Source organism: Vibrio renipiscarius (assembly GCF_000827885.1).
Lineage (GTDB): Bacteria > Pseudomonadota > Gammaproteobacteria > Enterobacterales > Vibrionaceae > Vibrio > Vibrio renipiscarius.
In genome coordinates this window covers 115,343-173,013 of record NZ_JTKH01000025.1, presented here as the reverse complement: position 1 = coordinate 173,013, position 57,671 = coordinate 115,343, and the positions used below count along the sequence as shown (strand labels likewise).

The 57,671-nt window shown below is 43.9% G+C and carries 43 protein-coding genes (1 of these 43 cut by a window edge); 20 read left to right on the top strand and 23 right to left on the bottom strand.

Annotated features, from left to right (window positions below):
• From OJ16_RS19000 to OJ16_RS18980, 5 genes are all read left to right on the top strand, one after another.
• Positions 1–698 carry the 3' portion of a 3'-5' exonuclease gene (locus OJ16_RS19000; protein ID WP_040993003.1) on the top strand. It extends 19 nt beyond the left edge of the window, so 698 of the gene's 717 nt are visible here — the last part of the coding sequence; its start codon lies off the left edge, out of view; its stop codon occupies positions 696–698.
• 19 nt (positions 699–717) lie between these two features.
• Positions 718–1,605: a DMT family transporter gene (locus OJ16_RS18995; protein ID WP_040993001.1), complete on the top strand. Its 888-nt coding sequence runs from the start codon at positions 718–720 to the stop codon at positions 1,603–1,605.
• 563 nt (positions 1,606–2,168) lie between these two features.
• Positions 2,169–3,953 carry a sodium:solute symporter family transporter gene (locus OJ16_RS18990; RefSeq protein WP_040992999.1) on the top strand — a complete coding sequence of 595 codons (1,785 nt, stop codon included), beginning with the start codon at positions 2,169–2,171 and terminating at the stop codon, positions 3,951–3,953.
• Between the two features lie 170 nt (positions 3,954–4,123).
• A complete protein-coding gene (locus OJ16_RS18985) occupies positions 4,124–5,080 on the top strand; it encodes an AEC family transporter (protein ID WP_040992998.1) in 957 nt (318 codons plus the stop codon).
• A gap of 445 nt (positions 5,081–5,525) precedes the next feature.
• A complete protein-coding gene (locus OJ16_RS18980; protein WP_040992996.1) occupies positions 5,526–6,404 on the top strand; it encodes an NAD(P)-dependent oxidoreductase in 879 nt (292 codons plus the stop codon).
• 145 nt (positions 6,405–6,549) lie between these two features.
• Here OJ16_RS18980 and OJ16_RS18975 read toward each other — a convergent pair whose 3' ends face one another.
• The 6 genes from OJ16_RS18975 to OJ16_RS18950 all read right to left on the bottom strand — a co-directional run bounded on the left by OJ16_RS18975 (position 6,550) and on the right by OJ16_RS18950 (position 18,100).
• Positions 6,550–8,034 carry a hypothetical protein gene (locus OJ16_RS18975; protein ID WP_040992994.1) on the bottom strand — a complete coding sequence of 495 codons (1,485 nt, stop codon included), beginning with the start codon at positions 8,032–8,034 and terminating at the stop codon, positions 6,550–6,552.
• Positions 8,035–8,233: 199 nt separating this feature from the next.
• Positions 8,234–10,480 carry a dynamin family protein gene (locus tag OJ16_RS19655; protein ID WP_052810358.1) on the bottom strand — a complete coding sequence of 749 codons (2,247 nt, stop codon included), beginning with the start codon at positions 10,478–10,480 and terminating at the stop codon, positions 8,234–8,236.
• 126 nt (positions 10,481–10,606) lie between these two features.
• Complete coding sequence (locus OJ16_RS18965; RefSeq protein WP_040992992.1) at positions 10,607–11,776, bottom strand: tellurite resistance TerB family protein; 1,170 nt, start codon at positions 11,774–11,776, stop codon at positions 10,607–10,609.
• Positions 11,777–11,784: 8 nt separating this feature from the next.
• On the bottom strand, positions 11,785–15,450 hold the full coding sequence (locus OJ16_RS18960; protein WP_082030290.1) for a patatin-like phospholipase family protein: 3,666 nt from the start codon (positions 15,448–15,450) through the stop codon (positions 11,785–11,787).
• Between the two features lie 6 nt (positions 15,451–15,456).
• Positions 15,457–17,094, bottom strand: a complete 1,638-nt coding sequence (locus OJ16_RS18955) for a dynamin family protein (protein ID WP_040992988.1) — start codon at positions 17,092–17,094, stop codon at positions 15,457–15,459.
• 49 nt (positions 17,095–17,143) lie between these two features.
• Entirely contained in the window at positions 17,144–18,100 is a 957-nt protein-coding gene (locus OJ16_RS18950) for a helix-turn-helix transcriptional regulator (RefSeq protein ID WP_040992987.1), read from the bottom strand.
• Between the two features lie 491 nt (positions 18,101–18,591).
• Here OJ16_RS18950 and OJ16_RS18945 point away from each other — a divergent pair, with 491 nt between their 5' ends.
• A complete protein-coding gene (locus OJ16_RS18945) occupies positions 18,592–18,846 on the top strand; it encodes a DUF3297 family protein (RefSeq protein ID WP_372151578.1) in 255 nt (84 codons plus the stop codon).
• Positions 18,847–19,006: 160 nt separating this feature from the next.
• Here OJ16_RS18945 and OJ16_RS18940 read toward each other — a convergent pair whose 3' ends face one another.
• From OJ16_RS18940 to OJ16_RS18925, 4 genes are all read right to left on the bottom strand, one after another.
• The gene (locus tag OJ16_RS18940; protein WP_040992982.1) at positions 19,007–20,767 is read right to left on the bottom strand and encodes a sodium:solute symporter family transporter; all 1,761 of its coding nucleotides are present in this window, start codon (positions 20,765–20,767) and stop codon (positions 19,007–19,009) included.
• 360 nt (positions 20,768–21,127) lie between these two features.
• Positions 21,128–21,751: a bifunctional 4-hydroxy-2-oxoglutarate aldolase/2-dehydro-3-deoxy-phosphogluconate aldolase gene (locus OJ16_RS18935; protein WP_040992980.1), complete on the bottom strand. Its 624-nt coding sequence runs from the start codon at positions 21,749–21,751 to the stop codon at positions 21,128–21,130.
• Between the two features lie 34 nt (positions 21,752–21,785).
• Positions 21,786–22,718: a 2-dehydro-3-deoxygluconokinase gene (kdgK, locus tag OJ16_RS18930; protein WP_040992977.1), complete on the bottom strand. Its 933-nt coding sequence runs from the start codon at positions 22,716–22,718 to the stop codon at positions 21,786–21,788.
• A 34-nt stretch (positions 22,719–22,752) separates the two neighbouring features.
• Positions 22,753–23,088, bottom strand: coding sequence for a cupin domain-containing protein (locus OJ16_RS18925; protein ID WP_040992975.1), 336 nt, complete (start codon positions 23,086–23,088; stop codon positions 22,753–22,755).
• A gap of 312 nt (positions 23,089–23,400) precedes the next feature.
• On the opposite strand from OJ16_RS18925, the gene OJ16_RS18920 reads away from it, so the two are divergent.
• The 7 genes from OJ16_RS18920 (at position 23,401) to OJ16_RS18890 (ending at position 33,617) form a co-directional block, all read left to right on the top strand.
• A complete protein-coding gene (locus OJ16_RS18920; RefSeq protein ID WP_040992973.1) occupies positions 23,401–25,593 on the top strand; it encodes a heparinase II/III domain-containing protein in 2,193 nt (730 codons plus the stop codon).
• Between the two features lie 2 nt (positions 25,594–25,595).
• Positions 25,596–27,746, top strand: a complete 2,151-nt coding sequence (locus tag OJ16_RS18915) for a heparinase II/III domain-containing protein (RefSeq protein WP_040992970.1) — start codon at positions 25,596–25,598, stop codon at positions 27,744–27,746.
• A gap of 450 nt (positions 27,747–28,196) precedes the next feature.
• Positions 28,197–28,673, top strand: a complete 477-nt coding sequence (locus tag OJ16_RS18910) for a hypothetical protein (RefSeq protein ID WP_040992969.1) — start codon at positions 28,197–28,199, stop codon at positions 28,671–28,673.
• A 13-nt stretch (positions 28,674–28,686) separates the two neighbouring features.
• Positions 28,687–29,613, top strand: a complete 927-nt coding sequence (locus tag OJ16_RS18905) for a tripartite tricarboxylate transporter substrate binding protein (protein WP_040992967.1) — start codon at positions 28,687–28,689, stop codon at positions 29,611–29,613.
• 68 nt (positions 29,614–29,681) lie between these two features.
• Complete coding sequence (locus tag OJ16_RS18900) at positions 29,682–30,158, top strand: tripartite tricarboxylate transporter TctB family protein (RefSeq protein ID WP_236688437.1); 477 nt, start codon at positions 29,682–29,684, stop codon at positions 30,156–30,158.
• A gap of 9 nt (positions 30,159–30,167) precedes the next feature.
• Positions 30,168–31,655: a tripartite tricarboxylate transporter permease gene (locus OJ16_RS18895; protein WP_040992965.1), complete on the top strand. Its 1,488-nt coding sequence runs from the start codon at positions 30,168–30,170 to the stop codon at positions 31,653–31,655.
• A gap of 417 nt (positions 31,656–32,072) precedes the next feature.
• The gene (locus tag OJ16_RS18890; RefSeq protein WP_040992962.1) at positions 32,073–33,617 is read left to right on the top strand and encodes a chondroitinase-B domain-containing protein; all 1,545 of its coding nucleotides are present in this window, start codon (positions 32,073–32,075) and stop codon (positions 33,615–33,617) included.
• A 471-nt stretch (positions 33,618–34,088) separates the two neighbouring features.
• On the opposite strand, the gene OJ16_RS18885 is transcribed toward OJ16_RS18890, so the two are convergent.
• Positions 34,089–35,879 (bottom strand): sodium:solute symporter family transporter, encoded by a 1,791-nt coding sequence (locus tag OJ16_RS18885; RefSeq protein ID WP_040992960.1) that lies wholly within the window; start codon positions 35,877–35,879, stop codon positions 34,089–34,091.
• Positions 35,880–36,322: 443 nt separating this feature from the next.
• Between OJ16_RS18885 and OJ16_RS18880 the strand changes: the two genes are divergently transcribed.
• Positions 36,323–37,405 carry a class I mannose-6-phosphate isomerase gene (locus OJ16_RS18880; protein WP_052810357.1) on the top strand — a complete coding sequence of 361 codons (1,083 nt, stop codon included), beginning with the start codon at positions 36,323–36,325 and terminating at the stop codon, positions 37,403–37,405.
• Positions 37,406–37,463: 58 nt separating this feature from the next.
• Here OJ16_RS18880 and OJ16_RS18875 read toward each other — a convergent pair whose 3' ends face one another.
• Entirely contained in the window at positions 37,464–38,372 is a 909-nt protein-coding gene (locus OJ16_RS18875) for a LysR family transcriptional regulator (protein WP_040992956.1), read from the bottom strand.
• 161 nt (positions 38,373–38,533) lie between these two features.
• Here OJ16_RS18875 and OJ16_RS18870 point away from each other — a divergent pair, with 161 nt between their 5' ends.
• The 3 genes from OJ16_RS18870 (at position 38,534) to OJ16_RS18860 (ending at position 43,121) form a co-directional block, all read left to right on the top strand.
• Positions 38,534–40,306 (top strand): sodium:solute symporter family transporter, encoded by a 1,773-nt coding sequence (locus OJ16_RS18870; RefSeq protein ID WP_040992955.1) that lies wholly within the window; start codon positions 38,534–38,536, stop codon positions 40,304–40,306.
• Positions 40,307–40,371: 65 nt separating this feature from the next.
• On the top strand, positions 40,372–40,923 hold the full coding sequence (locus OJ16_RS18865; RefSeq protein WP_040992953.1) for an acyltransferase: 552 nt from the start codon (positions 40,372–40,374) through the stop codon (positions 40,921–40,923).
• Between the two features lie 2 nt (positions 40,924–40,925).
• Positions 40,926–43,121 (top strand): heparinase II/III domain-containing protein, encoded by a 2,196-nt coding sequence (locus tag OJ16_RS18860; RefSeq protein ID WP_040992951.1) that lies wholly within the window; start codon positions 40,926–40,928, stop codon positions 43,119–43,121.
• A 74-nt stretch (positions 43,122–43,195) separates the two neighbouring features.
• Here the strand turns inward: OJ16_RS18860 and OJ16_RS18855 are convergent, their stop codons facing one another.
• The 5 genes from OJ16_RS18855 to OJ16_RS18835 all read right to left on the bottom strand — a co-directional run bounded on the left by OJ16_RS18855 (position 43,196) and on the right by OJ16_RS18835 (position 46,375).
• Positions 43,196–43,621, bottom strand: coding sequence for a VOC family protein (locus OJ16_RS18855; RefSeq protein ID WP_040992949.1), 426 nt, complete (start codon positions 43,619–43,621; stop codon positions 43,196–43,198).
• A 180-nt stretch (positions 43,622–43,801) separates the two neighbouring features.
• Positions 43,802–44,302, bottom strand: coding sequence for a transcription/translation regulatory transformer protein RfaH (gene rfaH / locus OJ16_RS18850; RefSeq protein ID WP_040992947.1), 501 nt, complete (start codon positions 44,300–44,302; stop codon positions 43,802–43,804).
• A 200-nt stretch (positions 44,303–44,502) separates the two neighbouring features.
• On the bottom strand, positions 44,503–44,910 hold the full coding sequence (locus OJ16_RS18845; RefSeq protein WP_040992945.1) for a hypothetical protein: 408 nt from the start codon (positions 44,908–44,910) through the stop codon (positions 44,503–44,505).
• A 161-nt stretch (positions 44,911–45,071) separates the two neighbouring features.
• On the bottom strand, positions 45,072–45,563 hold the full coding sequence (locus OJ16_RS18840) for a hypothetical protein (protein WP_040992943.1): 492 nt from the start codon (positions 45,561–45,563) through the stop codon (positions 45,072–45,074).
• Between the two features lie 419 nt (positions 45,564–45,982).
• On the bottom strand, positions 45,983–46,375 hold the full coding sequence (locus OJ16_RS18835; RefSeq protein WP_040992941.1) for a hypothetical protein: 393 nt from the start codon (positions 46,373–46,375) through the stop codon (positions 45,983–45,985).
• Positions 46,376–46,771: 396 nt separating this feature from the next.
• Here OJ16_RS18835 and OJ16_RS18830 point away from each other — a divergent pair, with 396 nt between their 5' ends.
• Positions 46,772–48,103 (top strand): MFS transporter, encoded by a 1,332-nt coding sequence (locus OJ16_RS18830; protein WP_040992940.1) that lies wholly within the window; start codon positions 46,772–46,774, stop codon positions 48,101–48,103.
• A 324-nt stretch (positions 48,104–48,427) separates the two neighbouring features.
• A complete protein-coding gene (locus OJ16_RS18825) occupies positions 48,428–49,285 on the top strand; it encodes a hypothetical protein (protein ID WP_040992938.1) in 858 nt (285 codons plus the stop codon).
• 131 nt (positions 49,286–49,416) lie between these two features.
• On the opposite strand, the gene OJ16_RS18820 is transcribed toward OJ16_RS18825, so the two are convergent.
• From OJ16_RS18820 to galE, 5 genes are all read right to left on the bottom strand, one after another.
• Positions 49,417–50,058, bottom strand: a complete 642-nt coding sequence (locus tag OJ16_RS18820; RefSeq protein WP_040993184.1) for an START domain-containing protein — start codon at positions 50,056–50,058, stop codon at positions 49,417–49,419.
• Positions 50,059–50,224: 166 nt separating this feature from the next.
• Positions 50,225–51,283: a galactose-1-epimerase gene (gene galM / locus OJ16_RS18815; protein WP_040992937.1), complete on the bottom strand. Its 1,059-nt coding sequence runs from the start codon at positions 51,281–51,283 to the stop codon at positions 50,225–50,227.
• A 114-nt stretch (positions 51,284–51,397) separates the two neighbouring features.
• Positions 51,398–52,558, bottom strand: a complete 1,161-nt coding sequence (gene galK / locus OJ16_RS18810) for a galactokinase (protein WP_040992935.1) — start codon at positions 52,556–52,558, stop codon at positions 51,398–51,400.
• A gap of 105 nt (positions 52,559–52,663) precedes the next feature.
• Positions 52,664–53,716: a UDP-glucose--hexose-1-phosphate uridylyltransferase gene (locus OJ16_RS18805; protein WP_040992933.1), complete on the bottom strand. Its 1,053-nt coding sequence runs from the start codon at positions 53,714–53,716 to the stop codon at positions 52,664–52,666.
• Positions 53,717–53,817: 101 nt separating this feature from the next.
• On the bottom strand, positions 53,818–54,837 hold the full coding sequence (gene galE / locus OJ16_RS18800; protein WP_040992931.1) for a UDP-glucose 4-epimerase GalE: 1,020 nt from the start codon (positions 54,835–54,837) through the stop codon (positions 53,818–53,820).
• 275 nt (positions 54,838–55,112) lie between these two features.
• Here galE and OJ16_RS18795 point away from each other — a divergent pair, with 275 nt between their 5' ends.
• Entirely contained in the window at positions 55,113–56,111 is a 999-nt protein-coding gene (locus tag OJ16_RS18795) for a substrate-binding domain-containing protein (RefSeq protein ID WP_040992930.1), read from the top strand.
• A 108-nt stretch (positions 56,112–56,219) separates the two neighbouring features.
• Here OJ16_RS18795 and melB read toward each other — a convergent pair whose 3' ends face one another.
• The gene (gene melB / locus OJ16_RS18790) at positions 56,220–57,599 is read right to left on the bottom strand and encodes a melibiose:sodium transporter MelB (RefSeq protein WP_040992928.1); all 1,380 of its coding nucleotides are present in this window, start codon (positions 57,597–57,599) and stop codon (positions 56,220–56,222) included.
• Positions 57,600–57,671: the final 72 nt, after the last annotated feature.

Sequence of the window (57,671 nt, the reverse complement as noted above, 5' to 3'; positions counted from 1 at the left end):
ACTTTCACCCTTATGAGCGAATCAACCGCAAACGCAGTCACTATGTGAGCTCTACCATTCTACCCAATGCCTTGCGGTCGCTACTGACTCAACCGATTGTTGATCATCACATCAAAGCAAAAGACCGTTCTTTTGTGGTGTTTGATCTTGAGACAACCGGTTTGAATTGCGAAGACGATTTAATTTTGTCCATCGGTTGGGTCGTGATCAATAACGGGGTGATTGATCTTGCTAGTAGCCAGCATCTTTATATCAACACCGATTCGCAAATAAAGCCTGAGACGGCGGTCATCAATCATATCGTTCCGCAAATGCTGACCGATGGCATCACCATACATGATGCGATGGCGGCCTTTTTTGCTATTGCTGAAGACAAATGCATTGTGGCCCATGGCTGCATGATTGAAGAGAATTTCATTAACCAATATTTATTGCGTGCCTATGGCATAAGCCCACCACCTTTAATTTGGTTTGATACTCTCAACATAGAAAAAAATTTAAACAATATTATTAACAAGCAAAATCAATGCAGTGTCACCCTATCGGATACAAGAAGCCGCTATGGGCTGCCTGAATATAACGGCCACAACGCGCTTGTTGATGCCGTTGCGACCGCTGAACTGTTGCTGGCACAAATGAAACGCATCGCCCCTAATGGCGACACCACTATTAGTTCTCTTTACCGACTCAGTATTTAACCGACTACGACCTATCATTATGACCAATCCAGCTGTTTCAAGTGCAATCTTGCTACTCGTGCTCGCGAATCTCGTGGCATCACTTTCCGACGTCTCTCTTAAAATGCTGAACGGTGAAGTACCCACTTTTCAGTATGTCTTTATTCGTCAATTTATTAGCTTACTGTTACTTGCTCCCTTCTGGTTCAAGCAACATAAAAAAGAACGAATGATGGGGTGCGATTGGATTACATTTTGGCGCGCTCAGTTAATTTTAATTGGCAGTGCCAGCGCAATGGTAGCGATTACCCATCTGTCTCTGGCAACGGCCAATGCCATTTTTTATGTCGGACCACTATTGGTGCTGCCTTTATCGATCATATTTTTAGGTGAGAAGCCTTCTAAGGGTAAAATCCTGGGTACGATTGTTGGCTTTATGGGCGTACTGATCGTTCTAAGGCCAGAGCACTTTCACTGGGCTGCGATCATTGCACTCGGCAGTGCGGCGGCCATTGGGATTGGTAACATATTGATTCGACGCATGCCGGCTGAGCAATCTCTGATTAATACTTTATTTTGGACAACAGTGATGACACTGCCACCCGCTCTTATCTTAGCGGTTCCTGAATGGCAGAGTATTACCTGGACGCACCTTATGTGGATCATTGCGATTAATCTATTTGTACTCGCTTATCATGCGCTTGTCGTAAAAGCATTCAAACGCGCCCCAGCAAGCCAAATCGCACTGGCTGAATATTCGGGTCTCGCCTTTGTGACATTTTTTGGCGTGATTTGGTTCGATGAGATACCCGATCTTCTCACCGTATTCGGCATCCTTCTTATCGTTTTACCAATGATGCCGATTCAATGGCGAAAACTATTGCGAGTAAAGCCATCCCCTATTGCGGCTCCGCAAGATAACTTATAGCAACACCCCCTCTCTCATTTTCCCTGTGTACACAAACCAACATCCACGGTTTGTTGTACACAGAAATCCAATCCAATTTTAAGCGCTCTGCTGTCGATCCCCTGTGAATTTCCTCCTTTCAACGGGTTGCCTTTTCGCGATCTGAGCTGATGAGCCGAGTTGCTATGTGCATCAACACACAACAACTCACCACATAAAGGCAACATCAACGAAACAACACACGCGCAATCCTGCCTAATACCCGCGTGATTGATGGAAAAACACGCAAAAACCCAAATCAATTAATCATACAAAAGAATGAGTATGTATAATTTAAATTTATTATCATGACGATAAACGTTATTGGTTCATTATTTTTAAATTAATCAATAAAAATAACTTGTTGTTTTATAAGTGCTTTTTATTTAATCCTTATAAACCGCAAGACGTCAGCTCTCAGCGCGCTAATTTTAAATTTTCAGCTTTCCATCTTTGCTCACACAATTGAGTTATTGTAGTACAAATAATAATTTAGATGGATATTATACGCTGCATACATAGATAACTCAGAGAAGACCTAAACAATGGAACTCAATACCTTTATTGTTGGCATCTATTTCCTATTCCTTATCGCGATAGGTTGGATGTTTCGTGCATTTACAAGTACAACCAGTGATTACTTCCGTGGGGGCGGTAACATGCTCTGGTGGATGGTAGGTGCAACTGCATTTATGACCCAGTTCAGTGCTTGGACGTTCACCGGTGCTGCGGGTAAAGCTTATACAGATGGCTTTGCCGTTGCCGTTATCTTCCTTGCGAATGCATTCGGCTACCTAATGAATTACCTGTACTTCGCGCCTAAATTCCGCCAACTGCGCGTCGTGACTCCGATTGATGCTATTCGCATGCGTTTTGGTAACTTTAACGAGCAAGTCTTTACTTGGTCAGGTATGCCAAGTAGCGTTATTTCAGCAGGTATCTGGCTAAACGGTCTTGCGATCATTGCATCAGGCATCTTTGGCTTTGAAATGAGCACAACGATCTGGATTACTGGTCTGGTTGTACTTCTGATGTCGGTAACTGGCGGTTCTTGGGCAGTAATCGCTTCTGACTTTATGCAAATGGTCATCATCATGGCGGTTACCGTAACGTGTGCCGTGGTTGCGATGGTTAAAGGTGGTGGCATTGGCGAAATCATTGCTAACTTCCCAGTACAAGAAAACGCATCATTTGTATCAGGCAACAACCTTAACTACCTAAGCATCTTTGGTATTTGGGCTGTGTTTATCTTCCTTAAGCAGTTCTCTATCAACAACAACATGTTGAACTGTCACCGTTACCTAGCAGCAAAAGACTCGAAGAACGCGAAAAAAGCCGCTCTACTTGCATGTGTGCTAATGACAATGGGTGTATTCATTTGGTTCACGCCTTCATGGTTCATCGCAAGCCAAGGTGTTGATCTCGCTGCTCATTACCCTGAAGCAGGTTCAAAAGCCGGTGACTTTGCTTACCTATACTTCGTAGAAACTTACATGCCTGCAGGTATGGTTGGTCTACTGATCTCTGCAATGTTTGCAGCAACGATGTCTTCAATGGATTCGGGTCTAAACCGTAACTCTGGCATCTTTGTAATGAACTTCTACTTACCAATTCTACGTCCTAACGCGACTGAAAAAGAATTGATGTTTGTATCGAAGATTACATCGACCGTGTTTGGTATTGCTATCATCCTAATCGCGCTATTCATCAACTCGCTAAAAGGCCTAAGCCTATTTGATACCATGATGTATGTGGGCGCCCTAATCGGTTTCCCTATGACTATCCCTGCTTTCTGTGGCTTCTTTATTAAGAAAACGCCAGATTGGGCTGGTTGGGGTACGCTGGTTGTCGGTGGTTTCGTTTCTTACTTCGTTGGTTTCATTATCACAGCAGAAATGGTCCAAGGTTGGTTTGACCTACAGCCACTAACCGGTCGTGAATGGTCTGACCTAAAAGTAGCGGTTGGTCTAATTGGTCACTTAGTGTTCACTGCAGGTTTCTTTGCTCTTTCAACGCTATTCTACAAGCCGTTGCCAGAAAAACGTCAAAACGACGTAGACCGTTTCTTCGACAACCTAGAAACACCTTTGGTTGCAGATTCGACAGAGCAGAAAAAACTGGATAACAAACAGCGTCATATGCTTGGTTCACTGATTGCGGTATCGGGTGTGGGTGTCATGACAATGGCTCTACTACCAAACCTATTCTGGGGCCGAATGATCTTCGTATTCTGTGGTGTTATCGTTCTTGGTGTTGGTGTGCTTCTAATGAAAGCCGTTGATAGCAAAGTCGATGCCGAAGCAGCAAGCGAAACAGCAACACAAGGTTAACTCTTAGTTAGAGTCATCGTTTAAATACTGGGCGGTTGAATATTCAACCGCTCTTTCTTTATATTGGGGCACAGGTGAATCAACATACTTGTTGCTATCACCTCTTCGACCTTCCAGTATAAAGAAAGAGCACCAAACGAAGCGGCGCTTCGTAGCAAGGAAAGATAATCATGACAAATCTGCTGTATCAACTGCAATTTTCGCTCTCGATTACCGGGCCAATATGCTTGATGCTAATACTAGGGGTCATACTCAAACGAATCCAATTGATCAATGATAACTTCATCGAGATCGCCTCCAAGCTGGTTTTCCAAATCACCCTACCCGCCATGCTATTTTTAAGTATTGTTGGCGGGGAGCATAACTTTTCGTCCGCCAGCCTCTTTATTGGCTACGCCGTGGTGACGAATATTCTCTTTTTCGTTTTTACAACACTCACCGCTCGCCGTTTGTTCTCTGGCTCTCCCGATCAAGGGGTCATTATCCAAGGTAGCTTTCGTGCAAACACGGGGATTATAGGGATTGCTTATGTCGCAAATGCCTATGGTGACAAGGGACTCGGTATTGCTGCTCTCTATGTTGCCGCACTGACCTTTGTTTATAATATTCAAGCTGTGCTTTGCTTGACAAAAGTGGGACAAGATTCCACCACCAAAGTGTGGCAAGTGCTTATTCGCACCCTCACCAGAAATCCTTTAATTCTCTCCATCTTAGCCGGGCTTTGCGTCAACTTACTCTCGATTCCCGTACCAAACATCGCCATCGTGACTGGCGATTATCTTGCAAGAATGACCCTGCCGCTCGCCTTGTTATGTACCGGAGGCGCACTGGATTTAAATGCAATGACGAAAAACATCGGAGCGTCCGCCTTTTCCACCAGCTACAAATTAATACTGGCGCCCCTACTGATCACTTCCGGTGCAATTTATTTGGGTTTTAGCAACATCGAGCTCGGTATTTTATTCTTTATGAATGCCGCCCCGGTCGCCGCGGCCAGCTATGTTATGGCGCGAGCAATGAATGGAAATGCGCCACTGGCAGCCAATATGATTGCCATTACGACTCTTGCATCCACAATAACCTGCACGGTCGGCATCATTATCCTGAATAGCTATAACATTATTTAGAAAAACCTTTGTGTTATCGAGACCGTCTTAGACTTACATGCCTCATAGTGCCCTTAATTTGTATTATAAATGAATAAAATACTGACCATGCATAATGCGCGGCTATCGGCTATTAAGACACAACCGCTGAGGAACAGCACCGATTTAAGTCCTGTTTTGGCTCATCAACTCGGGGAGATACCTCGCGGCCAGAAAATTTGCTTTGCGTCGCCAAAACAGACAAAAAACGCATCAAAAGCCTATCAACATTATGTTTAGCAAGCATACACAACGCTCAAAAGCTCGCAGTTTCTACACAAAAAAACGCGAAACATCGGGCATAGATCATAAAACGAGACTCTTGAAGCAATTAAATACAATCTACGATTGATTTAATAGACCCATCCTTATATCCTAGCCACATCAAAAGACAATTAGTAATACAATAGTATATTTGGAGTGTAACATGACAAAACCTGTTATTGGTTTCATCGGTCTTGGCCTTATGGGCGGCAACATGGTTGAGAACCTACAAAACAAAGGTTACGACCTAGTTGTTATGGATCTAAACAAAGAAGCAGTAGCAGCAACTGTTGCTCGTGGTGCAACTGAAGCAACATCAGCAAAAGCATTGGCTGAAGCAAGTGACATCGTAATGCTTTGCCTTACCACTTCAGCGGTTGTTGAAAAATTGGTTTACGCAGAAGATGGTATCCTTGCGGGTATTAAAGAAGGCGCAGTGCTTGTTGACTTCGGTACTTCTGTTCCAGCTTCAACTCGTAAAATCGGTGCAGACCTTGCAGCGAAAGGCGCTGGCATGATCGATGCGCCACTTGGCCGTACTCCTGCTCACGCAAAAGATGGCTTGCTAAACATCATGGCAGCTGGCGACCAAGAAACGTTCAACAAAGTGAAACCTGTTCTTGACGAGCAAGGTGAAAACGTATTCCACCTAGGTGAGCTAGGCGCTGGTCATACAACTAAGTTGATCAACAACTTCATGGGTATGACGACAGTATGTGCAATGTCTCAAGCATTTGCGGTTGCTGAACTTGCTGGCGTTGATCGTCAACAATTGTTCAACATCATGTCTACGGGTCCATCAAACTCACCATTCATGCACTTCTGCAAAAACTACGCGGTTGACGGTGTAAGCGATCTAGGTTTCTCAATTGCAAACGCAAACAAAGATCTAGGTTACTTCCTACAGATGGTTGAAGACCTAGGTACTCAATCTCTAATCGCTGAAGGTTCATCTGCTAACCTTCAAGCTGCTCTAGACGCAGGTCTTAGCAACGGCAATGTTCCTGAAATCTTCGATTACTTCAAAACACTAAACAAGTAATCCTATTTCCAGAACGAATGCATGATGCGTTGACGCATTAATGATATTAAAGAGGCTGAATGATTCATCATTCAGCCTCTTTTTTTATTCACCAATAAATGAAAACCTAGCCCCAAATAACTTCAAGTAAGACGGGGATAACCCGCTAAATCACAGATTCAGTGTGGGTCGCATGACACTGCTCCACAGACAAAGAATCTTCGCTCTCTCCGCATTCGTTTTTATGAGTACCGTTATGAAAGCGAGTAAAGCGCGTCCATTGGCCATCCTGGTCATGGCTCGTCATGATCTGCGCAGGTTGGTCTAGATCTTCACTAAAAACACTTCTTGTTCTAAGCCAACTATCCGAACCATGTGCATCCTCACTATAGAAATCAGTGTTGATAACCGTCCTGACAGGTGTCAAATCAGCTTTTGTTACGGTATCGCTGACTCCAATTAAATGATTAAATTCACTGTCATTATTATCTAAAAAGACATGCTCAGTCGTATTGAATAAATCCGGATCTTGGTGATCTTTTGTAACCAGCGACTGAGTCACTATCGCACTGCCTGCACTTTTACAGCTGCTCCAATCCTGTACCGTAGAATAAGTATAATTTCTGACACCCGATGATTGCAGCTCAATCGTTTCTAGCCATTCATCATTCAAGCAGTCGTACTCATTCAACCCCGACTTTTCAATATGAACAACGTGTTCGATATTCACACCATCGCGCTGTATGGTTGTCATCTCACTCTGATTAAAGACGCTCAACTCAGTATTAAGGTCATCCGACATGAGCATTGTGACAGAATTAAAATTACCATTTGAAGTCTGTACCATTTCGTAGCGATACCAATCATCATTATAAGCGCTGCTTGTGCTATCCCACTCGCCGTAAAAATACTCTACCCACGCAAAGTCCGCATTAGGATTTTCGTCTACAATACGCTTAGTTTCCTCGTATGATTTTTGCAGAGCAGGCACCAAAGCTTGAGCTTTTTGATGAAGTTCGATATCACCTGACTCTACATAATCGCCGTACAATTCCTCGACCGTAATATTATATCGACTCGCGACTCGCTCCTCTTGGTCACCCAAGCGGCGAGTAATATCCTCACGTAAATCTTGCGCAGCTAATATCGTGTCACACGATAAAGCACTCGTTTGTTCTTGACGCAGTTCTTGTTCAACTTGCTTCCAAACCACGGATGTCAGTGGTGTCAAGTTGAGTAAATCTTGGTCTGTACTCAACGCAAATTGAGGTGGAAAAACCATTGAGTAGGCATTTTCTATTGGCGTATTCGGAAAATCGGTATCCACCGCACCGACGGGTACATCGACCACCAATGGAACATATTGCGCGCACTTAACATATAAATCAGGAATATTTAGGTCAAAATCCCCTTCTTCTCGCGTAATGGTGCTCGGTTCGTTAGCGTCTTTCACTTTGTTAAAATTAAGGTCAAGAAAAACGGTGGCGCCAATAATATAGCCATCTATCGCTTTGCCTTTTAAAGTTGTGCCAACTTCAGGTTTCGTGTTGCCATCTCCATCATTACTATCACTACTGCCACTTCCACCACCACATCCCACTAATAACGATATAGCCGCACTTAAAAGAGCCAACCTGTGAATACATTTCATCTTTTTACCCTATTGTTATTTATCTTCCTATCCAAGCCATTTCAATTAAACCGGACTTTGGATTTCTTTGAATTCAATATAACGCCCTGTATGACAGGATGTGTCGCACCTAATTAAAAAGTTTAGTTATAGCAATCTAGATAAGTAAGTAGTCAAAAAAACATGCAGGAAAAACCACCAGAATTGGTGGTTTTTCCATTTACGCGATAAGCAATCGCTGTTTATCATCTTCGATGATTTTGAGTATTTTAGCGTACTCTCCAAATGCTTTTTCTTTATCCTCAAGGTCGCGTTTTAATTGCTCCACATTGCCGTGGAGACCACAGGTGAGATCAGGAATAAACTTCTGCTCTTCATGAGACAATTTACCGAGCATTTCAGTCGAGCACCTATCCATTTCAGCCTTGATATCAGTAAGTAAAAGCGTCACAACTCTCGCCTGTTCCACTCTTAGCTGTTCAATTTCATCACCTTCAACTTCATTGACTGAAAATTGCTGACGAATAAGGTGTATATGATGGTCGAGATCTAAGCTTATTGTGGAAATCGTGATCCTCTCTACTGTATTGCTTAAAGGCAATAGAATCATTTCTGGGTCAAAATCTGCATCTGAAAAATCAAACAGCCCTTTTACCGCCTGTTTTATCTCTTCTCTGAATTGATTCACATTGATGGCATTTTGACTTGCGGTATAGAGAGTACCACTAACATGCTGGACAAACTCTTCAAGCTTTAATACCGCATCTTGCACATTGGCATAGGTATAGTTGACTGTTCGATAGTGAGTGGATGCGACCGTACGAGTAGAGCCCCAACTGAACGGATTCCACCAGTCAGAATCACTCACTTGATGAGATGTTGTATAAGCTTCCTCTCTCGCTCCGCTTTGAGAACTGACTCGTTTAACGGCCAGCGCATCTTGTGCAATATTCATTTGCGCCGTGTTGAGGAACTTTTCAACCTGAACATGCTGCTTATCAAACACCATTTTTATGCGCGCCGTTCCAGCTTCAATTTTCTGCGTCAACGCTTTACGATCGGCTTCCATCTTAACCAGATCGCCTCGCTCCAAATTGCGTTGCTTGTGGCTAATGTCTTGCCTCATCGCATCAAGCTTTTGAACCAATTCTCGTTGCACACCCGCAAGTAAATTATCGAGTCTGCTTTCTAGAATTGCCACCTTATTTTCTCGAATAGCGTCTAGCTTAGCGTCAACTTTTTTAAAATTGGCGAGTGCATGCAAGATGTCAGGTGTAAAGGTAAAACCTTCATACATAGTATTTAGTCGATTAAGGGTATGGCTCTCTTCCTCATTCAACTGGTTAGCTTTTCGGGCAAGATCATAGCAACGCGCAGAAACAAAAATAGGCGGTAACGCATTTTGCAATGTGCGCATTAAATGAGATTGACCACCATTGTTTTGTGCGTCTTGTCGGCAAACCGACTCAACATTGCCCGTTGCGGCATCATTGAGTTTACGTGTGAGCGCGGGTAGCGCCTCTTGAATCGAGGCATAGTTTTGGTACTCATCCATTAACGCGCTGTCAAACAACGAGCCAATAAGTACAATCTCTTCGATTCCCTTATTAGGGATGTTTTGTGCCAATAGCGCCATATCATGCATATCAAGAAACTGACCGCAGTAACTTAATAAGAAAATCACATCACATTGACCAAGAAACTCCTGAGTTCGGCGACCACGTGAGATAATAGGGTCATTCATCCCCGGCGTATCGACTACCTCAATGTCTTTTAACCCCTCAAGACAAAGCTCCAGCGAGGTGCTTTTCACGATTGGTGTAAATGCTCCATTGGCTCCTACGTAGGGTTCAAGATCGGCAACTAAACGTTCGTTAGAGCTGACATTATCAATAACATGAGTTTGGTCTAAGTACTCTTCAACACAAATGTTTGAGCGCTGCATCATTTGATAAAGCTCAAAACATGACGTCGCTTCATCAGAATGTTTAGGCGGCCTAGGTGGACGAACGCCCTTACCTCTCACACCCGTATTTTGACTATTTTGATATTCTACAAGTTCACCTTGGTAAACAGCATTAACCTCAGCAACCTGTTTAGCTTGTTCGAGCACCTTATCCCACTCTTTACGAGTATAGAACTCAACCGACGCTCTCGGGTTTTCGCTATAACTAATTTTGGTTAATGCCGCTGTCATCGGCGTAGCAGCCTTTGGCAGTATGTCTTCACCATCAAACAATAAACTGTTCAAAAATGAGGATTTTCCACGTTTAATTTGGCCAACAATGCCGATGCGGAGCAAGCGGTTTTCTTCTTCGGCATGGATAGCGTCATTTTTGAAAACATCCGCCAAATTTGAAAGTTCATCAATCAAGTTGGCATTAATAGAATCTAGATGCTTGCTATATTTAACGCTAACATTACAAATAAAATCTTCACATCCTGACGCACTAATAAAATCAACCACAACCACTCCTTAAGTTACATTGCAAATACTATTTGTTTTAATACAAGTCATTACCAATCGTTAGACTTAAAATACAAAACCTCAGCAGAATCACGATTACACAACATCATTGAAAAGCTCAAAAAATCAAAACAAATTAACTTTCGCCAAACGACCCTTACTATCATCATCATCAAGACTATATTTCAACATAAATGATTTTACATCATCAAAACTTGACGACAGTGTTTTAATCACTAATTGATTTTGGTTGTATATATTGTATCGACTAACATCTTTATACTCCCACAAATATCCATCAAACAATATATACTGTCCTTTCTTGTAAGCGCGACTAAGTTTAATCAATTGAGGCGATTCAATATCAGCAGTTCCATATACGACCATTTCATTGACGCTCCCCCAAATAATATTACAAACATCTAAACCATCAAGCCCTATAACACTAGACCACTTCTTAAGAATCATCTCATTGCATACATCACCATTCATAGCTAAACTTAACGAACGTGCTTCTTGATTGTAATATAGGTTTAACTCAGACAAAGTGACTTCATTTATTTCATCAAATATCATCGAATTACCAATAATTGAAATCTCTCTACGGTCTAAACAACTTTGTAGAAGAGGCAATAAAACTTCTGCCGACAATCTTAATTTTGGTGTTTCACTATCAAAATTAGGCGTTATCTTTTCTTTTAGAATCCTTATTATTCTGTCTTTTCGCAATTCTACAGTTCGATTCATCAACTCTTCAAAATCGACTTCAAAGTAATCCAGCAGATGTTTAAAATGTTCCGGGTTTAGTAGATGGCTTGAAAAATAAAGCGCACTCTCATCCCAATCTTTATTTTTGATGTGGCAGAACAGATCATAAATATCTTGGTATGTGCCTTGTAATACTTCGAGTTGCTCGGCAATTTTATCTACTACGGCTTTTTCACGATCGTCGATGTTGTCATCACGGCGGGTCATCATGAGTGCGTCAAACAAAAATAACTGTGCAATTGGGCGGCGTCTAAACGTGCGGAAAAAGGCTTGAACGGTATCTTTGTCTGGAGCTTGGCCAAATTCGACTAAGCTGTCTAAGATCGATTCATCCAACTCAAATGATTTAATCAAAATTCGGAGGTATTCTTTTTCTTTTTGATCGATATCACCATCGGCATTCATCACCAATGCTAGCCCTTGCAAGTAAAGCACGCGCTCTTCTAAACTCAACCCCTTGGCGGCATGGTTTTCAAATGCATTGGCTTCTTTTGTTGCTTCATTGATCACATCTAAAATATCAATCATGACGATTCCTAATTGGTAAATTCATTCGTAATAAAATTTTCATTTATATGGGTAGTTTCATTGTTTATTAGTGCTACCACGTGGCCTAAGGCCGCAGCCAGTTGCTGCTGCATTTGCGTAAATTCAGTGTTGTGGTGTCTATGTTGCTCCTGTAATTGTTTCAGCTGCTTATCGTGCTCTTGCTTCTCCAGCGCGAGATTTGCGTGAAGTTGTTGGCCCAATTGCCCAACAATCTTAGCGAGATGGCACTCTATTTCATGCATGATCTGGCTGACAGCCTGTGGGATCACTTGATTGCGGATCTGCTCATCAATCTGTTGGGTACATGCATTTTCATTATCTTTTCGGCCCAAAATACCACCAAGAAGACCGACAACCGCACCACCTATCGGGCCGAGGAAGACGGTAATGATAGCGCCGGTGATCGCCCCAACTTTCATTGAGAATGCCTCTTTCTCTAACTGAGGAAGATCAATCTGTACATGAATATCAGACAGCGAAGGACTCTCTTCAACCTTCAGTTGTTGCCCAAGCCGTTCAAGCTCTTGCTTGATGAGATAATCGAGCTCATTTTGAACGATAGGCCGAACGAGACTGGTTAACTTATCAGGCACGTTGCCACTGTTTGCCGCGATGGCTAATTGCCCAGCATGATTATTCAGCTCCTTGGCTACTTTGTGGGATAACGACTCTTTGCCAACACTGCACAAATTATACTGAGTCTCGCTTAACGCCTGGATAAGCTGCCGCTCTTTGTCAGTAAACCGTTGTGTTAACGAGGTGATCTCTTGTTCGATTTCTGCCTCGCTATTGCCAGCATAGGTGGCCTTAATACGTAAATGATGCTGCAGAGCTTGCAACACCTCATCAACTGCGACTTGGTAGCGAGACATTAGGCATGAATCAAATTGGTTAGCCGCCTCATCAATCAGCGCTTCAAATGCGCTAATGCTATAGGCGTTCTTATCCACCGTTTCAATACAACCGACTGACACTTCGTATTGCAACCTCTCACTTAGAGAGTGCTGTACCTGCTCTATACTTCGCGTCAAATCTGAGGGGGATTTACGTGCGGATTTAGATAGTAAACAGTGCACAGCCTTACCATGATCGAAGTAAATCTCTTCTAACTGTTCAATCACACTGGCATCAAATGGTATATCTGCGGGGAGCAAATTAATAAAATAGTCTCCTCGCTCAAGATAGGTGGCTATCGCTTTATGGTGGGAGATATTTCTCGCATCAAACCCTGGCATATCCACCAGCGTTAAGTTACTACGGTTTTTCAACCGTTTATTGCATAGTTCAAGCGAGATATACGCCACTTGCTCACTTAGCTGAAACGTTGACAATACTTGCTGTGGGTAGGTCACGCTGGTTTGTTCATCAAGGTAATGAATGGTGAATTGCTCAATGTCACCGTAACGAAGCTCTGTTGCCACGGCAGTTTCAGGGGCGATGTTCGTTTTTAGGTAATCGTTGCCCAGATAACGATTAAGTAAGTGACTCTTGCCGGATGAAAACTTACCGATAAGTGGAATAACCACCTTAAACTCTTCAATTTTCCGAGTCAGATAGGCAAGATCGGCAGTAATACCTTGATGCTGTAAATTAGCTTCATTAAGATCATTGGCTTGAGCAATCACATTTAGCCACTGGTTTTGCAGCGTTGAAGCGTACTTACCGCTTGGTAATAAGTAAGTCTGATTTTTATTTTGTTTGACGGTATTGCAAGGCGTCCTGCGATCATTTTGACGCAATGCATTGAGTAGCTCTAACCCCAAATCTCGGGCACTGCATTGTGCGAACAAATTGAGTTTCAGTTCGCTTTCTAGCTCAGTCAGAACATCATGGCCCTCTACTTGCTCATCGGCCATTTGAATGCCTTTGAGGAGTGGAAAATGAGATTGCCTTTGCGGCGCTAGCGGTAAAATGTATTGGCTATCTATTTCATTGAGAAACACACCCGTTTGGGATTGCCAAATTAACGCGGCAGGAATGAGCGGCTCATCAGACAAATGAAGCGCACTTAGTGCATTGGTGTATCTTGCCAGTTCGGTATTACTCCAAGAGCGGCCTGAGGTAACGTAAAAACTTGCCGTGGTATGCAGCAACGTCTGGTATGGATTGCAATGTATTGTTTGTGCTACCACATTGTGGTACCAATCGTTAATCAGGCTGTTGCGCTCTAAGTTTTCAATTCTCTTTTCAACATGGTCGATACGATGCGTTAGTTCCACTTCTAACGCCTCAAAACCACTTTTCATTAAACTTAACGAACGGTTAACCCTTTGTTCGACCAATTGAACACTGCCATACAACACATTGACATGCTTCATCAGATAATTGGTTTTGTTCGACAGTGAAGCAACCGCTTCCATTGTCAGCATATTCTTATGATTGAGCTTTTGAATTAGTTGCTGATTTGCGTATACCGCTCGATTGAGGCCATAATTAACCTCAGCCTGCCGAGCATTGTTACTGCCGGTTAAATTACCTAGTATCCGACCGAAACGGCTTTGCTCAAGTTGGGTGTTTATCATACCTTCTGTTGACGCAAGCGTAGTGATTGCAGTAAAGGCTTCATCAAGCAGTTCAGCCGAGTTCTCTTGCATCTCTTCGATTAGGCGATCAAGCCCTGCATCAATCAAACTCTGTTCTTGCTGCTCAATCTCACTGCCGAGTTGCTGTGTGATTTGCTTTAAGTTGTCGTACTGGCTTACCTCGTTGTTTCTCAATTGTTGATTGAGATCAACTTGGCCAGAAAATGCCTGCTCCGATTGGGCGTAGTCGATCACCGCATCCAGATAACGCTCTTCTGAATCTTGAAACGCTTTAAACTGTTCCAAAATCCGCTTTACATCTTCATAGCCTTCATCAAGCAGTTTAGCCGCATTTTCAGGGGTGAAATTTAACGGTGCAATCACACCGTCAAAATCTCGCGTTGGCACAATGTTCCAAAATCGCACATTCGGAAAAGCCTTTTGCGACAACGCCATTTGAGGACTGCGCTCAAGATAGAGGTTAATGATATGGGTACATTGATGCTGGCTAATCAATATTTCAAATGGGGTGTTATCGCTGTATTCACCGGGCAATACCCCGCCATCATAATAGACGCTATCACCGATTTCGATACCATCGAAAACCAACGGAATCGCCGCCGACGCGAGTAACCACTGGCTTACTTCACTCGCAGGCAGGCCGTTTAGGGCTGGGTATTCCAACGCTTTGCTATCACTATTTAAACTACAAATGTGCAACGGGATGTGAGACGCTTCGACTTTGTTACAAGCGCCACTTTGCTCAATCAGCTTCTTCAATCCGGTTTGATTAAATAAGCCTTGTGAGCCCGCTAAGTTTGTTGCCGCCAAGACCGCTCGTGCAATCAATGAAGGGGTAAAAAATAGAGAGGCCATCGTCGCGGTTTTTTTTGCTAAGTTGTCTTTGTTCATCACTAAGACTTGATCTTGAGTAATGCCTCGCCAAAGCTGCTCAGCCGCAGCAACGTCACCTTGAATAAAAAGTGCGGCGTTTAAGGCACCTACCGACGTACCCGCGACAGCTTCTACATTTGCATCGATGCCATATTCATTTAACGCTTTCCATGCGCCAATTTCATAGGCTCCTTTGCCACCGCCACCAGAAAAAACAATACCTAGTTTGCTCATCATAGTCCCTTAAATTTCCACAACCAAAGAGACAACGGCTCTTCTATCATTAATGATCTGCACATTCACCCGTTGGCCCACACAAAATTTTGCGTAGTCAGCATTCGGAGCCATCTTTGTAATCACGTTTTTAAGCACCATAACTTCTATCTCTGGAGCTTTGGTTATTTGAATCGATAACCCCAACGCATTAGCCTTCACCACCTCACCATCCAATTCATTCAGATTAGCGAGATCGGCAAGCGCGGTTTGCTTGCCTTGTAATAAAGCATCAAAGCAAAACGTTTCTTGTTCGCTTTGGGGCGTTTTTTTTCTCAACGCACTGATTTGTATTGCGGTAGGCCTATCGGAAAGTACAATACCCCTACACTGACAAAGGATCACAAGTCGTTGATTTATTTCATTGTATATCGTGTTTGAAGCGGAATTTTGCGCCTGCAACGCATCTAAATTCGCTTTGGTCTTTTTATGGAAATCGCGCAAGTGACTCTTCTTGCTTTCACTGATCATTTCGTCAAAAATCAACTCATTGATGGTGGAATAAGAGAGTTTTAACGACTGCTGGCTAGAATGGTAATGGTTGTGATACTGACCAAAAATTTGATTGAGCTGCCACTGCAACGTGGAACCTTGAGAGCCCGTATTTACCTGTGAAATAAACTCGCTGAGTCGTTCGCCATCCACCGAAATTTCACTGTCTTGCGCTGCTGAATAACCAATCACATCGACATAGTTGATTTCAGCAGCATCCAAATCTTGCTTTGCGATCTCGATAATTTTCTCAATTTCTGACTTTGGTTTTTTGTCCGTTTTGCTCATCACCACCAAAATGGGCTGCTTAAGATCGAGACTTTGTAAAAACTCAATATCCGGCTGTGGTACGGTGCCATTTTGGTGATCCACTAACCAAATCAGGTAGTCAGCTAATCTTAAATGTAACCGTGCAATATTCTCATCAGTGTTCTGTTCAGTTGCTGCTATATTGTCAGCTTTGCTGTAGCCTGGGGTATCTAAGAAAATTAGATTAGCGTATTTAAATTCCACTCGCTCGACCGCCAATAATTGCAGAATATGGCTAAAGGTGACTTGATACTTCTGATTAAAAGCATGACAAATTGCTTTTAATCCATGCTCATCAATTTCAGTTTTCTTGCCGTAAAAATTCAGCGCATCAATGCGATTACTTTGGCCTTTATAAAGATAAGTTGGGATCGACGTCGTCGGTGTTGTATCTACGGGTAATAAAGATGGACAACCCAGAACTGTGTTTAGAAAGCGGGTTTTTCCCGCACTAAACGAGCCCCCCACAGCAACGGTATAGCTCTGCTGCAATTGAGGGAATGCCATCACTTCAGCCAACAAATTATGCCACTGCAGTAACTGAGCATAAGTCTTTGCCCCCGCGCGGTTATCGTCATCTTCTGTATGAGAGAGAAAATCAGTTCCAATTATTACGCCGATTTCATCGACTAGCTGATCAGCTGGGCTATTTTTATTTGGTTTAGCAATCAGATCAGAACACAGTTTCAAACCAAGTTCGGCATCGTCTAAATAGGGATTACCATGTGCAACATCGTTTTTTTTCTGTGCAGAGTTTACTTCCTTCGAAGGCTCCATATGGCCATTCATTAAACTCTCTAAATCCATTATTCGCTTTCCTGCTGGTTCGTCCGTTGAGTAAACGGTGGGCGAACACTTAAATTGAGGTTATTTCAACACTATGAACATCATCGCCAAATCCGGCTAACCAACGCTTGAGCTGTAATGACTCCACAACCGTTGCCGATATAACATAGTACTGGGGCAACACTTGCACTTGTTGATCAAGTGACAAAGGCGACTCTAAAAGGTGTTCTCCAATCGACTTAGTGATGGAAAATTTCACCTTACATCGGTTACCCTCACCAAAACCAAAGCGTCCATCGGCATCGTATTGGCTTAGTTTGAAATCTTTTGGTCGTTCAAAATTGAACGTTGATACGGTAGCTTTCGTTACACGATGAACTGCCACACTGCGTTCATTCTCATAACCATCAAATCGACACACCAAATACAAACGCGTGCCCTGCTGGGCGAGTCCAAGTGGCATTACGAGACCCGATTTTTTATCTTGCTTAGCATTATGATATTCAATATTGAGCAATCGATTATGAAACAAGGCTTCACTCACGCTTTTAAATACATCGGAACAAACTTGAGGAGGAAGTAAAGGTTGCCCATCACTGACGACCTTGACCTTTTGCAACCATTCCCGCTCTTTAGTATTTGATGTAACAGGGCTTAGTCTCTGCCTTGCTTCTTCAAAGAAACCACTGAATGAATGTGTCAAATTAGTAGGTAAGAGATTGGATAAATATTGCTCTGCTAAGCTCAGCAATAGTGCGTCTTGTGCTGACAACGTGGGTAAGGCCAAACCACCGGCATGCTTGCTCCAACGATAACCATAAGGCTTATTACGATCATCGCGAATAATATCGAAATGGGTACACAACATTTCAAGATTGCGTTGAATGGTACGTAAATCCCTATCTATACCTATATGTTGAAGTTGTTGATGCAATTCACGTGCAGTAATTTGATAAGATCTTGGGATTCGTTTTAACAACTCAAACGCTAACGCGACAGAGTCTTGAGTACTGGATCGTTTTGACATTAATGCGACCTAAACCTTCTAAATTTCAAAGCGATTCAATCGAAACGCGTCAAACAGAAACTCATCCAAGGGCATGCGCTTAACCGCCCACGAATAGGCCTTTTTCATTAATCGCATACAATGCCATTTAACTTCGGCAAATTCGTTTATACTCTCTAAAATTAAATAGTTAAATAAGTTACTCACGAGAAGAGCAACGAAAATATCATATTGCGACCTGCGACAAATTGCGTCGCAGATAACTGTTCAAAAATCAATCTAACCCTATTTTCTATTGCATATTCGCTAGATACGTCTTAAATCTCACATTGCTCGTCAAGCCAACAAAAAAGACGATCCGCTATACAGCACATGCGTCCCGTGCGCATTAACCGAGCAGAGTGAAGCGATGCGTAGGAAAATTTAACGATAAGTGGGGATTGTTGGATCAGAGATGTTGAGCGCTGGCCCTAGATTGACTACAATGACGCACTTTTTATTTTCTAAAGAATATGAACATGAGCGAAAACAAAACTCGTCCAGAATTGCCAGATCACCTAGCAGGCAATCCACGCAGCCCTTACTTTGTTGAAGAGTGCTTTGAGTACCAAATCGGTATTCGTCTAAACGGTAAAGAGCGTACTGACGTTGAAGAGTACTGCGTGAGTGAAGGTTGGGTTAAAATCCCTTCACCTAAAGCGCTTGACCGTCGTGGCCAGCCAATCCTAATTACGCTAAAAGGCACGGTTGAAGCGTACTACGTTTAAATCGTTTCGTTCATGCAGAAACCTTGGTTTCAAATAATAGAAAGGCCTAGAGAAATCTAGGCCTTTTTGTTTATATCGATGTCTTTTAAAACGAAACACCGCATGAAAAAACATCGCCCCAATAGGACGATGCTTTCAAGAGTGATGTCGTCCGTTAAGATTAGCTGTCAGGGTTTGCCATCGCCTTTGTCGGCGTAGAACTTCTTGCAGCATTCACCAGTAAAACACCCACGGTTAAGACAATCGAACCACACAGAATAAACAGCAATCGACCGGTTGGTTCATTTGGAATTAACGCCATCGCTAGAATGCCAAAACCGGCAACACTGATCAGTTTACCAAGCATGCCACGCTGTTTCGTATCGAGGTTCTTTTGCTCATCACTATCGGCAACAAGCGGTGTATTCCAGTTTTCGAACAGCTGCGCGACTTCTTGCTCACGCTCAGGAGATAAACCTTTGTAGAAACGCGTTGTAAGGACAAAGAAGCCACCGGTAAACACCACGTGCGCCGCGAGACTAAGCCCCACTTTCAAGTCAGACCATTCACGTACGGTAAGCGCGTGTTCTAGATTGAAAAAGTTCTCTATGTCTTGTGCTTGTAGTGAAATACCAAAGATGTAAGAAACAAAACCACCAACCACTAACGTTGCCCAACCCGCCCAATCGGGTGTTTTGCGAATCCACATACCCAGTAGCACTGGAATAAGCATCGGGAAGCCAATTAACGCGCCCACATTAAGCACAATATCAAATAGACTTAGATGGCGTAGAGAGTTAATAAATAGACCGATACCAATGATGATCAATCCCATCATAATCGTCGTCACTTTACTCACGATAACCAACTCTTTCTGGTTTGCGTGTGGTCTGACTATCGGGCTATAAAAGTTCATCACGAAGATGCCTGCGTTACGATTCAGTCCTGAATCCATTGAAGACATCGTTGCTGCAAACATCGCAGACATTAGCAAGCCAACCATACCTGCTGGCATCACATTTTGCACAAACGCAAGGTACGCCGCATCACTGCCTACCGAACCGTATTGCTCAGCAAAGTCAGGCATGAATGCCGCTACATACCAAGGTGGCAAGAACCAAATAACTGGCCCAACAATCATCAGAACACAAGCGAGCCCCGCCGCTTTTCTTGCGTTCTCACTGTCTTTAGCACATAGGTAGCGGTACGCATTGATACTGTTATTCATCACGCCAAACTGCTTAACAAAGATGAACACAACCCAAAGAACAAAGATACTGATGTAGTTTAAGTTATTTCCAAGCATGAAATCGCCTTGGAAGTTGTTCACGATGTTTCCGATACCACCACCATTGAAATAGGCGGCAACCGCACAAGTGATCGTGACGGCCATAATGACCAGCATCTGCATGAAATCAGAAGCAACAACAGCCCATGAGCCGCCTGTCACCGCCATGAGGATAAGCACCAACCCTGTCACGACAATCGTCGCTTCCATCGGAATATTAAATACCGCGGCAACAAAAATCGCGAGACCATTAAGCCAGATACCCGCAGAAATTAAACTGTCTGGCATGCCTGCCCAGGTAAAGAACTGCTCTGAGGTTTTACCAAAACGTTGACGAATCGCTTCAATCGCTGTGACAACGCGAAGCTGGCGAAATTTTGGTGCGAAATAAAGGTAGTTCATGAAGTAGCCAAAAGCATTGGCTAAGAAGAGTATGACAACGACAAAGCCATCATCAAATGCGCGTCCTGCGGCTCCGGTAAACGTCCATGCTGAAAATTGGGTCATGAAGGCGGTAGCCCCTACCATCCACCATAACATCTTGCCGCCCCCTCTAAAGTAATCACTGGTTGAGGTTGTAAATTTACGGAACATCCAACCAATCGCGATTAAAAAGAAGAAGTAGGCAAGAACAACGAAAGTATCAATAGTCATTTTTTCAGCCTTTTTAGAGTGTGATTATTCTATGGAACCTAGACTAACGTGTTCGCAAATTCATTTGTACTACAATAATCTTTTATTGTAATCTCAAACAAAATTTATCGTCACCCCCTTTTATCTATAGCTTTTCGCACCATATATCGCGAACTTTTGTCTCTATTTCATTCAACGCATCGGATGATTTAATACATTAAGTCATACAAATAACCACAAAAAATGGCCATAATCGCACGGAGAACCCCGTAAATACTGGGAATTCCTTCTATTCAAAGATCAAAAAAGCGAGCTAAAAAGCTCGCTTATGCTGTCTTGCATTAGGCCGTTCCGCAAAGGCTAAAACGCCTATCGCAAGGGTTACGCTACATGCGTGACCGCGTCACGGATCAATTGACCCAATTCTTCCCAACGACCTTCATCAATAAGGTTTGTTGGAACCATCCAAGTACCGCCACACGCAAGCACAGATGGGATCGATAGGTAGTCATCAATGTTATTCAAGCTTACGCCGCCCGTAGGCATGAATTTCACTGGGTAGACTGCCGTCAATGCTTTTAGCATACCCGTGCCGCCTGAAGGCTCAGCAGGGAAAAACTTCAGGGTGCGCAAACCCATTTCCATTGCTTGCTCAACAAGACTTGGGCTATTAACACCCGGTACAATCGCAACACCTTTGTCTAGGCAGTATTGAACCGTACGTGGGTTAAAGCCTGGGCTTACGATGAAATCAACGCCAGCGTCGATAGACGCATCAACTTGCTCATTCGTTAGCACAGTGCCTGAGCCAATAAGCATGTCAGGGAATTCTTTACGCATGATGCGAATCGCTTCAATTGCACATTCAGTACGCAAGGTAATTTCAGCACATGGCATGCCGTTCTCAACCAATGCACGACCTAGTGGCAGCGCATCTTCTGCTTTGTTAATCGCAATTACAGGAATAACTTTAAGATTTGCGAGTTGTTCGTTCAGTGTTGTCATTGAAAGATCTCTTATCAGTCAAATAGCCTATTGGCTATTGTGGAAGCTCAGGAGTGAACTGTTTAGGAATAATAGCGCCTTGGTGTTGAATAACATTGCCGGCTAATTGGTGGCCAAAACTCGCAGATTCAATCGCATTACCACCGGTAAAACGACGTGCTAAGAAGCCAGCGCTGAAGGAATCACCGGCTGCCGTTGTATCGACGATATTTGAAACCGGTTTTGGCGCCACAAATTCTGCTAACTGGTCTTGTACAACCAAACAAGCTTCACCACCACGTTTAATGATGATTTCACTAACGCCCGCCTCTCTTGTTCTTTCAATGCACTGCTCAACGTTCATGTCACCAAACAACAGTTGCTCATCATCAAAAGTCAGTAACGCGGTATCCGTTAAATGGAGCGTTTTTAAATACCAGCTTATTGCCTCTGCTTGGCTAGGCCAAAGTTTAGGACGGTAATTGTTGTCGAAGAACACTTTGCCCCCCTTGGCTTTAAACGCTGCCAAGAAATTGAAAAGCACTTCTTTGCCATTCGCCGTCAAAATAGCAAGCGTGATGCCGCTTAAATAAACCGCATCAAACGTCATTAGACGATCAATCAGTTGTGGAGTCTCATCTTGATCGAATAGATATTTTGCAGCGGAATCACTACGCCAATAGTGGAACGTACGCTCACCGGTATTATCGGTTTCAATGTAATAAATACCTGGTTGCTTGCCTGATACGCGACAAATTAGACTCGTATCAATCCCTTCGTGATTCCAATTTTGGATCATATCTTCACTAAAAGGGTCATCACCAAGTGCAGTGACGTAGCTAGTACGCACGTTGCGAGCTTGAGTTAAACGGGTTAAGTACAACGCCGTATTTAACGTATCTCCGCCCACGGCCTGTGTTAGGCCGTGTTCAGATTTTTGCAGCTCAACCATACATTCGCCGATGATAGCGATATTAATCATGTTCATATTTCTACCTTAGCAACTGAGGTTGCGGCTACCGTTATTTCAAGAAGTCTTCACGAGCTGGAGAGAACATATCCAGTAGGATGCTGTCTTGCTCAAGTGCCACAGCGCCATGAATGAAGTGCTTAGGAGCGATGTAAGCATCACCTGCTTTCAATACTTTTTTCACGCCATCCACTTCTGCTTCAAAGCTGCCACTCACCACATAACCAATTTGGTCATGAATTTCATGTGCGTGAGGTGCGCCAATTGCGCCTTTATCAAAAGAAAGGTGAACCGCCATTAGCTCATCGGTATAGCCAACGATTTTACGCTTGATGCCGCCGCCGATATCTTCCCAAGGGTTTTCTTGTAAATTAAAGAAGTGGTTCATTGTGTCTCTCCAAATGTATAGAACTAAGCAAATATTGAATGACGCCATCATATCGAGTTTTCTTTATTTGTAATACAATATAGTTAAATTGTGTGATATACGTCATATCTTGTCCGTCTATTCCACGATCATAGCTCACCGAACACTTCCTAACAGCCCGCCATACAGCCTATAACTATCAATAAGTTAAACAAAGAAAGGTGATGGTGATCTCTCTTTTTTAGCCTTACACTTTTCTTATAATTCATATTGTATTACTTTATCGTCATTAGCATTGAGTATGCACTTCTAGTTTTGAGGGTGGCAATAAAAATGATGACACAACCTATTTTGTTAACCGATTCAGAAATCGAGCTTTTACATAAAGAGCTAGGTACTGATACTTTGATGGGCAAAACCATCACCGCAAATCAAAAAGACGTTGAAGCTTTTATGCAGCTTCCTCTTGATGTTCCTGGTCATGGTGAAGCGGGTGGTTATGAACATAACCGTCATAAACAAAACTACACCTACATGAACTTGGCGGGTCGTTTATTTTTAATCACTAAAGACGATAAATACGCAGCATTCGTTCGTGAACTGTTGGCGCTTTACGCTGAAAAATACCTCACGTTTGATTTCCATGTTCAAAAGAACACCAACCCAACCGGTCGTTTGTTCCACCAGATCCTAAACGAACATTGTTGGCTAATGTTTACCAGCCTTGCCTACTCTTGCGTTGCGTCAACCATGTCTGAAGAAGAGCGTCAAGCCGTTGTAGAACGCATTTTCGAGCCAATGCTTGATATGTTTACGGTGAAATACGCGCATGACTTTGATCGTATTCATAACCACGGAATTTGGGCTGTCGCAGCCGTGGGTATTTGTGGCCTTGCTCTAGGCAAACGCGAATACTTAGAAATGTCAGTTTACGGCCTAGACCGCAACGATACCGGTGGCTTCCTCGCTCAGATTTCACAACTGTTTGCGCCGTCTGGCTACTACATGGAAGGCCCTTACTACCATCGTTATGCCATTCGACCAACGTGTGTCTTTGCTGAAGTCATTCACCGCCACATGCCTGAAGTCGATATTTACAATTACAAAAATGGTGTGATTGGCAACACGGTACAAGCGCTTCTTTCTACCGCTTACCCGAACGGTGAATTCCCGGCGATGAACGACGCTTCTCGCACGATGGGCATTACCGACATGGGTGTTCAAGTTGCTGTCAGTGTTTACAGCAAGCATTACGCTTCTGAAAACGGCGTAGACCAAAACATTTTGGGTATGGCGAAGATTCAAGATGCCGTGTGGATGCATCCATGTGGTCTTGAGTTATCAAACGCCTATAAGGCAGCCTCGGCAGAGCAAGAAATTGGCATGCCTTTCTGGCCAAGCGTTGAACTCAACGAAGGCCCTGAAGGTCATAGTGGTGCTCAAGGTTTTATCCGCATGCAGGATAAAAAAGGCGATGTTTCACAACTTGTGATGAACTACGGCCAACATGGCATGGGTCATGGCAACTTTGATACTCTTGGCATCACGTTCTTTAATCGTGGGCAAGAAGTCCTGCGCGAATACGGTTTCTGCCGTTGGGTTAACGTCGAGCCGAAATTTGGTGGTCGTTACCTTGATGAGAACAAATCGTACGCTCGTCAAACCATCGCTCACAACGCCGTGACGATTGATGAACAATGCCAAAACAACTTTGATGTTGATCGTGCAGATTCCGTCCATGGTTTGCCTCACTTCTTTAAAGTAGAAGATACAGCCATCAACGGCATGAGTGCGTTTGCCAACGATCATTACCAAGGCTTTAACATGCAACGCAGCGTGTTCATGCTAAACCTTGAAGAGCTAGAGTCTCCGCTACTATTAGACCTATACCGTTTAGATTCAACAAAAGGCGGCGAAGGCGAGCACCAGTACGATTATTCACACCAATACGAAGGCCAAATTGTTCGCACCAACTTTGAATACGTTGCAAACAAAGAGCTTAATACCTTAGGCAATGACTTTGGTTACCAACACCTATGGAATGTTGCCAGCGGTGAAGTGAATGGCACCGCACTCGTAAGTTGGTTGCAAAACAACACCTACTACACCTGGTTAGGCGCAAGCTCGAACGACAATGCAGAAATTATCTTCACTCGTTCAGGCGCGAATGATCCAAGCTTCAACCTACGTTCTGAACCTGCGTTTATCTTGCGCAGTAAAGGTGAATCCACCCTATTTGCCTCGGTTCTAGAAACGCACGGTTACTTCAACGAAGAGTTCGAGCAATCGGTCAGTGCACGTGGCGAAGTTCAAAATATTGAAGTGATCGGCCACAGCGCAATGGGCTCTGTGATTGAAATTACCACCAAAAAATCTCGTGTCACAGTGATGATCAGCAATCAAATCGATGCCACTGATACCACTGAGCACAACATTGAATTAAATGACAAAACGTACAGCTGGACAGGTTTCTATTCACTTGAAGTGAACCTTATCAACCCAATGTCTGCTGAACTGGAGAAATAGAAATGACTTATCAACCACTGTTACTGAACTTTGAAGAGGCAGCTGAGCTGCGTACAGAACTTGGCAAATCAAGCCTTCTAGGCAATGCACTTGCGCGTGACATCAAACAAACTGACGCTTACATGGCAGAAGTGGGCATTGAAGTTCCAGGACACGGCGAAGGCGGCGGCTACGAGCATAACCGTCACAAACAAAACTACATCCACATGGATCTTGCGGGTCGTCTGTTCCTAATCACAGAAGAAACCAAATACCGCGACTACATTGTTGATATGCTAACGGCGTACGCGACCGTGTACCCGACTCTTGAAAGCAACGTGAGCCGTGACTCTAACCCTCCGGGTAAGCTGTTCCACCAAACGCTAAACGAAAACATGTGGATGCTTTACGCTTCTTGTGCGTACAGCTGCATTTACCACACGCTTTCTGAAGAGCAAAAGCGCCTAATCGAAGACGACCTGCTTAAGCAAATGATCGAAATGTTCGTTGTTACTTACGCACACGACTTCGATATCGTCCACAACCACGGCCTATGGGCAGTGGCAGCGGTTGGTATTTGTGGCTACGCAATCAACGACCAAGAATCGGTAGACAAAGCGCTTTACGGTCTGAAACTAGACAAAGTCAGCGGCGGTTTCTTAGCGCAGCTAGACCAACTGTTCTCGCCAGACGGCTACTACATGGAAGGTCCGTACTACCACCGCTTTTCTCTACGTCCAATCTACTTGTTCGCAGAAGCGATTGAACGTCGTCAGCCAGAACTGGGCATTTACCAATTCAACGATTCAGTTATCAAAACAACGTCATACGCTGTTTTCAAAACCGCCTTCCCAGACGGTACATTGCCAGCACTCAACGATTCATCAAAAACGATTTCGATCAATGATGAAGGCGTTATCATGGCGACTTCAGTGTGTTACCACCGTTACGAGCAAACTGAAACACTACTTGGCATGGCTAACCACCAGCAAGATGTTTGGGTACACACTTCAGGTCAAACACTGTCTAACGCGGTTGCTGCAGCAGAAGAGATCAAGCCATTCAACTGGGGCAGCTTGTTTGTTACTGATGGCCCTAAAGGTGAGAAAGGCGGTGTAAGCATTCTACGTCATCGTGATGCGAAAGATGACGACACAATGGCACTGATTTGGTTTGGTCAACACGGTTCAGACCACCAATACCACTCAGCGCTAGACCACGGCCACTATGACGGTCTACACCTAAGCGTGTTCAACCGTGGCCATGAAGTGCTGCACGATTACGGCTTCGGTCGTTGGGTAAACGTTGAGCCTAAATTTGGCGGTCGTTACATCCCTGAAAACAAAACGTACTGTAAGCAAACTATCGCGCACAACACTGTTACCGTTGATCAGAAAACACAGAACAATTTTGACACAGCACTTGCTGAATCAAAATTCGGTAAGAAACATTTCTTCAATGCAAGCAACAGCGCATTCCAAGGCATGAGTGGTCAAATCTCTGACTACTACACTGGTGTTGACATGCAACGTAGCGTGATTCTTGCTGAGCTAGAAGAATTTGAAAAGCCATTAGTGATTGACATCTACCGTATTGAAGCCGATGCAGAACACCAATACGATTTGCCTGTACACCACTCAGGCCAAATCATCCGCACGGATTTCGATTACCAAGTAGAAAGCACGTTGAAGCCACTAGGCGAAGAAAACGGTTATCAGCACCTTTGGAATGTCGGTTCAGGTAAAGTGAACGAAAGCTCATTAGTAAGCTGGTTACACGACAGCAGCTACTACAGCATGGTAACGAGCGCAGTAGAAGGCAGCGAAGTCATTTTCGCTCGCACTGGCGCAAACGATCCTGACTTCAACTTGAAGAGCGAGCCTGCGTTTATCCTACGTCAGTCTGCACAGAATCACGTATTTGCTTCAGTATTAGAGACTCACGGTTACTTCAACGAGTCTATCGAAGCCTCTGTTGGCGCTCGTGGTCTTATAAAATCAGTACACGTTGTTGGTAACAATGAAGTTGGTACGGTTGTTCGTATCGAAACAACAACAAACAACACTTACCACTTTGCTATCTGCAACCTGGATGAAGAGAATCAAAACGCAATGCACAGCGTTGAGTTTGATGGCGTCGTTTACGCTTGGGAAGGCGCATTCGCACAGCTCTAGTTAACGGTAGGGTTAACTAGCGAGGCTAGTGTGATTGTCAGGTGTACGCCGTATAAACATGGCAACCTATCATGAGCAATAGCCTCTAATCGGGAACTAAGTCAAAGCCGAATGTCTATTCGGCTTTTTTTATGTCAGTCCAAACCTCCCCTCGTCTATAGCCAAATAACGTCAAATCGGACAGGCATATCCCCTTATAAGCATCCGTGACATTCATTTCATGAATAACTCTTACATATAATATGATTTATAAGGCCAAAAAACGGCACCAATAAAACACTACCTCCATCACACTCTTATTTGTCACTCGAAATATAAATCAGATCTAAGCCTCTATTTGATTGATTCAATGGTGATCCAACCACCATTTATGATTCTCCATTATTTTATAAATTCATGTCATACAATATGATTTCTTTATCGATAAAAATAACAAAGGCATCGTTATTGATGAAGAATCATCTAGAGATCGCAATGGAAGCAATCGAGCTGGTTAAGCCCTCTATTGAACTTCTTTTTGAACAAACAAACCGTAAAGAATTGCATATTGTCGTGATGGACCCACGCGTGAAACCTTGGGAAGCGTCATTTGAAGATGCCATTCTGTGCCAAACCTCCCTAGGTAACCCATCAGAATGGACGATTCCATTCGACGAATTTGCTCGTAACAAAGCACGTCAAGCGTGGCGTAGCACTCGCCCTAACCTTGCAAGCCAAACGCTGCATACCTCTTCTCTTCATGACGACGATCTGTTGTTTTATGGCTCGTTTGTCTACGGAGACATTGTTGTTGCCTGCAGCGGCGTTGAACAATGGTTCGACATGTTGGTCAGCGGCTGGATTGCTGTCGCATTTGAACAGCTTTGTATGAGCGAATATCAAAAAAACAAAACCAATAACCCTACAAAAACCTACAGAAACAAATAAGAAGGTCTCTATTATGTATAAACATCTTATCTCTCTATTTTGCACTGCTGGCCTATTACTTTCTGCGGCAGCGGGCGCAGCCGAATACCCAACTAAGAACATTCGCTTGATCGTACCTTTTGGTGCGGGCGGCGGTACGGATGCGGTAGGTCGCACTTTAGCGAACTCAGCAAAAGACATTTTGGGCCAGAACATTTCAATCATGAACAGAACTGGCGGCGCTGGTGCCGTTGGGATGAGCTTTGGCGCGCAACAGCGTGCGGACGGCTACACACTGACTGTCGTGACTCGTGAAATTGCGTCACTGCCTCAAATGGGTTTAATGCAACATGATGTAAGTGATTTTAAACTGATTCGTATGGTAAACCTGGACCCTGCGGTTGTGCTGGTTCATAAAGACAGCCCTTTCAACACGATTCATGATCTGATCAACGAAGCGAAAAAAGGCGACGGTATCGTTAAATTTGCTTCAACAGCAGCGCCAAACTTCTACCTAATGGCGCTAGAAAAAGATCAAAACATCAAATTCAACGCAATTCCTTACAACGGTTCATCAGAAGCGATTCCTGCAGTGCTAGGTAAACACACCGATGTGACTATGGTTACTCCAGGTGAAGCGATTGCTCAGCTACGTTCAGGTCAGCTAAAAGCGCTGGGTGTTATGTCTGACGAGCGTATTGAGTACATTGCAGACGTCCCAACACTGAAAGAGCAAGGCGTTGATGTTGTAACGGGTACATGGCGTGGTATTGGCGCTCCGAAAAACACACCGGATGCCGTTGTCGAAACATTGGGCCAAGCCTTTGACCAAGCGATGGCTTCCGCTGAATTTAAAGAGTTTATGGCAAACGGTGCAATGACTATCCACAACATGAACACCGAAGAATTTACTCAGTTTGTTGAGCAAGACAGCAAAGAACTTGCCGTTTTAATTAAATAAACACCGTTCGAATACAAAGAGCACATCACCCTCTTGATGTGCTCTTCTGTGTAGAGGTATTTCCCCATATGCAAAAAGAAACCATGCCTTCTAAGACACTATTTGATAGAGATATCCTTTTCCCACTTCTCATGATTGCCGTGAGTGTGGCCGCGTTGATTACCATTAGCCAGTTTGCTGAACCTTATTTCCAAGATGCGAGCGTCAATGCGCAGTTTTTCCCAAGCGTGATCGCCATAGCACAAATCATCATCTGTGTTATTTTGATGATCCAGCACAAGATGAAGAAACAAGAGACTACTGAGCGTTCTCCGCTGTTTTCAAAAATGGCGATTTTTGCCGTCGTTTTTCTTATTTCTTATGCATTCTTGATCAATTTAATTGGTTATTTAACCGCAAGTTTAGTGGCCTTCGCCACTTATCTCGTTTTCTTTAAAGTTAAGAAACCTCTGTATTACGTCATCGCCTGTGCCTTTGTATTTGGCGTGTATTACTTATTTGGCGAAGTCTTCTTTATTTCGCTTCCAGAAAGCCAGTTATTTTAAGGATACGTTATGTTTGAACACTTAATAAATGGCCTATTTACTGCGTTTAGCCCTGACGTTCTACCCATGCTTATCTTTGGTGTGGTGGGCGGGATCATTCTCGGTGCTTTGCCTGGTTTAACCGCAACAATGGGCGTGGCGATCTTATTGCCGTTTACTTTTGGCATGGAATCGACCCCTGCTCTTGTGATGCTGATCGGCGTGTACATCGGTGGTATCTATGGCGGTTCAATTGCTGCGATTCTATTAAAAACACCAGGAACACCGGCATCCGCAGCGACAGTGCTTGATGGCCATACGCTTGCTGAGCGTGGTCAAGCGGCGAGAGCACTGAGTATCTCTGCTATTGCATCGTTTACCGGCGGTTTGATCAGTACCATCGTTCTGATTGCGATCTCCCCTTTACTGGCAAACTTCGCACTACGATTTAACGCACCAGAATACTTCGCTTTGGCCCTATTTGGTCTAACCATTATTGTCAGCGTCTCTTCACAAAACATCTTAAAAGGTTTGTTGGCAGGTACGATTGGTCTGTTGGTTTCAACCGTTGGCCTTGATCCTATCAGCAGCGTGCCACGCTTTACCTTTGGTGTGATGGATCTGTACAGCGGCATTAACGTTATCCCGGTGCTGATCGGCTTATTTGCCTTGTCAGAAGCCATTAATCAAATTGAAACGTTGTTAAAAGAAAAACAAGCGAAAGTACCGAAATTTGATCACAAAATTCTAAGTAAAGCCGACTTTAAAGCCATCTTACCGACAATGACAAAAAGTGGTTTGATTGGCACCGCGATTGGTTCCGTTCCAGGCGCGGGCGCGGATGTTTCTGCGTTTGTTTGTTATAACGAAGCCAAGCGTGCATCGAAAAAACCAGAAGAATTTGGTAACGGTTCGCTTGAAGGTCTTGCCGCTGCGGAATCGGGCAACAATGGCGTAACGGGTGGTTCACTGGTTCCCCTACTGACGCTAGGTATCCCGGGTGATGCGGTTGCCGCTGTATTACTTGGCGCATTGATTGTTCAAGGTCTGACTCCAGGTCCATTGCTGTTCGCACAAAACCCAGAAGTTGTTTACGGCGTATTCAGCTCAATGCTGGTTGCTAACGTAGTGATGCTATTGGTGGGTTTACTGGGCATTCGCTTCTTCTGCCGAATCATTGAAGTGCCGAAGATCATGATCATTCCAATCATTATCTTCCTTTCAATCATTGGTGCTTACGCGATTAACAACTCAATGTTCGATGTGGGTATTGCGATTTCATTTGGTTTCTTAGGATTTATTCTTAATAAAATGGAAATCCCTTCGTCGCCGATCCTACTGGCTATCATTCTAGGACCAATGGCGGAAACAAACCTTCGTAAAGCGCTATTGATGTACGATAACTCGTGGTCTTTCTTGTACGACCGTCCTATCGCGCTTGCGTTCGTTGTGCTTGCTATCTTCTCTGTCTATTCAACACTCAGAATGAAGAAGAAAGCCAAAGTAACTGCCGCTTAAACTTCACTGCTTAATCAGGCGTTAAACATCAAGGTCGACTCGTTCGGCCTTGATGCTATCTAGCCAATACATCGTCCCATTTCTATCCTGTCTTCCTATCTTCGCCCTCCTCTCATCGCTTCTGCTTTGATCTCTTTCCCTTTTTATATTTCTATCTCTCTATGTTTTGATCATCCCACCAGTGTTCCCTATTTCCAGCCATTCTCGTTTTTTCAATGCGCCCCCACCTCACGAATCATCAAAATTAACCATGACTTATCGCCCATTATTAGCACGAGATTTTATCGATTGTGACTTATGGGATAGCGATCAAGAAGTGCCAAAAAAACCACTTGCACTATTGTATTACAATTATGCTAAGTTATTATTTATATTAGATATACCCTACATGAATGATTTATTATTAAGAGAATTAAAATGAAAAAAACACTTTTAGCTAGCTTGATTTTCATGTGCGCACACTCCTCTTACGCACTCGATCTTGACACTATTTCTCGTGATGCTCTTCTTTCTAGTGATCGTTTATCGAGCATTTCTTCCGCTGATCTCATTGACCATTCTCAACAAGCGGTACAAGCACTCAAACATAGACTTGAAACAGCCAAAGATGGCGAAACCATTCTCATCACTTCGGGGAAATACGCTCATTTAGGTGAAGTTAAAATCACCGCCGATAACCTAACCATTCAAGCGGAAGAGCCTGGCAAAACATGGTTCACAGGGTTAGTTCAGCTAAACCTTGATGGCAATAACTCACGCTTAGATGGCCTTGTATTCACTGAAGGCGGCCCAAACGATGAAGATGGTGGCATTGTTATCAACGGTGACAACAACACCCTGACTAACTCAACGTTCTACTACTTCAACGATGGTTATACTTACCAACCTGATACGAAACGACAAGAATATCCGAAACGTCTTTGGATCACGGTTTGGGGCGAGTCAGCAACGATTACACTCAATCGTTTTGAAGGTAAACAAAAACGAGGCGCATTGATCCTACTGCAAAAAGACAATACGCCAGACAACCATGTCGTCGAAAAAAATATCTTCCTCGACATGTCGAAAGGCCATTTTGGTGAACTCGATATTAAAGAAGCGATTCGCATTAACTCAAACAGTTGGGAAGCCGTCCAAATGGGTTTCAGCACCACTTCTCAATACCCATCGAATTCAAGTTTTAGCGATAATCTCCTGATTAATATGGATGGAGAGCAAGAACTCGTTGCGGTGAAATCGGGTGGCAATAAGATATTAGGCAATACCATTTATCAGTCGGCAGGACTTATTTCTCTACGCCACGGTAAAGCGAACAATATTGAAAACAATATCATCATCGGTGGCGACAAAAATCTAACCGGTGGTATCCGTATTTATGATGAAGACCATGTTGTACACAATAACTACATTACGCAAACCCGTATGGGTGAAGAAGGCATTGCGGGCAACGCCGATGTGCGTGCAGGGATTGTGATCAATACCGGGATTATTGACGTGGCCAACGGTGAGAAACTCTCGAAAGAAACCAAAGGTAAAGAGCTGAATAAGCAATGGACGCCTAAGAACATCAAAATCACCAATAACTCATTGATCAATAATGAGAATGGCATTGTCTACGGCGAACAAGTTCACCGCGTCAGCATGTATGATAATAAGGTGGTAGGCTCGGTATTTGGGGGCGATACTGTTCACTTTAGCCATAACTTTGTGTCTGCGGGTAAAGAAACGAATATCGCAATCAAAGCCACTGAAGTGACGCCTTTGACTAACGTAACGAATGAGGGTGAGGTTTATATTGGTCAAATCGTCGAGCCAAATTTCGTGCAAGAGTTTACGACGGTATTATCAGACACCACGAAGATTAATGGCTTTGTCTCTAGCCCTTCTGTTGGTGCTGATGTTTCGAAACTCAGTGTTGTTACCGCCGATATTGCGGGGCCGAGTTATATCGTAACGAAGTAACGGAATCCTTCCCTATTTACCCCCTTTCAGAGACTCTGGAAGGGGTTTATTGCGAACTATTTCCCCCAACAATCCGGCAAAAAAACTCATTCACGCAGTGCATTTCCCCTATCAAAAACGTCTGTGATTCATCCTCTCACCTCACTCCACTCGGCCATACCGTAGCAATTACCCCCTCCATGCCCCTCCCTTTACACCCTATCTTGACTGTTCACTCCCGCCACAGGTAAACATGCCGCAAATCCACATAGCGCCACACCAAGCGGCATCACTTGCTGTAATGTTGCTAGTCACCGGGTCTTGCCACGACAATATTAGTCGTCGAATCTTCATTTTATCGGCCGCTCTTTCATTAACTCACTTGCTTTACTCCGTATTGAGGCTACCTATATAAAAAATCCTCGCACATTGGCGAGGATTGTCACTAAGCTAAAATTTCAAGACTCGGTGCGTCACAGTGAACGCTGTGAACTATGCGGTTTCACGAGTCATTGTTGTTTCTTGCTCTGTTGAATCTTGACGTGATGCCCTTAGCAATAAGAAGCTAATAAAGCCCACAATGGCAGCCATCAACAGGTACAGTAAACGTCCCCACATAGGGTTAGGAACAAAGATTAGCAATGACAAAGCGACACTTGCCATCAGTAAAACACGACCCAACAAGTAATGTTGTTTTTTGTCCATTTCACGAGATTGCTTAGAATCTTCTACGATCACAGGAGTATCGACGTTCGTGAAGAATTTATTGATTTCTTCAGCACGCTTGCCTACTGGTTCTTTATAGAAGAACTGAGTACATAGGAAGAAGCCACCGGTGATACATACGTGGCCTACTACACCGAGCGTAATCGACTTCATCTCAGCAAATTCACGCGACGTTAGCGGTGTTTCTAGTCCCAATACGTTTTGAATCATCTCTGGTGAAACCACAAACGCGATGAAAGAAGAAACACAAGCGCCCACAGCAATTGTTGCCCAACCCGCCCAATCTGGTGTTTTGCGGATGAAGAAACACAGTAGTGATGGAATCAATACTGGGAATGCAACCAATGTACTGACTAGCATTAGCGCATCAAACAAGCCAAAGCCTTTCAGTTCGCTCATCAACAAACCAGCCACGATGATCACTAGACCAAATACGATGGTAACGATTTTACTTGCAGCTAATACTTTTGTATCTGATGCGTTTTTGTTGATGTACGGTTCGTACACGTTCTTAATAAAGATACCTGCGTTACGGTTTAGCGCTGAGTCCATTGAAGACATCGTTGCCGCAAACATCGCTGACATCATTAAGCCGATCATGCCTAAAGGCATTTCGTTACGAACAAAAACAAAGTATGTCGCATCGCTCACTTTAGATCCTAGAGCTTCTAAGCCCCAAGTCGCTGTATCTGGGTAGTTTCCGGCCACATACCATGCTGGTAAAAACCAAATAAGTGGTCCAACCGCCATCAAAGTACAGGCTAAAATTGCCGCTTTACGCGCATTCTTGGTATCTTTTGCTGCAATATAACGATAAGAATCGATCATATTATTGGTACTAAAAAATTGCTTCACAAAAATACAAATGAACCAACCCACAAACAAGTATGCGTAAGTGTAACCTTCGCCGACAAATTCACGGTCTGGCAATCCAGCTTCAAGAATCGGTGCAACGCCGCCTGATTTCCAAACGGCAACCACCGTCGCAATAAAGGTTACAACGGTAATAATGATCATCTGAAGGAAATCAGAAGCCACAACCGCCCAGCTTCCGCCAATCAAAGACATAACAAGTACAACCAAACCTGTTGCGACGATCGTCGTGCTAATTGGGATGTTGAATACCGCACTCGCAAATACCGCTAGGCCATTCAGCCAAAGCGCAGCCTGCAAGACACTTGATGGTACGGTCGCCCAAGTAAAGACTTGTTCGCTAACCGCACCAAAACGCATACGAATACCTTCAATTGGACTAATGATACGCATTTGACGTGCTTTTGCCGCGAAAAATAGATAGTTACAGAAATAGCCCAAAGCGTTAGCGTAAAAAATAACAACGACTGAAATACCAACCGTTAGCGCCTTACCCATTACACCCGTAAAGGTCATCGCGCTCAGTGCGGTCATAAATGCCGTAGAACCGACCATCCACCAGAGCATTTTACCGCCCCCACGAAAATATTCGCTTGTTGATGAACCGGAAGTATCTTTAAACATCATCCCCAATCCAATAAGGAATAGGAAATACACAATCACAATAAAAATATCTATAGTCACATTTAAAGCCTTCTATTAAAAATTTAACAAAAAATAAATACAGGAACTAATGAAATTAAAATCTTTTAACATGTAAGGGGTCAGAGCTTGGCAAGCAATTCCACGCTCTCATCGAGAAAACAATGAACCCGAGCAAAAAAAAACAAAACGAATAATCATACATATCAACCAGATTCATTCTTTAAACTTAGGGAAAACCTTTTCTAAAGACAATAAAACCCAATTAATGTGATTTAAGTCACTTAAAATCATTCGCTTTGGTTGTTTTTTATCAGAATCTTCTCTTTGTATCGCTTAGTCAAATTTGTAATACAATATTATCGATCATCTTCACAAATAAGATTTCAAACCATCGACCATTGTTATTTAAAGCTTTACTGTGCGCGACATGGCAGCGATTTAAATGTCTACAACTAAAGTAATAATGAAAAATGGTAATTAATATGGATTATAAAGGTCGTGTTTTTTCACTTTCTCGCAATCGAGTTTGGCGTACTTATATTGGTGGGGAGTCACTAAACAAACTGGATGGAAATAATGGTATTGATGACGACCATTTTCCTGAAGATTGGATATTCTCAACCACCAAAGCAAACAACAAAGGTCGAGAACACATATTCGAAGGGATATCGAAGACGACAATCAATGAGCACACGTTGAATCTTGATGAGCTTATTGAAATCGATAGTGATTATTTTCTTGGCGTCGAGCACGTGCAGCAATTTGGTTTAAATCCCATGTTGCTCGTCAAATACTTAGACTCGTCAATCAGGCTTCATTTTCAGGCTCACCCGACTATCGAGTTTGCTAAGCAGCATCTTGATTCAAAGTCAGGAAAAGCCGAAGCGTACTACATACTTTCGTGTGATACGCCTTCACCATACATATATTTGGGATTTCAGCGACCGCCGACCCCCTCAGATCTAAAGCAATTGATCGAGACGCAAAACATCCCGGCCATCGAGTCCTGCTTTGACAAAGTGCCGGTAAAACCCGGCGACTGCTATTTCATTCCTGGAGGCATGCCCCATGCTATCGGTGAGAACATTCTTATGGTCGAGATCATGGAACCATCAGACTGGGCGGTAAGATTTGAATTTGAAAAAGCCGGCTATGTCTTGCCTGAAGAAGCCCGTTTTATGGGGCGTGACCTCGATTTTTGTCTCGATGTGTTTAACTACAATAAGGTAACCAGTCTCGATATTTTAAATACTTATAGATCTCAGCCAACGTTGATAAGCCACTACAATGAGGAATCTGCTCTCTATTCCTTAATTGGAAGCGACAGAACGCCATGCTTCCGAGTAAATAAGTCGAACATTCAAGGTGTTGTCCATAAGCAAGAGGCCAGTTTTTACATTGGCATTATTACTCAAGGAAGCTGCTCATTGATTTGTGGCGACCAACGTCTCGAGTTAAAGCAATTTGATCGCTTCTTTTGCCCAGCGGGCGTTGACAGCATTCAAATAATCGCCGATCAAGGCGTTGAAATACTGGAGTGTTTGCCTCCTATTAACCCATTTTAGCCATACGAAGGCACGGCCTAACCTCTCGATGAAACCATATTGGCGTCGACTTCATTTTTTATGACAACATGGCGCGAATATGGTCTCTATTTTTTTGGCACAAAGCGACAAAATTAAGCACTTCATCACTTTCATTCCCCTTATTTGTATACATGTATAACGGCATTGTGAGTGTCATTTCTTTGATAGGAATACATACGCAATGCTTATCTGCTACAAATTGGATGCAACTGGGCGCTATGGATACGCCTAAGCCTGATGAGACAAACGTTGCCATGTGACGCATATTTTCAGGGGAATAGGTCATTTGAGGAGTGAAACCATATTCCTTGCATAGCTGCACAATATGCTTGAATACATCAGACCAAACGGTTTGATGGAACATCATAAATTTGTCGTTTCGCAGATCATAAATAGAGATTTCTTTTTCTTCTGCTAACGGGTGACAACGTGGTACGACGGCAACAAGTGAATCGCTATACACTTCAACACACGAAAATCTCGGGTCAGCCAATAACGGTTGTTCTCGACAAAAGATGACATCCACTTTGTTTTCCGTTATTGCATCATATTGCTGCTTACCCGACATTTCATACAAATTGATCGTGGTCTCAGGTTGGCTTACTGCAAAGCTCTTAATGATATCCGGTAAGAAAAAGGAACTTGCGGTCGCGAGATAACCCACATTTAACGTGGCCACCTTTTGATTTCCAGCATGATTGACCAATTCAATCACGCGTTTGTTATTCGCGATGATTTTGAAAGCTTCTGGAAAAAAGATCGCGCCAGCCTCCGTCAGTTCAACTTGGTGTGTGTTTCTATGAAACAACTTCACCCCTAACTTTGCTTCTAACTCCGAGATATGGCGAGAAACGGTAGGTTGAACCGTATGCAGCTCACGCGCGGCGGCCGAAAAGTTCTTGTTGTTCACCACCGACACAAACGTCTTTAGCGATTTGATGTCCATATTGGTTATTCTTATATTGTATTATCATTATACAATAATATCATTTCCATATTTATATCGCCCCATTTATATTCATCCGTGTAATAGCGATCAAAAAACAGCTTAAAAATTCGCTAATCATTCCCTTTTTCCTTTACGCGACAACAACAGGAACACGTTATATGGATATCGATATAGTTATTGTATTGGTTTACTTCCTTTTTCTAATTGCATTAGGCTGGGTTTTCCGCTCAGCTGCAGATAACACGAGCGAATACTTCCGTGGGGGCGGCCGCATGCTTTGGTGGATGGTTGGCTCGAGTGCATTTATGATGGCACTCAGCGCAATGACCTTCACTGGTTTGATGGGCAAAGCACTGACCAGCGGTATGTCGGTGGCAGTGGTCTTTTTTGCAAACGCACTTGGTTATTTCTGTAACTACCTATTTTTCGCCGCTAAAGCTCGCCAAATGCGCGTCATTACCCCACTTGAAGGCGCTCGTATGCGTTTGGGCAAACTGAACGAGCAAGTGTTCACCTGGGCCAACGTACCACTTAGCGTTCTACAAGCTGCGATTTGGCTTAACGGCTTAGCGGTATTCACCAGTGCGGTTGTGGATGTACCTCTTGAGCAAACCATCGTTGGTGCAGGCTTAGTGGTATTGTTCATGTCACTTGTTGGCGGTAGCTGGGCGGTTATCGCTTCTGACTTCATGCAAATGATCATCATCACGGTGATGACCTTTGTTGCTGCTTTCGTTGCGGTTTGGAAATCAGGCGGTGTAACCAATCTGCTTGAAGTTGGCTTACCAACTGAACAGCTTATCGGTGAAGGCTATAGCTACACTTACCTATTTACAGGTTGGTTTATCTGTATCTTTGTTAAACAGTTTTTCAGTACCAACAACATGGTTGATTCGTACCGATTCATTGCTTCTAAAGATACCAAAAACGCGCGTAAAGCTGCTCTACTTGCTTGTGCACTAATGATTGTGGGCCCACTAATGTGGTTCTTACCAGCATGGTTTGTTGCGGGTAACTACCCTGATACATCAACCTGGGGCTTAACCGGTCTTGGCAATAAAGTGGCTGATGCGACGTACTACATCTTTGTAAAACGTGAAATGCCAGTGGGCATGGTGGGCCTAATGCTTGCTGCGATGTTCGCTGCAACCATGTCTTCAATGGACTCAGCGCTAAACCGTAACGCCGGTATCATTCTAAAAAGTGTTTACGAACCTTACTTCTGTAAAGATTTCTCTGAAAAGAACCTAATGTTCGTGAGTAAAGTCCTAACAGCAGCGTTTGGTATCATCATCATCATCACGGGTCTTTTCCTAACGTCTCTAAAAGAGTTCGGTTTGTTCGACCTAATGATGCTAGTGGGTACATTAGTTGGCTTCCCTGTACTAATCCCATCAATTCTATGTTTCTTTATTCGTAAAACACCGGATTGGGCTGGTTGGGGTACAATCTTAGTGGGTATGTGTGTCTCTGCTATTATCGCATTTGGTATTACTCCACAAACGATTGAATCATTGTTGAACCTTGATACACCGCTAACAGCGCGTGAATTCTCAGAAATGAAGTCTGTAACACTGGGTGTAATTGGCCACATGGCGATTACGCTACCATTCTTCGTTCTGTCTCAATTCTTCTACAAAGAACCATCACCAGAACGTGCTGCGGATATCGAAAAATTCTTCAACAATATCGATACTGAAATCGTGTTAGAAGAAACTGAAACCAGCATCATGATGGACAACAAGCAACACGATCTATTGGCTAAAATGCTACTGGTTGCGTCAGTGTTCTTAGCAGCGTTGGCATTGATTCCAAACCCAATGTGGGGCCGCGGCTTGTTCCTAGTTGTTGCGGGTGTTGTTGCGGCGATCGGCGTACTACTTATCTACTCGAAGAAGAAAGAGCCTGCACTTCAAGTGACGCATTCTTAATCGACCTATCAGTTTAATCTATAACTCAGGCAGAGAGACGTTCTCTCTGCCTCTTAGGAGTCCCCATGTCTGTACAACAGCGATTTGGTGGCGAAATCAGTGATGAAGATTTTCGCAAGTTCACGCTTTACACGACACAAAGTAATAACCACGCCGACGACACTACCCGCGCGCAAATTCTAGGCTTTCAAAATAAAGACGTAAGATTAGCACCAGGTGCCATTGTCCGAATTGGCGAAAACCAAATTGGCGAAAACTCATACATCGGCCTATACAGCTACATTAATGGCGATGTGACCATTGGCAAGAATATCTTTATTGGCCCCCACGTGACGATCGTCGCATCCAATCATATGTTTGACCCAACCACCGATTCATTCAGCGGGCGCAGCGACCTTGCCGCAGGCAAAGTTGTGATTGAAGATGGCGTTTGGTTAACCGCGGGCGTCGTTATTACCCCGAGCGTAACGATTGGTCGGGGCTCACTTGTTTGTGCGAACTCTGTTGTCACTCAAAATGTTCCCGCTTACGCAATTATGGCAGGTTCTCCTGCAAAACAAATTGGCTCAATTGATGCCAGCACCGGTCAGTACTCTTGGGCAGGGAGCGCACGATAGACATGTTAGATTTATACAGACATCATGATTTTCAAGTCTTCATTTCACCAAAAAACAATGAAGCGTCATCTGTCAATCCACCTCGCTTCACTTGGCCACAAGCTGAATACGCCGCAACGTACACTTTCTATTTAGAGCACCTTTCACTCGGCCAACAATGGAAGCTGGATGATGTTTGTTCGCCGGTTCGCATCCCTCAGTTATTGCCTGTTGGTAATTACCGTTGGAAGATCGTCGATAATGATGGCAATGAATCCAAATGGCTTGGTTTTTCAATTAACCAAGACGCTATTGCGTACCTACCACCGACCGCCGAAGCGCTATTTGAGCGTTGTGTCGAGCACGACCAATTTTTAATGTACTTTGACGAAGACATTCAACTTTCTCGTGTTGAATCTTGGTCAGCATTTGAACAATTTAAGCGTACCGCTGAGAAGTTCGATCTTAATGCGATTTCTTACCCAAATCACTACATTCGTGGCCAAGAAGAAGGTAAGCGCACCGCGATAGCCAACGTGCGTGAGTGGATTGATCGTGATCTTATCGCGTTGGTATTGCTATATAAAATTTGGAATGATGAAACTTCAGGCGATAACGCAGTCAAACTATTGCTTCGTTTAGCCGAATGGAGCCCAGAAGGCCCTGCGTCTTTATTACGCCCTTGCACTTGGGGTGATGAAGTTGGCCTTTCTTTAGCTAGAAACTTATTCCTAGCCTACCACTGGTTGTCACCCTTGCTGACTGACAGTGAGAAAGAATTTGTTCGACCAATGTTGATCCGCATTGCGTATCAAATGGAAGAGCGCCTAGAACAGGACCAGTTTAAGCAATTTCCGGGGCACTCCCATACCTCGCGACTGCCTGCTTATCTTGGTATTGCCGCTCTTGCATTGCATAAAGAATATTCTCGAACCACATGCGCGCGTTGGCTCGACTACGCATTGATGATTTATCAATCGGTGTTGCCTTTTTATGGTGGCGAAGATGGCAGCTGGGCTGAAGGCCCGTTTTATTCGTCTTCGTACAGCAAATGGTTCCATCCGTTCTTTTTATCGGTTGAACGCATTCAAGGGTTTTCCTTTTACAACCATCCTTTCTATCGCGAATATTGCAAATTTGCGATGGACTTTGTTGCACCGAATGATTCTATCCATCCATTTGGTGATGGTTTCTGGTGCAAGCGCGACGGGAAGGAATGGCCAGGATTTTTTGCCCAGAATCCACTGCGTATTTATGCCGATCGTTTTGGTAATGGCGTCGTTCGTCGTAAATGTCACGAAATGGAGAGCAACATCAGCACTTACGATCTCCATTTGCTTGATGTCATCCCAACGAAGCACCAGATAAATTACGCCAACGCACATGCTCTAAATACGGTGAATGCCCGTAGCAATACCGAGCTTTCTCATCATTTCTATGCGTTTGCCGGCCTAGGTAAAGTGACCAGCCAAGAGCTGTCTTTATCTTTCCGATCCAGTCCATTTGGTAACAGCTCGCACCGACACGCCGATCAAGGCAATATCGCCTTGTTGGATAATGGTCATGGTGTACTCATACCAACGGGCAGTTATGGGTATCGATTTGGAAGTGGCCACCATACCAATTGGACCCGAACCACTCAAGCGCACAACCTACCGTTAATCGATGGGTGCGGTCAGATTCTTGACAATGAAAGCGCGGATGCGCGTTTACTTTATGAGTATGCTGGAGAAGATTGGTACATCAATCAATTAGACTTAACGAATGCATATGAAGGTGCGTCTGGGGTCACTCGACACATCATTTTCATTGCGGGACAAGGCGTCATATTAATAGACAATATTACGTTAACTCAATCCGCACCGGTTCAATGGCGACTCCATTCTGAACTTGGATGTGCGTGGGGTGAGCAGCAAATCACGGTTGCGCATCCTAGCCACAATTACGCTTTAACGTTAGCAAGTCACCCTACCCTTAAGCCGACGATCAGCTATGGGTATGATGAACAAAACCAGCATTGTGACTCTGTTGTTTCAGATGCGAACCCGAACGTAACGCATATCGAATGGTCTTTGCCTTCGGCATCAAAGCACGTTATCGCAGCGACCTGCAGTAAGAGTGACATCGACGTTAAGTTTGTTGATGATCAGCAACTCGTCGTTAAAACGCCAACACAGCAATGGATGTTTAATTTGCAAACCGGTGTTATGACGCAATAAGTTGTGACGCAATAAATAGCAACCGCTATAAAAAAACCGCCTTTTGGCGGTTTTTTTATAGCGTCAATTTGAACTTAAACCGCGGCTCTGTTCAGTTGAAGTAAATCCCATTTATTGCCGTAAAGATCTTGGAAGACCACAACGGTGCCGTACTCCTCAACTCTTGGCTCTTTATTGAACACAACACCATTGCTTTTCATTAACTCGTAATCACGCCAAAAATCATTTGTTTGTAAAAACAAAAATACGCGACCACCGGTTTGATTTCCAATCGCTCGTTTTTGTTCTTCATTGCTTGCTTCAGCAAGAAGAAGATTGGTTCCGTTTGAGTTAGGCGGCGATACTTGAACCCAACGCTTTCCGCCCCCTAAATCGGTATCTTCCACTAACGTAAATTGCAGTTTTTTCGTATAGAACTCGATAGCATCGTCGTAATTTTCAACCACTAGGGCAATATTTCCGATTTGCTGTTGTACGGGTTGTTGTGCAGATTGAGGCATGCTGATATCCAAATATCTAATTATACGTGTGTGAGGCAAAGGCAAATGAATCAAGGAAGATAAAGAAGCGGGCAATCACTGAAGAGCGGGATCGTTCATCGCTATAGAGATGAATGATGGAAATATAAGCCCGACTCCACACCATTCACTGTAAGCAGGAAGACGCTACCTTTAACGAATTTAAGACGGTGAATCGGTGTCTAAAGACGAGTTGTCGACACTGACCTTCACCAACTTATTCAATATATTGACGAGTAAAAATGAGCGGCGCTCACCATCGGGTTCCAAATAAATCGCTTTAAGATCCTTATACTCACTTTGAGTCAGCGTCACGATGTCACCTTTGTTCGGTAACTGAGAACGACACTCTTTGAGTTCATCCATTTGCTTCAGACTATCGATGATACGTTGATCCACCTTCTGAGGTAGCAAGCCACAACGTACAAAGTCCGCCACACCTCTGGTTGAGCGAATGGTCGTGAATGACGGGCCTAAATCAGGGTCAAATTGGATAAAAATATACCCAGGAAAAAGCGCTTCAGTTACTAACTCTTTTTTACCGCGGACAATTTTTTCGACTAACATATCAGGGTAATAGCACTCGACCCCCTGATTCTCCAAGTGTAACTTGGCTCTAGCCTGCTCTTGACGCTTACAATACAATAAATACCAATATTTCATCTTCGTTATATTTTTTGTTTTTTTTATTTTACCAGACACATCGTCATATGCCCAAACAACTTGAAGGTGCCGGCAGGCGACAAGCGAACAAAGCCTCTGAGCATAGTTTGAAAAATTCGACTAAACAGTAAACGATTCATTATCTCCTCACTCGAGGGAAATCGCGGCCACCGTGCCATCTACCGTCAATATTTTTACCGTTACTTTCTTTTATCTTGTTGAAGCAGCTTTTCATGCCACGCCGTATTGCCGTCTCTTTTACTTACATCATACTCTGAGCAGAACTGCGATATGGTCATGTTGTTATCACCCGTCGACAGTTTCAGGGCTAACTCGACTTGCTGTAGTTTGCTTTGAAGACGCAAGATTTGACCTGCATTTGGGCTTTTTTCTTTGGCATACTTTAAGGCCGCATGTTTGCGTTCTGCCGCGCCTGCTCTGCGATCGGCTTCGCCCAACAAAAATCTCAATTGGCCAATGCTCTTCCCTTTTTTAAACGCAAGCTCAATAAGCTCCACACATTCTTCAAAAGACGGGTTATAAGTGTATGGGTCTATTTTATGAGCTTGTTGGCGCATCCACTCTAGCGCGAGTTTTTCATCTGACATATCGAAATCTGTACGTATAAAAGACCCCTTATACTATCGCTTAATGGCAAATCGCTGCAACACCCGATTACAGCATGACGCCTGATCATCTAATGCGGTGCTTTATACCTGGCCACCTTAACGGCAATATAAGCCGTGACTATAACCGGCGTTTACATCGGTTAATCTTTGACAAGATAGCCAAAAGGCGATGCTTTGTATTTTATCTCAATCCGACCGTAGGTCGGGCTGTCTGCATACATCTGCGAAGACGAACAAAGATCACCATCAATAAAACCATTTTTAAGGGAGAGCTCGAAACAAATCACGCTATTGCGATAATATTTGACCTTTTTTTCCTCAACGCTCACCACTGTTGTCTGGTTAAAATCAGAAACGTAGTATTCAAACCACGCCATACTTGGGAGCGAAAACAGAATAAGCAAAGAGCAAGGAAATAACGACACCAACACCCGCTTTAAGGTGAACACACCTATCGTCCTTATCCTCATTTCTAACAGAGATAAGCCAACGATTAAGCAAGACAACGCCAAGGTAAATAAGATGGATTTATACGTATAAATGACGGGCGGACGAGCAGCGATGAGAGACACAATGGTCAACACAGATAAAAACAACAACGCTGAACAAAAAACGTAACTCGCGGTTTTCATATCATACCTAGAATTCATATCCGCTCCTGCTCATCCATGCATTGTTATTACTCAGCCATCATTAAGGCACTCTATTCGCACTACTATACAAATAGAGCACCGAAACAAAACACTTAGCTCACCGGAAGTCGCCATAATTTGCATTCTATTATTGGGTTTACGGGTCATATCAAACCACACGAGCATTCACCATCACTCATGTCTTATCGCTGCATATCTAAGCGATTGACTGTCGATTTGGTTTACCGCATCTTGAAATTATTCGAAGGGATTTAATCTTAAAATGCCTGGTTTTTAATCTAAACACTTGAGTTCTCTCGCACTCGCTGTAATAAAAAGGCGCGAACAAACAGAGTTGTTAGCGCCTTAAATAAAACTCACTTCATACGCTGCGCGATGAAGTGGTTTACTTGTCATGATTATGCTTCGTCAGAGACTTCCACTACACCGCAAGTCGTGCAGCTTTGTAGCGCGACTTCGTGTTCAAACACAGCAGTATCAGTACCTTCTGCCATTAGTTCTGCGATTTCATTTGCCACTTCTTGCTCATCATCCGCTTCTATTTGATTTGCAAGTTCTTCTTCTGAGTAACCGTAGAAGTTCAGTAATAAGTAATCACGCGCTTCGTCTTTTGTACACGTTACGTTCACAGATAAATCCGCTTCAACTTCACCTTGTTCGATGATCGTTGCCACTTGCGCTAAGACATCCTCTTTCATCGCTTCCGTTAGCCAACCAAGATCGGTACTTACCGTCGTTTTTTTGCAGTCAAAACAAGGTAGTTGATGAAAATAATAGTGAAAGTCAGTCATAGTTAATGTCTTCATTGAGAGTGATATAATGTGATTATTGCCTGATCTCATACTTTGTAAAGTAAATTATGACGTAATGCTCAATGGCGAGCGCCCATGTCAGTGATGCTGCCTGGCTGATCAAACCGATCATCGCTAAGGCATTTCCCTCCGCCCCATCTTTTGACTATTTTGAACCACCAATATCCTAACTCATTGTTTACCTCTATAATTGAAGCATCCATAGGGGGTTAACCATCATTTGGTATACCCGTTCAGATTGACGTTGCATCGGTGTTGACTGCATCTACAAATTGTTGGGCATATAAAAACGGAATTTCTACAACCAAGTCTTTACCAATAAACAAAAAACGGTATAAACCTTAACTTATTATAATTCGAAGAACTGACTATTTAATGACGCTCAATGAAATCCTCCAAATCCGCAATGTACGCTACTTCTTAATGTTTAGAAGCAGCTATTTTGCACGTTTTTACTACCCCATTTTCACCTTGCTCTACTTAGATTATGGGTTAACGCTTTCACAATTTGCCATGCTTAACGTGGTTTGGGCTGCAACAATTGTGCTTGCTGAAGTCCCATCCGGCGCGCTAGCCGATACCTTAGGCCGTAAAAAGCTGGTGGTACTCTCTTCGATTGTGATGTTTATTGAAATCGCCATGATTGCCGTTGTCCCGACGGACAACCCGACGTTGGTGTTCAGTGTCTTTTTGATCAACCGGATATTAAGTGGTTTGGCAATGGCTCTAGCAAGTGGTGCTGATGAAGCCTTAGCTTACGACACGCTAAAAGAACAAGGCAAAGAAGAATTATGGCCGCGCGTCTTACAAATCCAACTGCGTATTGCCTCTAGCGTCGGTATTGTCATCACATTAGTGGGTGCGGCAATGTACGATGTGAACTTTATGGCGAGCGTCTATTCCTTTTTAGGATTAGAAGCGCCAGTGAAAACCCAAGACATCATGCGTATCCCCGTTTTCGCCACCTTACTGGTGGCAATGATTGCCATTTATGCTGCATTCAACATGAGGGAAGAGAAAAAAATACAGCCCACTAACCAGACAAAATGGGGCACGATGCTATCGAGCCTGACATTAACGCGAGACACCGGTACATGGGTATTTTCTACCCCGTACGTACTGTTCATATTGCTCTATTACAGCTTGTTCGAACACACTTCACGTATGTTTTTAACCATGAACAGTCAATATTATCGCGCCATCGATATCCCTATCATCTATTTTGGTTTGATTGGTGCTGGAATAAGTTTATTTAAGATTATCTTTGCCGGACAAAGCCGCAGACTCGCAGAAAGCATGAAACCGAAACAGTTTATTGCTTTGATGGGTTTCGCGACAATGGCGACGTTTTACTGGATCAGTTTAGGCTGGTCGATTTATGGCGTAATACCGGCACTACTCTTAATATTCATTATTATGACGATGAACATTTTCATTAGTTATCACCTGAATAAAAAGACAGAATCCCACAACAGGGCCACCGTATTAAGTTTTAAAGGTTTAATGTTTAACCTTGGATATGGCTCGATTGGTATTTTGTACGCCTACTACTATAAATTAATTTCTCAACACTACAGTGAGGAGCAGATTGCCCAGCACGTTGACTTTCTCGCCTCGCTCTCTTCGTTCTTCTATTACTTTACCGCGTTGTTCATTGCGATCAGTGTCGCATTCTATATAGCGGATAAAAAGAAGGCGATTTTTTAATCACTGTAATGATACGACGTCTAATCTCTTCCAATTTTAGGCGTCGTATTAAGTGTATTGTGGTTAGGTGTATTACGATTCGGTAGTGTATTGCGGCTGGGTGCGATAGACACAAGTGCAACCACTGCACGCTAGCGTTTCAGTTAAACACTATCCATTCCCCGCGCATGAAACATAGATTGCCATCCAATATCCGCATTCTGATTCAGAACAATGATTAAGCTCGACGGGTGATAATTTGTCTTTCGAGTGGCGACGCTACGTTTTACTCACTATCTTTTTAGGGTTCTTAATCACTTTTTAAGCTAAATAGAGGGGAAAGCGATGAAACGAGTAACGTTGTTGGTCGGGATAACGGTTGGATTATCCTCAAATTTGCTTTATGCCGCTGAATCGGCCGTGCAGAAGATAACCTTAACTGGCCATGATCTCGCCTCTTCGGCCATTAACGGCATAGACTTCGACTTAACCTATTTCACTCAGAACAAATCCAAAGACGGTACCTTAGAAACGCTAAGCCAAGACAATTTCAAATTTGAACGTGGTTATGATGACGGTTATGTGGGGCCGGCTGCGAGCTTTGATTCCAAGAGCATTCTGACCTGCTCGATTCCAGCGACGAGAATTACATCACTGGCTGACTTTGATTCGTTCCCAAGTAGTGAAAACCCATTCCCTATCTATGGTCTTAGTGAGTTCAATAAACAAAAGGTCATCGCCGAAAAAACCGGCATCGATCATGTTGGTCTTCGCCTCTACCAAGATAAGTCCGTCATGAATTTTTCCGGATTGCAAAACTTAACCCAAGCCGATGCAAAACAAGAGCTCGATGCAATTCGCGCGCAATTTGGTCAACCGACCTTTGTACTAAAGCGCAATAATGGCATTCGTGCGATATACCTTGATGAAAAATCGGACGCGCAAGCCATTCAATTGGCTTATGAAAATGCGTTGAACCCCGAAAAGAAAAATAACCTTTTAGCGATGGCTCCTTCAACCGTTTTGTATGGCGTGTTACTTGATGCCTCACTAAACAGTGAGATGAACATTAACATTCAAGGCGAGGCGCTAGAGTTTTATATTGGATCTGAATATCTAATTTTCACTAAATATCACGATACTGGTCAATTTATTGACCGCTTCAATACGGTGTTAGAAAAATGTGATTCCACGGCAATATAATCATTGTAAGTAATTCTTATTTTATTTACCCAGATTGTACATTCACTTAAACGCTTTGAGCATGCCATCGTTATCAAAGCGTTTATGATGATTATTTTTTTCGCCACCTACCACTACTCTAATCCATAAACCTATTCTTTAATCTGTGGATGGCTATATCGCTGATACTTGGGTAATTGTGCACGCAAATTATGGAATGTGTTACGAGCGCTCTGTTTTGCCAGTTTGTTCATCAACCAATCCGGCAGCAAGCCACCAGCATCTGCAAATGCCGTGTATTCAATCAGTGTGTTGCCGTTACTGAGTTTGTGTAATGTCCAGCGCGCATCGACGGAGCGAATACGAATGTAGCCATTCTGTTCAGCAAGCGTTGAAATAGGGGCATCTTTGATTTGGATTGTGAACCCTAATTCATCAATCCAATATTTTGAATAAGTGACCATGTCACGGTCTTTTGCTGGCCACGGCGCCTTGAATTGTGTGTAGACGATGTTTTCCGTAGCTGATATCTGATGGATCACTCGGCTGTCACTGGCGTTATCAATCCAATTTGGTACGTTATCACTGTCTTCTAATAAGGTTAGAAACGCGCCGTAACTGGTTGGCGTGAACATTTGTGCGCGAATTTCAACTAAGCCCGCTTGATGTTCACGTGAGTAAATACTGATCCCGTCATTATTGCTATCAAACTGCCAGTTGCGGTTTGGGTTTGCACTAATCATCCCTGACGCGAATAGCGCCATAATCAGCATACCAATGCGTAAAGCTGCCATTCTATCATCACCAAAAATATTCATATTTTCAATTATATACAATATCGGTAGGAAAAGCTGTATTGACGGCGGCCCACGCCAATCACAAAAAGCGCCCTAAAGAAAGCGCTCTGACTGACACGTACACGACGGTATTGATACGATGGTATTGACACGTTGATCAGCACTAAGCGGAAAACTGATAGACCGTCACATGGTGGTACTGAGTATCCGGCGTCAATATCGAGCAAGACGCCCCCCACTCTGGGTGGTTGACCGAGTCAGGGTAATATTGGGTTTCAAGCGCGACACCCGCGTAATCTGAATATTGACCACCTTTTCGATTTCCAGCACCGGCAAGCCAGTTTCCGGTATAAACTTGAATACCCGGTTTCGTGGTGAATATTTGCAACGTGACAAGGCTATCTGGTGCCTTGAGCGTGACGACAGGCAAAGCCACGTCTCGAGTGGGGTCAAACGTAAAACAGTGATCGTACCCTTTAGCGGCCACCTGCTGCTCATCTTGCAAAAAATGTTGGTTGATGGCCTTCGACTGACGAAAATCGAAGCTGGTTGATTCAACCTCAGCCAAATGACCTAAAGGAATGCCCACATCCGTGGTGGGAATATAATGAGTCGCTTCGACTTGCAGATAATGATCTCGTACATCCCGTCCATCAGTGCCGCCAGAAAGATTAAAATAGGCATGGTTGGTCAGATTAAAGGGTGTCGCCTTATCTGTTGTGGCTTTATACTCAATCCTGACCTCCCCTTTTTCACTTAACGCATACTGTACAGAAATAACCATATTTCCCGGAAAACCTTGGTCACCATCGATTGACGTGAGAGAAAATTCCACCACGCTTTCCGTCAGAAGACGAATATCCCAACGTCTTTTATCAAAACCATCAGGGCCTCCGTGCAGGCAATTTCCAGCTTGATTTGTGTCAACTTGATACTTGCGCCCTTCAATCGAAAACTCACCGCCAGCGATTCGGTTTGCATAGCGACCCACAAGCGCTCCCATATAGCATTCCTGAAGTAAAAACGCCTCAAAGTCTTTTGTGCCCAACAAGAGCTCGCGTAACTCCCCATTTGGAAGAGGTAAACGACAGCTTAGCCATGTTGCGCCAATATCCATGAAAGTGGCAGTCATGCCTGCTTTATTTTTTAATTCAATGACGGTTGCGGGTTTACCATCGTAGGCTGGATACCCAGACATCGTGATTGTTAATGGCTTAGTCATGCTTCTTTCCTATGCATTAAACAAAAGCGACCATTAGCAAGTGAGTCACTAATGATCGCTGAGCTTAAATCGAGCAACGGTATTTCATCATTACCGCTGTATTTTATAAAAGGCTTATAACGTTTCGACTAGACCTGCACCATTTTGCGCTTGGCAAACATAGATCGACTCTTTCAAACCGGTTGCTGCCTCGTATTTCTCTTCGACTGTCGCTTTCAGTTCATCAACTAAAGCTGGCGGAACAAGGGCCACAATACAGCCACCAAAACCGCCGCCCGTCATGCGCACGCCACCTTGGTCGCCAATCACTTCTTTTACCATCTCAACAAGTGTGTCGATTTCTTTCACTGTGATTTCAAAATCATCACGCATTGAGGCGTGAGATTCTGCCATGAGCTCCCCCATGCGCTTCATATCATGAGCACGAAGTGCTTGTGCCGCTTCAACGGTACGATCATTTTCTGTGATCACGTGACGAGCACGTTTCGCGACCATTTCGTCCAGTTCAGACACCTTCGCGTTGAATTGATCAATGCTCACATCACGCAACGCTTTTACACCGAAGATACGCGCGGCTTCTTCACACTGTTCACGGCGAGTGTTGTATTCGCTATCCACCAAGCCACGTTTTTTATTTGAATTGATGATGACTACGGCCATGTCTTCCGGCATCGAGACCGATTCCGTTTCTAAGCTACGGCAATCCAATAGCATTGCATGGTTTTCACGACCTTCCGCTGAAATCATTTGGTCCATAATGCCGCAGTTACAACCGACAAATTCATTTTCGGCTTGTTGGCCGTTTAGCGCGATTTCTGCTTGGCTGATTTCTAAGTTGAACAGCACTTTAAACGTTTGGCCTATGACCACTTCTAATGCCGCAGACGAACTTAAACCTGCGCCTTGAGGTACGTTGCCACTGACGGAAATATCCGCGCCAGTCAATTGATAGCCGCGAGCAAGAAGGCACTTCACCACGCCACGAATGTAGTTTGCCCACATTTTGTCTTGCTGGAAGCTAATGTCTTGTGTGATATCAAACTCGTCAACCGCGTTGCCGTAATCCACTGAAACCACACGCACTACATTATCTTCACGCTTAGCCGCAGCCACAACCGTTTGGTAGTTAATCGCACAAGGCAAGACAAACCCATCGTTGTAATCGGTATGCTCGCCAATCAGGTTTACACGACCCGGGGCTTGGATAATATGGCTTGGTGCGTAACCGAGTACTTGCTCAAAAGAAGTTTTTACGTTTTGGATTAGATCAGACATAGTAATTTCTCAAACTGTTTAATTCTTTAATCGCAGCTCAACTCGCAAGCCACGAATATTGCGCCTTTGAAATCGTTGAAGTTGCTGCTTCAACGATGGCAAAGGTTATTGTTCTTTGTAGTGCACATCACTTAGATCACGAAGACGTTGCGCCGCTTGTTCCGCCGTTAGGTCACGTTGGCTTTCTGCCAGCATTTCGTAACCCACCATGAATTTGCGAATCGTCGCGCTACGCAATAGTGGCGGATAGAACAGTGCATGAAGTTGCCAGTGTTCAATATCCGTCCCTTCATCAAAAAACGGGGCGTAATGCCAACCCATCGAATAAGGGAAAGAGCATTCAAATAAATTGTCGTAACGGCTAGTGAGTTTTTTAATCGCTAACGCAAGATCGTCACGCTGTTCATCATTGAGTTCGCTCATACGACGGATGTGCGTTTTTGGCAATAACATGGTTTCGTATGGCCACGCCGCCCAGTAAGGCACGACCGCGATCCAGTGTTCCGTTTCCACAACGGTGCGTGAGCCATCTTTTCGCTCCGCTTGCACATAATCCACCAGCAAATTACTGCCATTTTCTTGGTAGTACGCTTTTAAGTGGTGCTCTTTGCGTTCAATTTCGTTTGGTAGAAAACTATTCGCCCAGATTTGACCATGTGGGTGAGGCTGAGAACAGCCCATGGTTTCGCCCTTATTCTCAAACGCCTGAACCCAAACGTAGTCTTTGCCTAACTCTTCAATTTGGTCATTCCACGCCTCTATCACACCGCGGATTTTATCAACCGGTAACTCAGGTAACGTTTTACTATGATCCGGAGAGAAACAAATGACTCGGCTCAAACCACGTACACCTTGAGTTTTGAACAAAGGATTATCCGATTTAGGGGCTTCTGGAGAATCCACCATCAGTGCGGCAAAATCGTTTTGAAACACATAAGTGCCTTGATAATCCGGGTTTACATCACCCGAAATACGTTCGTTAGTCGGACAAAGAAAACACTTTCCATCGTAGCTTGGTAACTCGTCTGTAGCCGGGTTCTCATCCGCACCACTCCAAGGACGTTTTGCTCGGTGGGGAGACACCAAAATCCATTGACCAGTAAGAGGGTTGTAACGACGGTGTGGGTGATCCACTGGGTTAAATTCAATATTCGACATTTGACATACTCAACTTTTATCAATTCTTTACCGGTATTCCCAACGAGGAAAACCATTCACTAATGACCGCAAAATTTACCGCAGCCTTGCAGCAACGCTCATTACGCTGGGGAATAACCGTTCGGGTTATTTGACTGCCAGTGCCACGTATCAGCGCTCATTTCTGCGACGCTACGAGTCGCCTTCCAGCCAAGGTCGCGCTCTGCTTTTTCAGTGCTTGCCCAACATTCGGCAATATCCCCAAGACGACGCGGGCACAATTCATAAGGCACGGGATGACCGCATGCAGTGGAAAATGCGTCGATCATTTCAAGGACGCTAGACCCTTTACCAGTACCTAGGTTGTAAATATGCAGGCCCGCTTTCTCGCCCACCGATTTCAGCGCCGCGATGTGACCATCCGCTAAATCCATAACGTGAATATAGTCGCGCACACCCGTGCCATCAGGGGTTGAGTAGTCATCGCCAAACACCGACAGTTTTTCACGACGACCAACCGCCACCTGAGCAATAAATGGCATTAAGTTATTTGGAATGCCTTGCGGATCCTCTCCCATCGAGCCTGACGGGTGAGCCCCTACTGGATTAAAGTAACGGAGCAGCGTTATGCTCCAATCGCGTTCGGCGTTAAACAAATCTGTAAAACACTCTTCCACCATGTACTTACTGCGTCCGTATGGATTGGTTGTCGCCCCAGTTGGCGAATCTTCCGTAATAGGCACGATTTCTGGGTCGCCATACACGGTTGCTGAAGAGCTAAACACAATACTTTTCACGCCCGCTTTGCGCATGCTGCGAGCCAATACTAGGGAACCGTTTACATTGTTATCAAAGTACTCAAGAGGCTTTACAACAGACTCACCCACCGCTTTCAAGCCGGCAAAATGAATAACCGCTTGAATATCATGCTCAGCAAACACCGAATCTAAAAAAGACTCGTCACGGATATCGCCTTGATAAAATGCGGGCTGCTTGCCCGTAAGCGCTTCAATGCGGCTTAACACTTCCATTTTTGCATTACACAAGTTGTCAACGATGATGGGCTCCATGCCGGCATCAATCATCTGTACACATGTGTGGCTACCGATGTAACCCATACCGCCTGTCACTAACACTTTCATGCCAACCTCTCTCACACTGAACTCATTGCATGGCGCTAGTTTAACAAGCTAATGCGTCTAGGATCCGTGATCAAAATCCCGTTAGTGTAAGCGTTTACACAAAATCCTCACCCAGAAAACCACCGACAAAGCGTTGAAAAGCAGAATGCGCGAGCAATACGCCCCCTTCTTTTGTGTACACGTTTACACTTCTCTATTCTGTACGCCTATTCTGCTTGTATCACACAGCAGCTACACGTTAATATCCAAAGAGAATGTTGATAAGGTTATGATGTATGGCAAATATTAAAGATGTCGCAAAAGAAGCGGGCGTCTCGGTCGCGACAGTATCTCGTGTCGTCAATAAGTCACCTAAAGCAAGCCAGGCATCCATTGCTTCCGTCACCGCCGCCATGAAGAAATTAGGCTACCGCCCTAATGCCGCGGCGAGAGCGCTTGTGAGCCAAAATTCCAATACCATTGGCGTCGTAGTCAGTGATGTGTCTGACCCTTTCTTTGGTACCTTAATCAAAGCCGTCGATCAGGTTGCAAGAGAGTCAGGTAAACATATATTGATTGGTAACGGCTATCATAATGAGCAAGATGAGCGTCAAGCTTTGGAGTTGTTGATCAATAATCGATGTGAAGCCATCATCTTGCATTCAAAAGCGTTAAGTGATGAGGAACTGATCGCCTACGCGCAAGAAGTGAAAGGGTTGGTTCTCATTAACCGCCATATTCCGGCTTTAGATTCGCGCTGTATTTCACTGGACAATAAACATGGTGCATACATAGCAACCAAGCATCTCATCGCACAAGGTCACCGTCATATCGCTTGCATTGCGTCTTCACACAATATTGAAGATACTCACGAGCGTATTAATGGTTATTTGCTAGCACTGCAAGAAAGCGACATTGCTCTTTCAAAAAATTACATCGAGTCGAGTGAACCCAACAGTGACGGTGGCGTGTTGGCGATGACCAACTTACTCTCCAAATCGATACCGATCACCGCAGTGGTCGCGTATAACGACCACATGGCTGCGGGTGCAATAGAAGCGATGAAAACCAATGACATAGACATCCCAAGCGGTATTTCTATTGTTGGTTTTGATGACGATTTAATCTCGCGTTTTGTTCACCCTGCTTTAACCACCGTACGCTACCCCATCTCTATAATGGCAGAACACGCTGCTCGACTCGCGCTTTCACTCTCAGCCAATAACGAAGTCGATTGTCAGCCTAACCTCTACACGCCGACTTTAGTCCAGAGACGATCCGTTAGCGTGTTATAACAAACCTGCCGGGTGACTTATCCTGATGCCCGACTAACCCGAGGTTTAAATTGGATAATAAAAAAGCGAGTCTAGATAGACTCGCTTTTTTCACTTTCTTTGTTTTAACTAGTTCGCTTGTGATTGAACAAGTTCAACGTTCACCGCTCGCAACTCTTCGGCTTCTTTATCAAAGCCATCATGTAAGCGGTAGTAACGTTGATAGATAAAACCGCTGATGGTCATCATAATCGCAGGAAGACCAATCATCATAAATTCGAGTCCTAGAATCGTCTCCGCGGATTGAACAACGTTAGGTTCATAACCGACAACCGTTAAGCCCATGCCGACAATAAAGCCACCCGCTGCACCTGCAAATTTTACCAGCATCGTTTGCACAGAGAAGATCACGCTTTCACTGCGACGACCTGTTTTGTATTCGCCATAATCCACAACATCAGCCAACATCACCGTTTGCAATGCGTTAGCGATACCCACACCAAATTTGATCGCAGCCCCCGCCAAACCAATCATCAGTGCATTTGCTGGTGCAATGAAACCCATCACCAACAAAATAATGCAAGATAAAACCGGGAAGCCACTCGCCATCAACCAAAGGTTTTTGCGTGGTAGTGCCGCAGCGATACGTGGGAATAAGAACACACCCGCAACCTCTGCAATCCCCGCGACCATCATATAAACTGGGAATAGCTCTGCATTACCGAGCGCGTAAGAGAAGTAGTAAATCGCAAAACCACCTACCAATAGGTTTGCAATTTGGAACGATAGAACGGTACCAATTAAGGCTTTCAATTGGTCATTTTTACCAATAATGGTCAGTACATCTTTAAAGCTAAATTTCGCTACCGGTTTTGCGTTTGCTGGCGCGGCTTTTTCTTTTACATTACGAGCAATCAAAAACGCGCTCATTACAAACAATACGGCAATCAGCATCGCCACATTAAAGAAGCCATCGCCTTGGTTACCGTTACCAAGCTCACCCACAATATGCAGACCGTAAGTACCGGTAATAAACCAAGCCAAACTCGCGAACAAGCGAGGCCATACAACAAGCTTTTCACGTTCTTGGCGAGAGCTTGATAATGCTGGGATCATTGACCAATAAGGGATGTCCATGATGGTGTACGTTAAGCCCCAAAGGATGTAGGCCGCCGCGGCATAGATATATAATGCTGTGCCTTCAAACATGTGCGTACTAAAAAGACCAACCAGCACGATAGCATTTAAAAGTGTACCAATGACAATCCACGGACGGAATTTGCCAAATTTCGAGCGTGTATTGTCAACAATAACACCCATCATAGGATCGGTTACCGCATCAATTATGCGAGCCGCTAGAAAGATAGTCCCCACGAAAGCGGCAGACAAGCCAGCCACGTCGGTGAAGTAGAACATTAAAAAGATGTATATCGGTGCACAAGCAAAATCTTTACCGAGCGCACCAAGCCCGTAGGATAGCTTGGTTTGTAGTGTAATTTTATCAGACATAATCGTTCCTTAGTGTCTTGCAACCAGTCATTCCAACTAACCAGAATTCATGGCATCGACTTCTTTTATTTA

Coding starts and splice junctions, on each gene's coding strand:
- OJ16_RS18995 (WP_040993001.1), top strand. CDS start 718: ATGACCAATCCAGCTGTTTCAAGTGCAATCTTGCTACTCGTGCTCGCG.
- OJ16_RS18990 (WP_040992999.1), top strand. CDS start 2,169: ATGGAACTCAATACCTTTATTGTTGGCATCTATTTCCTATTCCTTATC.
- OJ16_RS18985 (WP_040992998.1), top strand. CDS start 4,124: ATGACAAATCTGCTGTATCAACTGCAATTTTCGCTCTCGATTACCGGG.
- OJ16_RS18980 (WP_040992996.1), top strand. CDS start 5,526: ATGACAAAACCTGTTATTGGTTTCATCGGTCTTGGCCTTATGGGCGGC.
- OJ16_RS18975 (WP_040992994.1), bottom strand. CDS start 8,034: ATGAAATGTATTCACAGGTTGGCTCTTTTAAGTGCGGCTATATCGTTA.
- OJ16_RS18965 (WP_040992992.1), bottom strand. CDS start 11,776: ATGATTGATATTTTAGATGTGATCAATGAAGCAACAAAAGAAGCCAAT.
- OJ16_RS18960 (WP_082030290.1), bottom strand. CDS start 15,450: ATGATGAGCAAACTAGGTATTGTTTTTTCTGGTGGCGGTGGCAAAGGA.
- OJ16_RS18955 (WP_040992988.1), bottom strand. CDS start 17,094: ATGGATTTAGAGAGTTTAATGAATGGCCATATGGAGCCTTCGAAGGAA.
- OJ16_RS18950 (WP_040992987.1), bottom strand. CDS start 18,100: ATGTCAAAACGATCCAGTACTCAAGACTCTGTCGCGTTAGCGTTTGAG.
- OJ16_RS18945 (WP_372151578.1), top strand. CDS start 18,592: ATGAACATGAGCGAAAACAAAACTCGTCCAGAATTGCCAGATCACCTA.
- OJ16_RS18940 (WP_040992982.1), bottom strand. CDS start 20,767: ATGACTATTGATACTTTCGTTGTTCTTGCCTACTTCTTCTTTTTAATC.
- OJ16_RS18935 (WP_040992980.1), bottom strand. CDS start 21,751: ATGACAACACTGAACGAACAACTCGCAAATCTTAAAGTTATTCCTGTA.
- kdgK (WP_040992977.1), bottom strand. CDS start 22,718: ATGAACATGATTAATATCGCTATCATCGGCGAATGTATGGTTGAGCTG.
- OJ16_RS18925 (WP_040992975.1), bottom strand. CDS start 23,088: ATGAACCACTTCTTTAATTTACAAGAAAACCCTTGGGAAGATATCGGC.
- OJ16_RS18920 (WP_040992973.1), top strand. CDS start 23,401: ATGATGACACAACCTATTTTGTTAACCGATTCAGAAATCGAGCTTTTA.
- OJ16_RS18915 (WP_040992970.1), top strand. CDS start 25,596: ATGACTTATCAACCACTGTTACTGAACTTTGAAGAGGCAGCTGAGCTG.
- OJ16_RS18910 (WP_040992969.1), top strand. CDS start 28,197: ATGAAGAATCATCTAGAGATCGCAATGGAAGCAATCGAGCTGGTTAAG.
- OJ16_RS18905 (WP_040992967.1), top strand. CDS start 28,687: ATGTATAAACATCTTATCTCTCTATTTTGCACTGCTGGCCTATTACTT.
- OJ16_RS18900 (WP_236688437.1), top strand. CDS start 29,682: ATGCAAAAAGAAACCATGCCTTCTAAGACACTATTTGATAGAGATATC.
- OJ16_RS18895 (WP_040992965.1), top strand. CDS start 30,168: ATGTTTGAACACTTAATAAATGGCCTATTTACTGCGTTTAGCCCTGAC.
- OJ16_RS18890 (WP_040992962.1), top strand. CDS start 32,073: ATGAAAAAAACACTTTTAGCTAGCTTGATTTTCATGTGCGCACACTCC.
- OJ16_RS18880 (WP_052810357.1), top strand. CDS start 36,323: ATGGATTATAAAGGTCGTGTTTTTTCACTTTCTCGCAATCGAGTTTGG.
- OJ16_RS18875 (WP_040992956.1), bottom strand. CDS start 38,372: ATGGACATCAAATCGCTAAAGACGTTTGTGTCGGTGGTGAACAACAAG.
- OJ16_RS18870 (WP_040992955.1), top strand. CDS start 38,534: ATGGATATCGATATAGTTATTGTATTGGTTTACTTCCTTTTTCTAATT.
- OJ16_RS18865 (WP_040992953.1), top strand. CDS start 40,372: ATGTCTGTACAACAGCGATTTGGTGGCGAAATCAGTGATGAAGATTTT.
- OJ16_RS18860 (WP_040992951.1), top strand. CDS start 40,926: ATGTTAGATTTATACAGACATCATGATTTTCAAGTCTTCATTTCACCA.
- OJ16_RS18855 (WP_040992949.1), bottom strand. CDS start 43,621: ATGCCTCAATCTGCACAACAACCCGTACAACAGCAAATCGGAAATATT.
- rfaH (WP_040992947.1), bottom strand. CDS start 44,302: ATGAAATATTGGTATTTATTGTATTGTAAGCGTCAAGAGCAGGCTAGA.
- OJ16_RS18845 (WP_040992945.1), bottom strand. CDS start 44,910: ATGTCAGATGAAAAACTCGCGCTAGAGTGGATGCGCCAACAAGCTCAT.
- OJ16_RS18840 (WP_040992943.1), bottom strand. CDS start 45,563: ATGAAAACCGCGAGTTACGTTTTTTGTTCAGCGTTGTTGTTTTTATCT.
- OJ16_RS18835 (WP_040992941.1), bottom strand. CDS start 46,375: ATGACTGACTTTCACTATTATTTTCATCAACTACCTTGTTTTGACTGC.
- OJ16_RS18830 (WP_040992940.1), top strand. CDS start 46,772: ATGACGCTCAATGAAATCCTCCAAATCCGCAATGTACGCTACTTCTTA.
- OJ16_RS18825 (WP_040992938.1), top strand. CDS start 48,428: ATGAAACGAGTAACGTTGTTGGTCGGGATAACGGTTGGATTATCCTCA.
- OJ16_RS18820 (WP_040993184.1), bottom strand. CDS start 50,058: ATGGCAGCTTTACGCATTGGTATGCTGATTATGGCGCTATTCGCGTCA.
- galM (WP_040992937.1), bottom strand. CDS start 51,283: ATGACTAAGCCATTAACAATCACGATGTCTGGGTATCCAGCCTACGAT.
- galK (WP_040992935.1), bottom strand. CDS start 52,558: ATGTCTGATCTAATCCAAAACGTAAAAACTTCTTTTGAGCAAGTACTC.
- OJ16_RS18805 (WP_040992933.1), bottom strand. CDS start 53,716: ATGTCGAATATTGAATTTAACCCAGTGGATCACCCACACCGTCGTTAC.
- galE (WP_040992931.1), bottom strand. CDS start 54,837: ATGAAAGTGTTAGTGACAGGCGGTATGGGTTACATCGGTAGCCACACA.
- OJ16_RS18795 (WP_040992930.1), top strand. CDS start 55,113: ATGGCAAATATTAAAGATGTCGCAAAAGAAGCGGGCGTCTCGGTCGCG.
- melB (WP_040992928.1), bottom strand. CDS start 57,599: ATGTCTGATAAAATTACACTACAAACCAAGCTATCCTACGGGCTTGGT.